The sequence below is a fragment of the Methanofastidiosum sp. genome (assembly GCA_035362715.1).
In the GTDB taxonomy this organism is placed as follows: domain Archaea; phylum Methanobacteriota_B; class Thermococci; order Methanofastidiosales; family Methanofastidiosaceae; genus Methanofastidiosum.
In genome coordinates, this window is the sequence record DAOSDU010000007.1 from 1 (window position 1) to 57671 (window position 57671).

A 57671-nucleotide genomic window follows, 5' to 3' on the forward strand; every position below is an offset into this window, starting at 1 on the left:
TTATGGCGGTGGCGGAGGTCTAAGCAGAGCTAGACTTACATTCAATTTAAAACAAAAGATCGTGGTAGGTGTTGACGATACAGATACAAAAGAGGAAGGAGCAACATGGTCTTTGGCAAATGAGCTAGCCTATAAGATTGAAAAAGAAGGATTAGCCGATTATCTTAGACATACCTTGGTCCAGCTTTATCCAAAAAATCCCCATAAAACTCAGAATTGCGTTAGCACTGCACTGACTTTTGGTGTAGATCCACAAAATATTCCAATATTCAAAGAGAGAGTTTTTGAATTATTTAATAAGCATACCCTTTCAAAAGAAACTGGATTAGTTCTTTTACCAGGTATAGGAATTGATAAAAAACTTCGAGATTATTCTCATAATGTTAAATTTTCCATGGTATCAATCCAAGAGGCAATTGATTTCTCCAAAAAATTAAAGAACCTAGAAGTTTTAATGGACAATTGGGGATTGATAGGAGCAATTGCTGCTTTAGGATACTCCGAAGATCCCAATGAGGCTGTGAGATTATGAAATCATTTGTTAGCCCTTATAATTTCGTCGAAGAAATAAAAATAAAAGTAGATCCGAAAAATATTATTGTATATGACACCACTTTAAGGGACGGAGAGCAGACCCCAGGAATTTGCTTCACACCTGATGAGAAAATAGAAATTGCTATTAAATTAAACGAGTTGGGTATCCCACAAATTGAAGCAGGATTTCCAGTTGTATCTGATGGTGAAAGAAGGGCAATAAGGAATATAACAAAGCAGTCTCTAAATTCAGAAATACTTGCTCTGACAAGAACATTAAAAAGTGATATTGATGTTGCTTTATCTTGTGATGTTGATGGAATTATTACTTTTATTGGAGTTTCAGACCTCCATTTAAAACATAAGTTAAAAATGACTAGGGAACAGGCACTCTCAAAGGCCGTTGAGGCTGTCGAGTATGGCAAAGATCATGGAATTTTTGTTGCTTTCACCGCAGAAGATTCTACAAGAACTGATTTAGATTTTCTAATTGAACTTTACAAAGCGACAACTGATGCAGGCGCAGACAGAGTTCACATAGCCGATACAACTGGATCTATAAGGCCCATGGGAATGAAATATCTTGTTAGTCAAATAAAGAATAATATAGACAACACACTAGGAATCCACTGTCATGATGATTTTGGTCTTGCAGTAGCTAACTCTCTTGCCGCTTTTGAAGCAGGAGCTAGAGCTATATCCACAACAGTTAATGGGATAGGGGAAAGGGCAGGTAATGCGTCTCTTGAAGAAGTTATAATGAATCTTAGGCTCTTGTATGGTATAGAGATGCCTTTTAAGTATGAAGTGTTATACGAACTTTCAAGATTAGTTGAAAAGTACACTACAATGCCTGTGCCAAAAAATAAATCTATTGTCGGGGATAACGTTTTTTCGCATGAATCAGGGATACATGTTTCTGCAGTTAGGGCGGAACCATTGACATATGAACCTTATATGCCGGAGTTTGTTGGTCAAAAAAGAAGGATTATTCTTGGAAAGCACTGCGGAATGAGTTGTATTGAATATAAACTAGACGAATTAGGCCTATCTGTACCTCAAAACGAAAAAGAAATCTTAATCCTAAAAGTAAAGGAGATGGCTGAAAGAGGTGCAAAAGTAGGCGATAAAGAATTTAAGAATATGGTCCAAGAAATTCTTTCAAAAGGTTAGATGATGAAAAATTCATATTCCGGAGCGGAATTAATATCCAAAGCAATAAACGATTCAGGAGTTGAAACACTTTTTTGGTATCCTGGGAGGGAGATATTGCCACTATACCATGAACTGAAAGATAGTGGTGTTTCTATTATTAGGTCTTCTCATGAGCAGTGCGCAGTTCACAGCGCCGATGGATTTTACAGGGCTAGCGGTAGAATATCCTCCGCACTCACGTCAACTGGCCCCGGATCAGTCAATGCAATGATGGGGCTGGCATGTGCATATAAAGATGGCTCATCGTTAGTGCTAATCACTGGACAAGTTCCTACCTATATGCTTGGAACTGATGCTTTTGAGGAAGTTGATTTACTTTCAATGACTTCTGCCATAACAAAGAAGAATATTAGAGTTAAAGATGAGCTATATCGAGAATTAAGAGATTCATTTAGTCAGGCAATATCTGGCCGACCAAGACCAGTTCATATTGAAGTTCCAACAGATTTATTTGAACAACAATACTTTTCTGACTTTGAATACAATGAAACTATAACAAAAAATAAACTTGACATCGACAAAATTAAACTTGCCATTAAATTGATTAACGAATCTGAAAGACCTTTGATTCTTTCTGGTTATGGCTCTATTAATTCAAGCTCAGGAAATACTATTTACTCTTTATCTACTAAAATTGGGGCGCCGATAGTTACAACGCTTCCAGGGAGAGGGATAATAGATGAAGATGATCCTCGCGCATTTGGAACCCTTGGTGTAAGGGGTACAAATAATTCCAAAATGGCCTTTGAAAAATCAGATCTATTAATATCCTTTGGAGTCAAATTTTCTGATAGAACTTCTTATGATATATCAGGTAGTTCAAAAAAAATAATAGATGTAAATTTAGAGAAAAATAAAAAAAATATCTTGTTTGACCTATCTCTTGTTGGTGATTTAAATGAAATAATTAACAATATAACGATTGGCGTTTCCAGAAAATCTGACCTTTGGATTAATAAAAATCCTATTAGAAAGTTTGATGGAATCTCATCTTCCTCTAAACCTTTGAAGCCACAAGCCGCTATTTATGAAATATTTGAAAAGCTAAATAAGGATGATATTGTTGTTACAGACACGGGGTCAATAACAGTATGGGCGCATTTGCTGAAAAAAGTTCATATCCCTAGGACATTTATTTGCTCCCACTCTTTTGGTGCAATGGGATTTGGATTACCCGCCTCCATAGGGGCCAAATTATCAAATCCTGAAAAGAGGGTAATATTGATAACAGGTGACGGCGGACTTTTGATGGTATTGGGGGAGTTATTAACCCTCCCGGAAAATAATATTGATGTGAAAGTATTCCTTATAGATAACGGTGTATTGGGGACAATTAAACAGTATGAAGATACAAAATTTGAGGGGAAATACTCCTTTTCGCTAGGCAAGAAGGATTTTGTAGCTATATCAAAAGGTCTTGGAGTTCCTGCTCTTAAAGTTGAAGGCAAAGGAGAAATGAAGAAAGGAATCAGAGAAACTTTGAACTCAGAAGGTCCTATGCTTTTGGACATCATAACGAATCCAAAAGAAAAAGTTCCTTCAGGTGGAATTTAGAATATTTTCTCCCAATTTTTTTCCTAAAGCCATCAGCGAAAGGATTGGGGGCGCGCCTGGCGATTCTGGAAGTATACTTGCATCGCATACATAAAATCCCATTCTTGTCTTGAATTGATTGTCCACAGTTATCCCTATTGGTGCAGTTCCTCCGGGATGTGCACCAATAGCTTCAGTTGAAACTATCGTATCTACTCCTGACTTCTTTAATATCCTTGAAGCAATAGCAACACCATTTGATATTTTTTGAACATCTTTTCCAGTACAGTATTTTTCGATAAAATTTTTGTCAACATAACCAAAAGAGTCATCTTTAATTTTGATCATTAAACCGATTATATTATCTCTTTTAGATTCTATTTTCTTCTCACTGAGCATTTTGGTAATTCTTTCAGAGTAATAAGGAGAAATTAAGAAATCATTGAAAGGTATGTAAGCTGCCATATTTATCTCATCTTTGAAAGATTGATTACTCTTCCCACCAATTGTAACAAATATGTCCACAAAGAGTTTTTTTGGAGTCATTATCCCTGAATTATTAAGGATTTTAGGCGTATCAAGAGCACCTGTGCTCAAGATCACATTTTTTGCAGTAATATTAATGAGATTTCCTTTTTCCACACCCTGAACTTTGAAGTACTTTATACTTTTATTTATTCTCAAAGCTTCAAAATTAGTCTTTAACTCAGCGCCTTTAGAAATGGCCTTTTCGATATAATAAAGGGAAGTTTTTTTTGCCTGAAATTGACACCCCATATTGCATTTTCCACATTTTTTACATTTCTTAAAGTCAATCATTTTAGGCATTATTTTTGGGTCATAACCCAATTCTTTAGATTTTTCAATGAATAGATTAGTCCTATCGCCTAGCATATTTTCTGGGATGGGTGATAATTCAAAATCCCTTTCAACTTCATCAAGTTCTTTTTCAATGTCTATGCCGAGTTTTTTCAGTTCCTTTTCTTGGGTTCTCACACCATTACCTATTGCTAATAATGTTGTTCCTCCAACACCATTACCACTTAAGATTTCTATTTTTCCATGTTCTTCAAAATCTTTACAAGAAGAAGCTCTGAAGTAGCCCTTGTGAGCTTCGTTTAAGGGAAGATACTCGCCTTTTTCAAGAATTAAGACTTTATGGTCTGAGGATATCTTTTCTGCAACAGCACCACCACTAGCACCACTTCCAATTATGATATAATCGTATTTATCCATGGTATCCCGTAAAACTAAATTTTGGTCAATTGACCTATTCTTTTGATGAATACTTCTTTTTTAGATAAAAGCTCTTTTTCTTCTTCTTTTATCCTCTTTTCTATATTATCAAGTCCAAGATTTCCAGTAGCTCCTGTATGTGTCTTTGATTTTATATTTTTAACTGGGTCTTTATTTTTTAATGATTCTAGATTTGTCCCAACTTCTTTGTAAGCATCTCTAAATGGTGTTCCTTCCTTTACAAGTTCCAATACTCTGTCTGTTGCATAGACTTCAGGAGAAAAGGACTCAATCAATATTTCTTTGTTTACTTTTATTTTTGGAATGAAATATCCTAGGATGTATAATGTTTGCTGAGTAATATCAAAACTTTCCATTAAAGGGCCTTTGGTCAGTTGGAAGTCTCTATTGTATCCTGAATAAAGGGAAGTTATTATTCCTGTTACCCTAAAGTATAGGGAGTTTACAACGTTTGCTTTAGCCCTTGTAAGTTCAAGCAAAGCAGGATTTCTTTTTTGAGGCATAAGGCTTGAACCACCACAAAAGTCTTCCGGTAAGGTAAAATAATTGAACTCAGGTATAGAAAATAAGATTAAATCATTAGCAAACTTTGAAAGGTCCATCATTATCTGAGATAGAGCAAATATAATTATAGATTCTGTTTTTCCCCTGCTATTATTTGCATACAGAACATTATTCTGCACTTTTTCAAATCCTAGAAGAGATGCAACATATTCTCTATCAATATTAAGATTAACACCATAACTTGCAGCACTTCCTAAGGGGGATTGATCATTAATCTTGAAAGAACTTTTCAATAGATAAAAATCATCAAGGAGACTTTCTAGGATGGCGCTTGTCCAAAGCCCTACAGAGGAGGGCATAGCTCTCTGAGTATGGGTTCTCCCTGGCATGGGCACGAATTCATTTTCTTTTGAGAACTCTAGTAGTATCTTGCAAAGATTTAGAACACTTTCCATCATCTCAAATAGTCTTTCTTTTGAATATAATCGGATATCTAAGTTTATCTGGTCGTTTCTACTCCTTGCAGTATGAATCTTTTTACCAACATCACCTAATTTATCCGTCAAGAAATTTTCTACAGCAGTATGTACGTCTTCATCTTCTTTATTTATTATAAATTTACCTTGTTCGTTAAGGTTTAATATATCAATTAGATTCTTTTTAATTTTTAGAAGTTCTTCTTCAGAAAGAATTCCTATTTTTTGAAGCATTGTTGAATGAGCGATATTTCCTATGGCATCAGCTTTTACTAGCTTCATATCCCAGAGATAATCATCTCCAACTGTAAAATCTTCAACAGCTTTGTCAAGTTCATATTTTTTTTTCCAAAGTTTTGCCATTTAGTTACTCCCTTAACATCATAAAAAATAAAAATTTAAATATTTATCTGGACCTTTTGGCCAAAACTTCGTACATAAGGCCCATAACTTTTGCTGCGTCCTTTGAAATTCTTTGATCCATGCCTCCAACTTTAATTGACCTTATTTCAGGGGCAAATAACGACGAAGCTGATTCCCTCTTTACGATCTCGACATTTCCTTTGAACAATTTCACTTTATAGTTTCCATTAATATGCTCTTGGCTCTTGATGATATAGCTGTCAAGGGAATCTTTTAATGGATGGAACCATCCTCCGTGGTATACTAGGTAACCCCATTTTTGTTCTATTGTCTTTTTAAACAGGATTTCTTCCTTTGTGAGGCACATCTGTTCTAAATCTTTGTGAAGTTTTAGGATAATTGTAGCCGCCGGTGCTTCATAAATCTCTCTGCTTTTGAGATTCATTATGCCTTCTTCAAATATGTCTATTTTACCAATACCATGCATTCCCCCAACAGTATTAAGCTCTGTCAAGAGCTCTAACAATCCAATTTTTCTTCCGTTTAAAGATACTGGAACACCCTTTTCAAAAGTAATATCTACAAAAGTAGGAACATCAGGTGTACTCTCAATGGACCTTGTCCACATCCATAGATTATCCGGAAGCTCTTGATCAAGGTCAATTGCTCCGCTTGCAATAGATCTGCACCATAGAGTTTTGTCATCTCCTCCGGTAATCTTTTCTGTGACATATATCCCCCATAATTCACAAAGTTTTTCTTCTTCTTTTCTTGTAAGATCAAAATCCCTTACGGGCACCAATACATTTAGTTCAGGGGCAAACAATTTGAATACATTATGCATTCTATACTGATCATTACCCTTGCCGCTTGAACCTTCCATTAGGGCATCGCAGCCCAATTCTTTGCCTTTGAGGGCAACTATATTGGCTATTAATTGCCTCGTCATTGACGTGCTCACTGGATAGCCCATATAGTCTGAGTTTGCCATTATTGCCATAGGTATCCATTTTTTTACAAAATCTTCTTTTGCGTCTATAACAACTGGCTCTATTTTTAGTATCTTTGCCTTTTCAAATGCAATGTCAATTTCTTCTTTTCCTTGACCAACATCGATCATTATAGGTACGATCTCTTTTGCGTTGTATACTCTTTTTAGTAGTTCTATACATAGACAAGAATCAACTCCTCCGGAGTAAGCAACTGCAACTTTTTTTACAGAGGGTACGTCGACCCCTTCAAATTTTGTTAGTATTTCTTCCATAGGTAAAACCTCCTCTCGAATCATTAGACCGGTTATAAGGGTTGTGACTTATATGTATCAAAAATGGACTATTATGTATAATTAGATAATTAAATAGATATTAAATAAACAAAATTCATTTTTTACCACTATAATTCAGATCTGTTACCAATAATAATATAAAATGTAGTATCAAAAGGGAAGTATACTTACTATTTATGGGAGGATATATGGTCTATATCATAAAAAAGAATGTTAAGGGAGAAACTTATTACTATGTCAATCATTCTGTAAGATTGGGGGGCAGAGTAAAGACCGTTTCTTATTACCTGGGCAAAGGTCCATTTACTCAGTCCGAAATAGAATTTTTAGTGAAAGAAAAGTCTCAAATGATACTTCTCGAAGCAGAGTTTTTGAAGATATTTTCTAAGAAGTTAGAATATGAAGAACATATTCTCCCTGCCTCATTTATTAATATAATTGAAAGGCTAAAAAAAATAAATAGGATAATGGCCCCATTTAATAAAAGTTATTTTGAAAAATTTGAAGAAAATCTTAGATTGAGATATGTTCATGGGTCGACAGCAATTGAAGGTAATACTATATCATTGAGGGGCGCGCAGCTTATACTTGAAGAGGATACACCAGCAGGCAATACTCTGAGAGAAATGTATGAGATATTAAACTATAATGAACTTTTTAAATTCCTTAGAAGCTATAACGGAGATATCACTCTAAAATTTATTCTAACGATTCATCAGATGCTCATGAAAAATATAGATGATGAAAATGCCGGAACATTAAGAAATACTGATATTTCTATATCTGGGTCAGATTATGACCCCACGCCTTTTCCAGTCTTAGAAGATGAACTTAACAACTTAATAGAATGGTATAAAGAAAAAAAATTAACAATGTTTCCCGTTGAACTAGCTTGTCAGTTTCATCAGAAATTTGTTGAAATTCATCCATTTATTGATGGAAATGGTAGAGTTTCTAGAGAACTACTGAATTTTATCCTTATTAGAAATAATTATCCAAGGCTTGTTATTCCGTTTGAGAGAAGGGGAATTTATCTTAGATGCATAGATATTGGGAATTCAGGAGAACTAACGCCTTTCATTATTTTTATTTCAGGACTTTTGATTGAGGACTCATTTAGACCTGTAGGCACATTTTTTAAACAATTGAAGGAAAAGATAAAGGAAGAAAAATACTCTAGCGATATTTCAAAAGAGTTGGATAATACAATGGATGACTACAAAGAGATTTTGGAAATAATTAAAGGGATGGAAGGCCGAATAGAAAATTTGAACTTGAATGAATTAAGAAAGGGCAAATGGAAATAATTTCAGAAAAAGGCAACATAGACATAAAACATAATATTTAAATAGGTCTAATAATCAGTAATTTCATGAAGAAAATTAGTCTATTTTTGATCCTGATATTATTTAATATATCTATAATGAATATTTTTGCTGATGAGCTAACTTGGAGCTATGAAACAGACGACGATATCGCCTCAGTTGCGGCATCTTCTGATGGAGCCTACATCGTAGTTGGGTCCTACGATAATTATTTACATCTTTTAAATAAAAATGGAACTCAATTATGGAAATTTCAGACAGGCAGTAATGTAGAATCAGTTGCAATATCTGCCAACGGGCAGTATATCGTAGCAGGTTCTTGGGATAAGAGGGTTTATTTATTAAATAAATCAGGGCAGAAGATTTGGGATAAAGTAACATCTGACCAAGTCAATACTGTTAATATAACTCCAGATGGAAACTATATAACAGCAATCACAAAGAATTATAGTGTTTTCGTATATGATAAAGCCGGAAGTCAAATTATGGCATATGATTCAAGGAATAGGCTAGCCACATCTTCAGTTTCTCCCGACGGTTCTTACATAGTTAATGGAACAAACGATAGTAATATTTTCATGCTTTCAAGATCTGGTGACCGTCTATGGGAATACAAGACGGGAGGTAATGTTCAATCAATTTCTCTTACTCCTGATGCTTCTTCTATCGTTGCAGGAGCATTTGATAGCAAAGTTTATGTTTTTGATAGAAAAGGTTCTCTACTTTGGTCCAAACCAACCGGAACTGCAACACATTTAGTGTCAATCACTAAAGATGGTTCTAAGATATTTGTTGCTGATCTAAATGACAATATTTATTTATTTGACTCTTCTGGCAAACAATTACTCAAAAGAAAGTTAAACGACAAAGCAAATGCTGTAACAATGTCGCCCAATGGAGATTATATTGCCGTAAGTTCACTTGATAGAGTAATCAGCTTAATAAGTAGTTCTGGAAGTTTGTTGTGGAGTAAGGAGAATGAAAGTGCATTTAATTCATTATTCTTGACTACAGATGGAAAATTAGTGGCAGGATCAAAAGATAATAAAGTCTACTTCTATGATTTGAGTTCATTTATTATGCCAGGAACATCGCAAATTCCTAAAGAATCGATACCTGTAGAAGGCTCTCAAACACCTGTTTCTGATACTAAACCACCTCTCACAACTAATGACAATCCTCCTTCTGGAACAGTCCCTGATACAACATCTACAACTTCTTCTAGTTTTCCATTTATCTACATAGTACCCATAGCAATAGTATTAGTTGTAATAGCGGCAGTAGTATTTATGAAAAAAGGGAAAACATCAACTACTCCAATAATAACAAAAGAAGCTCCAATAAAAGACCAAATCAAATGTCCATCATGTGGATCACCTATTGAAAAAGGGATTAAATTCTGTGGCAGTTGTGGAAACGATATCAAAGAAAAAGTAGATTTAAAATGCCCTAATTGCGGTGCAACAATCGGGAAAGACAGTAGTTTTTGTCCCGAATGCGGTCAAAAAATTTAAAATATATATTTTATTATTTACATTTTAATGCTTTAATGACCTCTTCAGCAATCATAATCCCTGCCCTTTTCTGGGCTTCATGGGTTGATGCTCCTATGTGCTGAGTCAGAACTACGTTATCAAACTCTAGAAGCTTGCTATTCATCGGCGGCTCTTCTTCGAACACATCAAGACCAGCACCTAGTATCTTCCCAGACGACAATGCTTTGCAAAGCGCATCTTCATCAATTATCCCTCCTCGGGAGGTATTGATTATGATCGCATTATTTTTCATTTTTTCAAATTCTTTGTCTGAAATCATATGCTTTGTGGAATCAATCAATGGTACGTGTAGTGTAATAACGTCACTTCTTTCAATTAGTTTTTCAAGAGTAACAGGTTCAGCTTCACCACTTTTTATCTGCTCATCTGTTAGTAAAGGATCATAGGCAATTAGACTCATACCACATGCTTTTGCCATTCTGCCGATATTTCTTCCGATTCTTCCAAATCCAACAATTCCCAAAGTTTTACCATTGAGTTCGTGGCCCATAAGGGATTTTTTTTCCCATCTATTTTCTCTTGTTAATCTATCTGCTCTTGCAATATTTCTAGAAACAGATAGCATCAATCCAAAAGCAAGTTCGGCTACAGAATCAGAGCTTGCCTGTGGTGAGTTTACAACTTTTACTCCTAGTCCTTGGCAGCAATTGACATCTACATTGTCAAGTCCGACACCGGCTCTAGCCACAACCTTCAGATTTTTACCCTTTTTTATTATGTCTTCAGTTATATTGGGTTTACTTCTAACAATTACTCCATCATAGTTTTCTATAATAGATAAAATCTCTTCTTTAGAAATACCCTTTTTTACATCAACTTCAAACTCTTTTTTGAGTTTTGATATACCTTCTTCTGCAATGTCTGATGCAACAAGAATCTTCATATTATCACTAAAAATGGTCTATAAAAATATTTAAATATCTTTGTATGGGCTTAATCAATATGATAGACAAAAAGCTTCTTGATATTTTAGCATGCCCAGTTTGTAAAGGTGATATATTCGAGGATAAAGAAGAACTCGTATGTGTAAAATGCAAAAGGAGATACCCAGTTAAGGAAGGTATTCCTATAATGCTTGAAGAAGAAGCAAGAATTGAGTGAATTAATGAACAATAGACAAAAAATAATTATTTATTCTTTGATAGGATTCTGCATAAATATTTCTTATATCAGCGGTAATTTATTTATTTCAAATTATTCCCAAGTATTGGGAGCATCCAAATCGTTTATTGGATTGATTAATGCCATCTTACCTTTCTTTTCAATATTGACGGCACCACTATTTGCTAGAAAAGCTGCAAAACTTAGAAGAAAACTTCCAATAATTAAAACAGGACTTATAATAGGGGCTTTTTTTTCAATATTGCTCTTCTTTTCTTATGATAAAATTCTCATCTTTATTTTTAGAATGGGGATGGGAGTATCTTTTGGCGCTACAATGGGATTGACTAATTCTCTAGCCACTGAAATAGATACTGAAAAAAGAGGAAAATATTTTGGGATTTACAGCGCTTCATGTTCTTTTGGATGGGCAGTTGGTTCGCTTCTTGTCGGCATAGTAATTTCTCAAAAATATAACAATGCTTTTCTTATCCCTATTATATTTCTTACAATTGGTTTTGTTACTACACTTTTCGCTAAAGAGAAGTACACTGCTTCCGACTATTTTGGAATAGATTTCCAAACATTCAAAAAATTCCTTCCCTTTTATAGAACTTTATTTCTAAGGCATTCAGTGGCAACAACATTGTGGGCATTCTTGCCTCTTTATCTTGAGTTTACCTTAGGGTTTGACAGGTTAATAATATCCTCTATTTTTTTCATAAATAATTCTTTGCAAGTTTTAACTATGTCTTTAGTTGGGCATTTGTCAGATAGGATAAAGAAGACATACCTTGTATTTGCAGGATTAATTGGCTCATTTTTGTTCATACTCACTTTTACAATAATTAAGAATCCAATTGAATTCATGTTGCTCCAGATATTAGTTGCATTCTCTTGGGCATTAGTATATCTGGGAACTTCTTCTCTTGTCACATCCTATTCGACTTGGAATGAAAGAGGTGAGGCGATATCTGGACTTTCTATGACGTTAAATCTATCTAGTATAGTCGGACCTTTACTTGGAGGAATAATATATGGATTGTCAGACTTTGTTACTATGTTGTATCTGATGCTACCCTTATGTTTATTAGCAATTATATCTTCTATTTTCCTAAAAGAAAAGGAAGAGATTTCCCACAATATTTATAAATAAATTTTTTATTTATTTTTTATGGCAAAAAAGAAAAGTAAGAAAGGCCTGAAAGTATCTAAAAGAACACTAAGCGTTGTTTTGTTGTTGACCATCATAGGGGTGTCAATGGCCTCTCTTTATTATGTTAATTATTTAGGGAATCATGCATTTGATGTAAAAGGAACGCCCACAACTATTCTCTATAGTACAGAAAATGACCAATCAATCAAAGTAGTCTCATACGTTCAAGGGGACCCTCTTATTGTAATGCGAAGAATGTTCACTGAAGACGAAGTCAAAAGTGTTTATTTGCTCTTCAAGGCAATGCCGGGTTCAGCACCTGAAAATTCTTATCTTGTTAGAGGTGTCGCTTCAATAAGTGAAGGAGTGGGTAGGACCAAAGGGCCGATAATCCTCGCCAGAGAATTGACTCCATGGCATAAATATATGATGGGTGTTAAACTGATTGGTTCAAAGACAAAACCATTAGTATATATGAAAACTCCGAATTTGGGTGGCACTGAAAATAAAATCGTCATATTAAATGAAGGAGTTGTAATTATCGAGAACAGTACTTTTGAGGACACTATGCTACTATCTGACTTCCTTAGGACAGTAATCATTGGCATCTTTTAGGAGTTTAAATGAAAAGATTAAATCTCTTTGATTTGGCAATAATTGTTTTAGTGGTGGCTTCATTAATTTCATTCTCCACCAAGTATTTTGAAAAAGAGCCAATTGATGAATATTCCTATACTGGCTCACAAATATACAGTGCTGTTCGATTTTTTGATTTGTCTGATGGGAAGGGATTTAGGTATCTTGTTAAAGTTGATGGTTCCTATATAAGCGATTATTCCCCTTTTAACGAAGAGGGTGTAGTTGTTGGAACATCACAAGGTACTTTCTTATTGAAACTAATAGACGGCAGGATTTTAACTGTTGGGGGGCGAACTTCATTCAAAGAAGACATAGCTTCACACAACATTAAAGTCACAATGCTAAATGGATCTACAGTCCATTATATGCAAAAAGCATTTTTTGTCAATGATCTAATCGAAGCAAAAAACAAGATAAATAATACTTCAAAATTTTTAGATAATTATAATATAATTGATACAACAATTTCTGGGGATATTGTAATTGATGGCAAATTCCCTAATGATATTACATTTGATAAAGAATTATCCGATAAAATAGCAAAAGAGATTTTCTACTTAAAAGATGTAAAAGTAAAGTCATCTGAAAATGGAATTACTTTGAGTGTTATTGGTATAGGAACAAATGATTTTGAAATATTGCAATCTGTTCTTTCCCCATATGGCCCAACAAAATATTATTTTCCTGATTTTAGAACATTCGTGCTTACAGATAATATCCCAAATTCCGACATATCTATCATTCAAGCTAGCACTGTAGAAGGGATAATTGGGGATATTCATGTGAGGATTTAGATGAAGTACTTAAATGGTATTTTTTCTTTCTTAGAAAAAGAATTTTCAAATAGTTTAGTTAATAAGTCCTCTTTGAAATTCTTTAGGGCTATCCAAAAATTTCCGTCTTTTCCTTTTGAGATAGATAAATTCGATGATTATCTTAAAAACTCGATATTTTTGAAATTTTCACCATTAATTGTTATAGTGTCAATATTATTATTCTTTAGCTTTTCCGATCATCCCCTCTCGCCAATTGGAACCTTAGTTGTCATCTTGGGAACAGTTTCATTTTACATTGGCTCTTTAGTCAAAATACCAAATATCCGAAAAATCAACAAAAAATATTTTTTTCCTCTTTTGATCATTTTCTTAATATTATTCTTGCTCAGCATGATAAAAATCGAATCTTTTGGATTTTATGTAAAACTGAGCCTTATACCGCTTCTCCTTATAGGAATCACTGAAAGAGAAAATAAAGATTTTTTTGTATCTCTTTTGATGGTAAGTATAGTCATATTACTAAAAGGATTCTGGGCCTTATCGTTTCCTTTTATTTTTTTCAGCTTAATCTATCTGGTTGTGACTTATCGGGGTGGATTAATAAAATACTTGGAGGACAATACATATAATTTAATATTTATTCTTTTATCGCTGGGCCTAATTTTTTACTTTCTCGATTTGATTATAGCTGGTGACATACCCTTATTTAATGTTCAAGTAAGAAACTCTTTAGACCCTTTCTTTACAATGATATCCCATCTTTTCCCGATGGGATCAATTCTTTTAATCTCATATGTTGGTCTTACAAAGAAATATTCATACAAAAAAGCCAGATTCATCTCTATTTTTTTTACATTCCTCTCGCTTTTCTTAATGGCCTTGTTAGGCTACAGAACTCAAGTTATTTTTATTTTGTTGGGGGCATTAATCTGTGGTTCAATGGTTGGCATATGGAAAAAATCTGAACTAATTATAATTGGTACAGGGTCTGTGATTTCATTATTGACTTTAACAATGGTGCGTGATATCCTGCTAGGAGTCAATCTTTCTCTTTTTGAATCGCTTAGAACAAGGATAAGCCTTACTACCGATGTTATGGATATACTAGCCAACATGGGAGGGGGATTCGGATTGACAAACGGAGCAATTCATATTGCAACTCACCCTTATCTTGCTAGATTAATGCCTGGTATAGCATACTCGCCAAGAAGGATGATAGCAGTACTTGTTGGAGAGAGATCAGTTTCTATAACTTCAACAATATTTGGGCCTTTAGCTATTGACTTTGGCCTAATTGGAGTTATAATTGGAATGGCCTTTTTAGGATTTTTCTTATCAAATCTTTATAAATCTGCAGAACGCGAAAAAGGAGAAAGGAAGATAATATTGGTAGGGCTTTACAGTATGGTATTAAGTTACACCATAATAGGTATTGAAACAGGCATACTTGACCTAGAAGTTATGCTCCTATTTATAATTTCATTATCTTATCTTCTTTTTATAATTAATAGAAAAATTATTTAATAAAAAATTTCCGAAAGATTTAAATATTTTAAAGAATTTATTAAAATAGTGATAATAATGAAAATGAACAAAAAAGGAATTAAAATTCTAAGATCTCTTCTTGCAATCAAAGGATTTCCCCAGAAGAACAAGATTGCTGAAGAAACGGGACTATCAATACAGACAGTAACACCTTTCATTAACAAAATGATAGACGATGGCGTGGTAAAAGGATTCACAGCCATAATAGAACCCGACAAATTAGGATACCACCAGGTTCATTTTCTCTTGAATATACAAAAAGGCATAAATGATGAAGCTATTAATTTCCTAAAGAATATGGACAGAGTTCTATATGTAACTTCCGGATTTGGAAATTCAGACTGCCAGTTAGTTGTGGCAATACCTGCGGACAGAACAGATTTAATCCCAAGTTACATGGAGTCTATGAGGCAGTCTGGAATATTCAAGAGTGAAATGAGTATTCATGTAGTTACAAAGAGCCATTTCCCGTTACCAGATTTCCTTAGAAATGAAGACTTAGAATAATGGTGCAAAAAATGCAAAAAAGTTTGGTTTTAATTTTAACATTAATTTTAATTTTTGCCAACTTCAGTCAAACTACTTCTGAAGACTTAATTAAATGGCGCCATCATACTACTGATGAAGTCAAAGGAGTCGCTTTAGGGGATGTCGATGGCGATGGCAGATTTGATGTTGTTCTAGGGGGCGGAGATTATATCTATGCCCTTGATGTCTTCGGCCAAGAAATATGGAAAAGGAAAACAATTAATTTTGTGAATAGCGTTTCTGCAGGAGACCTAGATGGTGATGGAAGAAGTGATGTGGCGGTTGGCCTTATTAATAATGGCATAGAAGTTTTTAACTCGGATGGAGAAAAGCTTTGGGAATATTGGATGCGCACCCCCATTCAAAAGATAATTATCAAAGATATCGATTCAGACGGATATGGCGAGATAATTGCTATATCTCATAATAGAACATTTATTGATAACGCTTGGGTGATAATTAATCACGATGGATGTGTCCGATTCCAAAGTAAAGATTTATTTTTCCCAGATTTTGAATTAAAAGGCTATTATAGCGGAACTTCAAAAAAATGGGAAGCTGACAACGAACTTAGATTTCTTATTGCAGAGGATATTAACGGAGACGGCTATACCGAATTCATTTCATCTACACGATTAAATGATATAATAGTTTTTGATTATAATAGGAACCCTTTGTGGGGATACCATTTTGATTATACTATAACTTCTTTGTCTGTGGGTGATGTGGAGCGAGACGGATTTAAAGAAATATTACTAGGGGTTAATAAAAAACTCATTATCCTGACAAAAGATGGATTTAATTTGAAAGAATATTCTTTTGACAGCGATATCAAAGCTGCAACTGCATTTAAAGATGAATTCAATACTTCATTTGTTATAGTGGGTAAAGATAATACGCTTTATGCATATGATTGGGGTAAAGAAATATTTAATCATAAATTTGATGAGAATATTCACTTAATCTACTATGATAATCTTGATTATAAAAATGAAGTAGAAATCATAACAGGAACTAATGACGGGGTATACGTATTAAGTACTAAAGGAAAGAGACTTTTTACATATAGGACTCACTCGCCTGTAATTGAAGTATTTACTATAAATCTTAATTATAAAGGTGAGAAGGAATTAATTATAGCTTCAACCGATATAGATGCAATTACTTATCAAGAATTAAAAGAAATTCAGATTCCAGACTCTCAATCAAATCAACAACAAATAGAAGAGACTATACGAAAGGCAAATGCTGTTTTTAATACGGGGAAAGCACTGTATGATGTTGGAGAGTACCAGGCAGCAATTAATAGGTTTAACGAAGCAAGAACTATATACCAATCTGTATCCTATAGCGAAGGAGTAAATAATTCTGGAACTTTCATTTCAAATGCCACCTTACATATCCAAGCCAAATCATTAGAGGATCAAGCTCTTTCTCTAAGAAATGAAAAGAAATATGAAGAAGCCAAGTCAACCTATAAGGCCGCAAAGGATCTTTATTCAGTAACTAACGACACAGTTAAAACTCAAGAGATGGATCAAAAAATAGCTGAAATTGACGATTTAATTACTGCTGAATCTTTTTCTAGATTTGTAATGACTTTTGCTATTATAGTGGTCATAGTAGCAGCAATAGGGATAATATTCTTCTTCCTCAGAAAAAGAAAAAAATCTAAACAAGGTGCTTAATTGTTAAGAGACGAGATTAAGAAAAGGGTAGAAAAACTTGAAAAAATAGCCATTAATTTTGAGAATGAGGGTTACTATCAAGATGCTGCGGACAGCTATGCCGAAGCTGCAAATTTTATAGTTGAAGAAAAAGATTTCTTCTGGGGGGCTGAGGACTTTAAAAAAGCTGCTGAGCTTTATTGGGATTCTGGAGACACTGAGCGAGCTGAAACTCTTTTTAATACCGCCATAAATTATTATCTTTTGGATGCAGAATACTATCTAAAACGAGATGGATACTTTTGGGCTGTAAGAGATTATAAATTGGCAGTACAATGCTATGAAAAGTGGCTTTCAATGGTCGGGAGAATTTAGAACAAGTTGTGGGCCCGAAGGGATTTGAACCCTTGGCCGCCCGGTTATGAGCCGGGCGCTCTACCAGGCTAAGCTACGGGCCCAAAAGCGCCGCCAGCAGGACTCGAACCTGCGACCATTCGATTAACAGTCGAGCGCTCTACCTACTGAGCTATGGCGGCATGAAGATTCCGAGTTCAGAATCATATATAAAACTTTCTATCCATTAAAATTTTCTCTAATTATTTTTAAAAAACATTTAGTAAATACAAAAGTGGAATTATAGTGAACCATAAGATGTATGACAATGAAATCTGAAGTAATTTGTCAATTCTATTTTCAATTACATTTTTCATTACTTGTGAAAACAATAGGTATAGGAGTAAAAATCCGTGAATTATAACAATGAGAAATATCACACTTGAAAACCCAAATATCCCAGAATATAAAAATAAAAAGCTCGAAATAATAGATATTGAAATCGATAAGACTGAGATTAGTGACGCTTTTCTTTGACCTAGTATTACTGTAAGTGTTTTTTTCCCTATTCTTTTATCTGCTTCATAATCTGGAAAACCTGCAAGGATTATGGCCCCAAAAATAGCAAAGAATAAGGGTATTGATACTAGCCATGGGAGGATAATATTTAGTTTTGGAGATTGTAATAAAAATCCCGCCAATACAATGTAAAAACTATGGGTTATCCCAACATCAATTTCTCCTAAACCCCTATATGATAATTTTAATGGTGGAACTGTATAGGCCAAACCCAGTAAAGCTCCAAGTGCTAATATTAAAAAAGCGTAGATGTTATATCTTAATGTTAAAATAATAGTCAAAGAACAGACAAGAGTAAGGGAGATAAATATCGCATTCTTTGCCTGCTTGAATGTAATCATTTCTTCTACTATCATTCTAGATCCGCCGGTAAATTGGCTATAATTTTTATTTATTTTATCGGTTTCATAGTCATAATACTCGTTAGAGATTACAGTTGCAAATTCTATCAAAAACAAAGCCATATACCCTAGGACATAAATAGTCAAATCAAAATTATTTAGTATTTTAAAGGAGCATAAAGCACCTACAGTATATGCAAGCCACGTCATAGGGTAAAATTGGAGTCTAGTTATCTTAAGCCAAGAAGCTAACTTATCGTTTTTCATTTAATGCCTTATTAGTTGGAATATATTTTAATTATAAATTTTTCTGCCGCCATAAATACCTAAAAATTAGCTTTACCGAAAATTTTTTATATATAGATAAATAATCTAAGCAAATTCTATGTGAGGATTATAGTACTTGGTGATTTTATGTTTGATACAGACTTAATTGAGAAACTCGTTTCTTCAGAAAACTACTTCAAAAAAAGAAAAGACGTGGAAAAATTAAGGCACAAAGCAATTAAAATGTCACACAAATATCATTATGAAAATAATAAATTTTATCATGACTATTGCAAATTGAAAGGACTAAGCGGCGATATAAAGTCTGAAGACTTTCATAAAATAGTAATTCCCGATACGGTATTCAAGTCTTATCAGATGGAATCACCTGAAAAGAGCCCCCAAGAATTTAAAAAATGGATTGATAGAATCTCTTCAGTCCCCATTGACTTTACCCCAAAGGGTATGGGGTCTCTTGAAAGTTTTCTTCAAGAATTCTATTCTAATGGCATGCTATTGGGTTTTAGTAGTGGCACTTCCGGAAAACTGACATTTTTACCAAGAGATCCCTTTACTCAATCCATGTTGATTAGATCATACACTGAAGCAATTGATGCAACTCTAAAACTTGACAAAGGTAAAGAGAGATTTATTCTTGGGATACCAAAAAAAACATTTTTACAAGTCGGCTTCAATGGAAAAGTTGTAGCTAACCACATATCTCCTGGCAACGTTTTTCATGCATTTGATGAATTGAAAGCCGATATAATAAGGCTTAGAATGAGAGGACCAAGATCCTCAAAAGAAAAAGTCATGAATTACTTTATTAAGAAAATGCTACCTCGACTTGAGAAAAATGCCATAAGAAATATAGCAACTAAGCTTGAGGAAAATCAAGGAAAAAAAGTTGTTTTTATGGGGCCACCTTTTTTGATAATTGATACTGCTAAATATATTTTAGAAAATGGAATTAACGCAAAGATCGGGGCAGACAGCTTTTTGGCTTCAACTGGAGGATTCAAAGGCAGATCAATTGTAAGTAGAGATAAAATGAACGACTTAATTGAAGAAGCTTTTGGATTAGATCCAAAGAGATATATTGACCTTTACGGGATGACCGAATCAAACTCGATAATGATTGATTGTACCGAGGGTAACACTAAACATATCCCTCCTTGGATGGAAGTTATACTATTCGACGAGAGCATGGAACCAATACCTCAAGAAGGCAAAGTAACCGGGAATTATGCATTTCTTGAGCCTTCTTCAAAATCTTTTCCTGGATTTATTACTACTGGGGATAAGTTGAAGGTAGATTACGAAGGATGCCCAGCGTGCAATAAAACCACCCCAATTCTTCTTAGTATCGAAAGACTTCCCAGAATTGAGAGCAGGGGATGCTCCGGCGTACTTGCAAAAACGGTGGCTGGTTAAATGTCAAAACTAAAAGGGTATTACCTTCCTAAATCTCTAAAGTCGATAGAGAAAGAAATGGAATTCAGTGAAAAAAAAGTCAACGATTATTCTTTGTTATTGCCAAATATTAATCAAGACAACATAAAAGAAATAGTAACTGGACTAAAAGAAAATAGAAAAAAATATCTTATAAATATGCCCTTTCCAGAAATTGCTAAGATATATGGGGCAGTATCAAGAACGTGGTCAGATAATAACTATGAAAAAAAGAAGATCGCTCTTGAATTACTTCCAGTGTTGACAAATCTTTCACCAGAGTTAATAGAGTTTTATCAGTTTAGGTCCATATATAAAATAGATGAGAAGACTATTAATTTTCTATCAACTTTAAAATTACCGCCAGATGTTTTTAAGAATTTTACTCCAATTGACAACGCAAATACTTTTGTTAGGGCATACGCAGGATTTAGAGACAAAATTGCACTAAAAAAAATAACTCAGTATAACCAAGAACTGGAGTTGGTGACTTACATAACACCCTCTAATGTACCTGGATTTATAGAAAGTCTTGGGATTTTTATAGCAAGCATAGTAAGAGCTTCAGGCTTAATTAAAACCCCTTCCGTTCAACCTCTATTTGCACCTTTATATGCGGAATCAGTAGCTGAACAAAGCAAACAGATAGGTGAAACTATCGCGGTGGTACCGTGGGCAGGAGGGGATAAATCAATTGAGGATGTAATATTTCGAAACTCAAATGTAGTCAGTGTAGTTTCCAGCACTCAAACTGCAATTTCAGTTAAGGCAAGGGTAGATGAATTAAATAAAAGTGGAAGTTCCATTAAAGGATGTTATCATGGGGGAAAATTTGGAATTGAACTAATCGGGAGAGAAATGGCAAATCATGATGTTGCGGGCCTTGCTGCAATTGATGGAATTGGGTATGAAGGATATATGTGCGGGTCTCCTGCTTTTGGATTTTTTGTTGAAGAAGGTGGGGAGCTGAGCCCATTAGAATTTGCAGAAGCTTTAGCCGGTGAAATGGAAAAAATATCGAGATCAATACCCCAGACTAATTTTTTCAGGAAGTTAAGAGATATTAAAATTGGAGAAATAATATCAAGGCCTGAATTCGACGGAGGTCAGAAAATTTTTGCTTCTTCTGAAAATAATTTTGCAGTAATATATGAATCAAATTTTAATCTAAATCCTATAGGGCAAAATAGATTAATACGTGTCTTTGGAGTTAAGAATCTTGAAGAAGTAATTGGTGAAATGAAACCATGGAAGGATTATCTACAGACGGCAGGAGTTGCAATAGGAAATGATAGGCTCAAAATCCTATCAGAGTTAATGGGAAAGACTGGATTTTCAAACATAAGAGTTGTTGGAACTGTAGCTTTGCCACGATTAGGCGAAGCATGGGACGGATACTATCCAGTATATGAATTTTTCATCCCCGATAGTATCCACTGGACTTCCATCAATACAATTGACTTTGAAAATGAGATAAAAGAGCTTACTAAAATAAAGAATGCAGTCGTAAAGAAAGGTGTTTTTAATCCATCTCTTGGAATTCGCTGAAATGCCTTATTTTATCAAAAGATTTTTGATTTTTTCTATTTTTTCAGGAGATAAAAAGAAATATTTAAATACTTTGCATGTTAATATATTATAGGTGCTTTAATGGTATATGCATATGTTTTGATAACAGTTTCAATAGGAAAAATAAAGGAAGTAATTGAAGCTGTAAAGAAGATTGAAGGAGTAATAGAAGCCGATGTTATAACTGGCCCATACGATGCCATTGCAAAAATAAAAGCAAATGATTTAGGTGAACTTACAAAAACAGTAATCCAACAGATTCATTACATTGAAGGTGTAATTGATACAACAACTGCGATAGTAATCTCCGTATAATAATACTATTTATTTTTTGGTGGTTTCTTGAATAAAAGCACAGCTATATGTGATGTATCTCTTTTTGTTTCAAAAAGTAAATATTCTCAGGCTGAATCATTGATGAAATCTTTACATATTGAAGAGGTAATAATGCCTGAAGAACTCGTTGATATCCTTATGAAAGTTCATAGAGGAGAAGAACTCTTGGGTGAACAAGTTAGAGTCTTATCCTATTGGGCAAAAGGACCAGTTCCCAAGGATGAAGAAATAAGAACTTTTTATGAAACACTTATCGAAAAAGGAATAAAAATTAGAACAATAAAAGAGTATGTTCTGAAAAAAGAAGTTGAATTGGGGTATACAAAATTAAGAGAGGGCATGGAAAAAGATGAGATGGAAGTCTATAATAAAAGTTGGAGAAATTTATATAATAAATTCTCTGAAACGATGCCTGATCAAACTGCAATCATATGCTCAAAAATCCTCTCCTTATCTCTTGTATTCAATGAGAAAATAGTCGCAGTTAATAGAAAACTTTTGAGATTTCTATTTGATTCTGGGCTAGAAGTATCAAAAGTTACATCTAAGATTGAAATTGATAAAAATATGGTCGAGCACAATATTATTTTCCTTAATGTTTACGGCTCAAAGACTTTTGAACCGCTTTTTTATGAAATAAAAAATTCAATAAAGGAGAGTACAGAGATACAGGTAGAACTAGAAAAAGATGTAGGTTCAATCGTAATGTTTAACTTATAAATACTAAATATATTATAATTTTAATTATCCATTAAAGCTTTTAAATTCTATTTAATATATTTTTTAGATAGAAAGCTTTTTATATCACTTCAAATACATCAAAAACTAGCAATATTTTTAATGAGGTGTAAATTATGGCAGAAATTAGACAACCAATGAGTGTCCAACCTGAAGGCGCTCAGAGATTTATGGGCAGAGATGCTCAAAGAATGAATATTCTTGCTGGAAGAATAGTAGCAGAAACAGTAAAGACGACACTTGGTCCAAGAGGTATGGACAAAATGCTCGTTGACTCACTAGGAGACGTAGTCATCACAAACGATGGTGCTACAATACTTAGCGAGATGGATATAGCTCATCCAGCAGCAAAAATGATTGTAGAAGTAGCAAAGACACAAGATGAGGAAGTTGGAGACGGTACAACAACAGCAGTTGTCATTGCCGGAGAACTTCTAAAAAGGGCCGAAGATCTTCTCGATCAAGAAGTACACGCAACAGTTGTTGCATCTGGTTACAAACTTGCAGCTGAAAAGGCTGAAGAAATATTGAAAGATATTGGCGACAAGATTACAATCAATGACGATGATATACTTCTTGAAATTGCAAAGACTGCAATGACTGGAAAGGGCGCAGAAAAATCAAAGGATACCTTAGCACCTTTAGCACTTAAAGCAGTAAAGCAGGTAGCTGTAAAAGAAAATGGAAACTACACAGTTGAAACTGAAGACATTAAGGTAGAGAAGAAAGAAGGTGGAAGTGTAGAAGATTCAAAACTCATCCAGGGACTTATTATTGACAAGGAAAGAGTCCACGACGGCATGCCAAAGAAACTAAAAGATGCAAAAATAGCTTTACTTGACTGTGCACTTGAAGTAAAAGAAACTGAAACTGATGCAGAAATTAGAATTACTTCTCCTGACCAGCTTCAAGCATTCTTGGATCAAGAAGAAGCAATGCTAAAGAAGATGGTAGATCAGATAAAAGCATCTGGCGCAACAGTCGTATTCTGTCAGAAGGGAATTGATGATTTAGCTCAGCACTACCTTGCAAAGAGTGGAATATACGCTGCAAGAAGAGTAAAAAAGAGCGATATGAAGAAACTTGCCAAAGCAACAGGTGCAAGAGTTGTAAACAAAATAGCTGATCTTGAAGGAAAGGATCTTGGTCATGCAGGCTCTGTCGAAGAGAAAAAGATCGGCGGAGACGAAATGACATTTGTCGAAGGATGCAAGGATCCAAAAGCAGTAAGCTTATTGTTAAGAGGCGGAACAGAACACTTTTTAGAGGAAGTAGAAAGAGCTCTTGAAGATGCTATAGGTGTCATATCTACAGCAATCGAAGATGGAACTATTTGTGCTGGCGGTGGAGCTGCAGAGATGGAACTATCAAAGAGACTTAACGAATATGCAGAAAAGATTAGCGGTAGAGAACAGCTAGCCGTTAAAGCATTCGCACAGGCAATGGAAGTAATTCCAAGAACTTTAGCTGAAAATGCAGGTATGGACCCAATCGATACAATCGTTGCACTCAAAGCTTCACATGAAACAAAAGATCACAAGAGATACGGAATTGACGTCTTTGACGGTAAAGTTAAAGACATGATGAAGGCCGGAGTTGTTGAGCCACTTAGAATAAAGGAGCAAGCAGTAAAGAGTGCTTCTGAATCAGCCATAATGATATTAAGGATTGATGACGTTATAGCCGCAAGCGGAATTGGTAAGAGAAGAGGAATGGGCGGCGATGACGACATGGATATGGGTGGCATGGGCGGAATGCCCGGTGGCATGCCTGGAATGATGTAAAATAAAAAATAATTTTTTCTTTTATTTAATATTTTTATTAAATTTTTCTTAAGCAATCTTTATTAATTTAATAAGACCATTTCTTATATGGAATGTCAATCCATTATAGAAAAATTAAAGATGATTTCTGACCCTAAAACTTTAGAGGGAATGTCAAGATACGGAATTAAAACAGACAAGGCATTTGGAGTTTCAATCCCCAATATAAGGGCATTGGCAAAACAAGTAGGTAAAGATCATGTTTTGGCTCAGACATTATGGGAATTAGGTTATCACGAAACTAAAATTCTTGCCAGCATGATCGACGATCCAAAAAAACTCACAAATGAACAAATGGAGAATTGGGCCAAAGACTTTGACTCATGGGATGTATGCGACCAGGTCTGTAATAATCTTTTTGGAAAAAGCTCTTTGGCTTTTGACAAATCTTTTGAGTGGTGTAAACGAGGCGAAGAATTTGTTAAAAGGGCAGGCTATGTTCTAATGGCAGTTTTAGCAGTTCACGATAAAACTAGGGCAGATGAAGATTTTTTTAAGTTTATGCCTGAAATTTTTAATGGCTCAACAGATGAGCGATTATACGTCAAAAAAGCAGTAAACTGGGCTTTAAGGCAAATAGGTAAGAGAAATCTTATTTTACATAAAAAAGCTATTGAATATGCACAAAACATTCAAAAAATTGATTCCAAATCTGCAAAGTGGATAGCTTCCGATGCATTAAGAGAATTACAAAATCCAGAAATCTTAGAACGAATTAAAAAATAAAAATCCATAACTAATTTAAAGAGTTTTTATATATCTTAATTAGACGTGATCTTGAGGTGTAAAAATGTTAGATATAGAAGGATTAAGTACTGAAGCAAAGATTGGAAAAATATTGATTTTGGTATCTCTTATATTGGGTATAGTCGGAGTCCTGGGATTGCTTGTCGGTTTTAGCTTTGGAGCATTATTTCCTTTGAGGTATACGAGAGGATTTCCTCTGTTTGCTGGATTGTTCATGATATTTGTAGCAGTTATTAAGATTTTAGGATTAATAATAGGCTTCATAGCATTATCTTCGACAAATCTCAAAAAATTCAACAAAGCAGGCATATACGCTATAATATCCAGTTTATTGCCCCCTCTTGACATAATAATGCTCATAGGTGGTATTTTATGTCTTATTAGCAAAGAAGCAAAATAATATAATTTTTTTAATTTCAAAAACTATTTAAACGTTTAATGAAATTAGGTTATTGTGAGTTTAACAACAGCTATAGTTAGTTTTTTTTACAATCCGATTATCCTCCCAACTTTGATTGCTTATTTGGCATCTGTTGTTGGAAAAATAATTCATGAGTCTATCAAAAAGAAACATTTATCCATACAAGTTGCCATACAAGATGGAGGAATGCCAAGTTCTCACACGGCAACAGTTATTGGGTTGTCAACAGCAATTTTTATGCATGAAGGAATGTCTACTGTATTTTGGGTTTCTCTAGTCTTTGCATTTGTAGTGATGAAGGATGCGACAGGTATAAGGTGGGAAACAGGTCAACAGGCGAAGGTAATAAATCAAATGATGAAAAAACTTCGTATGGGAAAGGTAGTTGATGAAGAATTAAAGGAATTGCTTGGACATACAGAGGCTCAAGTTGTAGGTGGATTTATTGTGGGAGTTATATTCTCTTATTTAGGGTATAATGCTTTTTTTGGATAATATATTGAATTTGGAGTACTTCTCTTTTCATAAAAATACTTTCAAACTAATCCAAATTAGATTTAACTAAAAACCTTTACTTTATCGCTTTTTTTGAGAATTAAAAAATAACTTCTAACAAAGAAGTTTTTAAGTAAAGCATCTCCAACAATTTCCATGGGTACCGACTTCATTACTGTAAAAGGCGCTTCAGAACACAATCTTAAAAACATAGATGTTCAATTTCCTAGAGATAAGCTTATCGTTGTAACAGGGGTTTCAGGTTCTGGTAAATCTTCTCTTGCGTTTGATACAATTTATGCAGAAGGTCAGAGGCGTTATGTTGAATCACTTTCCGCATATGCAAGGCAATTCTTAGGGCTAATGGAAAAACCTGACGTCGAATACATCGAAGGACTATCCCCCGCAATTTCAATTGAACAAAAAACAACTTCTAAAAATCCAAGATCCACAGTCGGTACAGTCACGGAAATTTACGATTATTTAAGACTTCTTTACGCAAGGATAGGGATCCCTTATTGTTCACGTTGCGGCAAGCAGATAAAACAACAAACAGTAACAGAGATTACTGATCAGGTTCTATCTTTTCCCGAAGGTTCAAAAGTAACTGTCTTGGCTCCCGTGGTACGTGGCAGAAAAGGAGAATATTCAACTTTACTTAAGGAAATAAATGAAGAAGGTTTTGCAAGGGCAGAAATAGATGGGGAAATCAAAGAATTAAATGTAGAAATAAGGCTTGAGAGGTACAAAAAACACGATATCAATATAATAATAGATAGACTTGTTCTGAAAGACGGAATATCTCCAAGGCTTTATGAAGATATTGAACTTGCATTGAAAAAGGGCGAAGGAATATTATTCGTGGACATTAATGATGAAAGAAAAACATTTTCTGAACACTTTGCATGTACTGATTGCGGTATTAGTTTAGAAGAAATAACTCCTAGGATGTTTTCATTTAATAGCCCATATGGGGCATGCCCTTCATGTCATGGACTTGGATTTAAGCAAGAGTTTGACCCCGATCTTATTATCCCAAACAAAGATTTATCTCTTGTGGAGGGTGCGGTTGATGTATGGAATACTAAACTAGAAGGATTTAGGAGACAGACTCTGGAGGCCATTTCTAAAAAGTTCAATTTCAGACTCGACGTGCCTGTTAAAAATTTGTCACAAAAGCATCTTGATATTTTATTATACGGAACAACTGACAAAGTAAGGTATAATTATCGTTCTCGAAATACGCCATCCTATTGGACATATGAAGGAACATACGAAGGTATAATCCCTTGGCTTGAGAGAGTATACCGAGAAACTGATTCTGAATATAGGAAGGAACAATTTGAGAAATACATCCGATTAAAACCATGTGAAGTATGTAAGGGTAAACGATTGAAATCTGAAGCCTTATATGTTAAGATCCAAGGAAGTTCGATAATTGATGTAACTGAACTTCAAATTAGCAGTTGTTATAAATTTTTTATTGATCTTGAGCAAAACTTAAATGAAAAAGAGAAAATTATTTCAAAACAGATATTAAAGGAAATAAAGGCTAGATTAGGATTTCTTTTAAGCGTGGGACTTGATTACCTTACTTTAGATAGAAGAGCTGGAACTCTTTCAGGAGGAGAATCTCAAAGAATTAGACTTGCAACCCAGATAGGATCCCAGCTTGTAGGCGTTCTTTATATATTAGATGAGCCAAGTATAGGCCTTCATCAAAGAGACAATGCAAAATTGATTGTCATGTTGAAAAGATTAAGGGATATTGGAAACACAGTAATTGTCATTGAACATGATGAAGAGATGATGCTCTCTTCAGATTATCTTGTAGATATAGGGCCAGGAGCGGGCGTCCATGGAGGGGAAGTTGTTGCAGTTGGGTCTCCAGAAGAAGTTAAGCAAAATCCAGAGTCACTTACCGGGAAATATTTATCGCGAAAACTTAAAATTGACGTTCCTAAAATTAGAAAACAAAGTGATACGTTTATCACAATTAAAGGGGCAAGACAATTTAATCTAAAGAACATCGATGTAAAAATTCCTCTTGGTTTGTTTGTATGTGTCACTGGAGTTTCAGGCAGTGGAAAAAGTACTTTGATTAATGAAATATTGTACAAGGACCTGGCAAAGAAATTTTATAGGGCCGTAGATAATCCAGGGGATCATGATGAAATTTTGGGAATTGAAAATATTGATAAAGTGATTATTATAGATCAAAGTCCGATAGGGAGAAGCCCTAGGTCAAATCCTGCAACATATACTGGTTTATTTACCCCCATAAGGGAGCTTTTCTCTGAACTTCCCGAATCAAAGAGGAGGGGATTTAAGAAAGGCAGATTCTCTTTTAACGTGAAAGGAGGAAGATGTGAAAATTGTAGAGGGGACGGACTAATTAAGATTGAAATGCATTTTCTGCCTGACGTTTATGTTAAATGTGAAGAGTGCAAAGGTGAGAGGTACAACAGAGAAACTTTAACCGTCAAATATAAGGGAAAATCAATTTCTGAAGTTTTGGACATGACAGTCGAAGAAGCCTTGCACTTTTTTGAAAATATACCAACCATACGAAATAAACTCCAGACCCTTTATGATGTGGGCCTATCCTACATTAAAGTTGGACAGCCTGCAACTACTCTTTCTGGAGGAGAAGCACAAAGAGTCAAATTGTCAAAAGAATTGTCCAAGAAAGCTACAGGAAAAACTCTTTACATATTGGACGAACCCACAACTGGACTCCATTTCCACGATGTTAAAAAACTACTTGATGTTCTTCTGCGTCTGAGAGAAAATGGCAATACAGTTCTCGTTATTGAGCACAACATGGATGTAATCAAAACTGCCGATTATATAATTGACCTTGGTCCCGAAGGGGGTCAAAGAGGCGGAGAAATTTTAGTCGAAGGTACGCCCGAAGAAGTAATAAAATCTCCAAAGAGTCATACTGGAAGATTCCTAGAAGAAGTTCTAAAAAGAGACGGAGCCTTGGATTAATTTCTTGGCTCAATTTATTTATCTTTTCTAACACTCTTGATTAATCATTGATTATTAATTTTATGTAATTATTGTTTATCAATATTGTTATTTATTTTTATCAATATCGAAAGCTTTATATAGTATTGGTGTTAGTATTGATATGCACTAGAGGTGATAGATATGAAAAAAATAACTGCTATATTGGTGATGGGACTTTTAATGGCCTCAATCGCCCCTATACTAGGAGAAACGTGTTCAACGGACGAACAGAATAGTAATACTGTATGTCCAAGTAACACGACATCAGCAGTATCAAAAATTGTTGCTAAGAATTTCCTTAACAACTTAAGAAAAGGTTCGATGGATTTAAACGGTAATAAGCTAGTACATTCAATATTAACCCCAATGGGAGATCTAAGATTGACCTCTCCTCAATTACAGCAGCACTTTGGAACTTATGACTTTGCTAATGAAAGAGGCACATCAGGATGGTATTCATACGACGTTCAGCCACTAACAAGAACACAAAAAAAGTACGAACCATCAGTACCAAGAATCTACACCACAAATACATCAGATGACGAATAAAGGAGATCATACTCCTTTATTTTTGAATTTATTTACTTACCATTTATTATAATGGATTCTATTCTCTTCAAATCTTTTTAATTGTGGCTTTCCTTCGTCAGGATAACCAATTGAAATTAGTGATACGGGAAATATGTTCTCGGGCAAATTAAGTATTTCTTTCATGCCTTTTACCCTCTCTTCGTCAGGATAAACTCCAAGCCAGCATGCCCCAAGTCCCAGTGAATGGGCGGCTAAAAGGATATTTTCAGTTGCCGCAGAACAATCAATCGTAATAAAAATATCTTTTGTAATATTTAAGTCACCAGTAACTAGGATGGCCATTGGTGCTTCATAGAGCATCTTTGAGTTTGGATGGAAAGAAGGGATTTTATCCAATATTTTTCTATTGTCTATTAATACAAAATGCCAAGGCCTCTCATTTTTTCTTGAAGGTGCATTCATAGCAGCTTCTAGGATTTTTATTACATGGCTTTCAGGCACCTTATCTTTTTTGTATTTTCTAATGCTCCTTCTTGACATAATAACATCTAAAAAATCCATAATATCGCCAGAATATATACTAACAACTTATATAAAAATATAGTGTTGTAATATGATTTTTGACCGTCTAAGCCAACATACTAGTCTTATTTCATCTTTTCTTATAAAAATTGAAATAAAACTTTTAATAAATTAGATTATTTAACAAAAATCTTTTTTTTAAATAGAAAACCTTTTTAGAACTAAAAATAATAGTATATAAGAAACATTAAAGTGATTTTATGACAAAAGAATTATCTTCAGATATGATAAGAAGAACATTTGATAAGAATAAATTAAAATGTAAAAGTAGTCAAGAAGTATCTCCTTTAGAGGATATAGTGGGTCAGGAAAGAGCATTAAAAGCGCTGAAATTCGGACTAGAGATAAAAGAGAAAGGATTTAATATTTTTGTTGCAGGTTTTCCAGGGACTGGAAAAATGACGGCAGTAAAGAGTTTTTTGGATAAACTTGCTGAAGACCAAACCGTACCTTCTGACTGGTGTTATGTTAATAATTTCTTGGAACCATACGAACCTAAAGTCATTGAATTAAAAGCAGGCCAAGGAAGGGTCTTTCACAAAGATATGTCCAATTTCCTAAATGAAGCTAAGATTAATCTTCCAAAAGCCTTTGAAAGTGAAGATTTTGCTTTAAAGAGAGAGGCCACTATCCAGAAAATTGATGCTGAACGAAACAAAATCTTTTCCGAACTGAATAGAAAAGCAGAGAAAGAAGAATTAATTGTTCAAAGCACCCCAATGGGATTCATTTTTGTTCCTATTGTCAGTGGCAGGCCAATGACCGAGGAGGAATTTATAGCTCTAAATCCTGAAACAAAGGACGATATACAAAAAAAGAGGGATAAATTAAACTCAGAATTAAGATTAGTGTTTAGACAGCTAAAAGAGTTGGACAGTAAAACATTTGAAGAAATAAAAGAATTAAATAAAGAAGTAGCTCTTTTTACAATGGGTCATTTGGTAGACGATTTGAATAAAAAATATTCTGATTATCCAGATATTATAAACTATTTAAAAGAAGTACAGGAAGATATATTAGAAAATTTAGCCTTATTCTATAAGCCAAATATTCCGCAAGCTCCGGTTCAAGCGCCATGGGCAGAGGAATTGCCATTTAGGAAATATGCGGTCAATCTATTCACAGATAACTCAACACTGATGGGAAGACCAGTAGTCGTGGAGCTTAATCCAACATACCAAAATCTCTTTGGAAGAATAGAGAAAGAAGCACAGTTCGGGATGCTCACTACTGATTTTACCATGGTAAGGGGAGGGTCAATACATAAGGCAAATGGTGGATACCTTGTAATACCCGCTGAAGAATTGGTAAAGAATCTTTTTTCATATGATGGTTTAAAAAGGGCATTAAGCAGTGAGGAAGCCATAGTTGAGGAGGCTGGAGAGCGACTTGGGTTTATCACAACAAAAGGGTTAAGGCCTGCCCCTATACCATTAAACACTAAAGTCGTTATTATTGGCAATCCAATGATATATCAGACTCTTTTTTCACTTGATCCGGATTTTAAAGAGCTCTTCAAAGTCAAGGCAGAATTTGATATTAATATGGATTTTAACGATGGCAATGTTAAAAACTATGTTTCATTCATATGCTCGCTTTGCTCAAAAGAAAACTTATTGCACCTTGATTCTTCAGCAATAGGGAAAGTTATCGAGTATGGTGCAAGATTGGCCGATGACCAAGAGAAATTATCTACAAGATTTGCAGATATAGCGGATATTATACGTGAAGCAAACTTCTACGCTAAACAAGACAAAAATAATTTAATAAAAGACCTTCACATAGTAAAAGCTGTCGAAGAAAAAAATTATCGTTCAAATCTTATTCAAGAAAGATTAAATGAAATGGTAACACGAGGATTTTATCTTATTGAAACTGAAGGAGAAGCAGTTGGTCAAATAAACGGTCTTGCGGTATTAAGTCTAGGGGATTATGCATTTGGAAGGCCATCTAGAGTTACCGCCACTGTAAATATTGGCCGCGGGGGAATTATAGATATTGAACGTGAAGCTAAGATGGGAGGAAATATTCATTCGAAAGGAGTAATGATATTAGGCGGTTATTTGGCAGAAAACTTTGCACAAGATAAACCATTAAATCTCACTGCAAGACTCGTATTCGAACAAAACTATGAAGGTGTTGATGGGGATAGCGCATCAAGCACAGAGCTTTATGCAATATTATCTGCTCTATCTGAAGTTCCAATAAAACAATACTTTGCGGTCACAGGGTCCGTTAATCAGAAAGGAGAGGTGCAGGCAATCGGAGGCGTTAACTACAAGATTGAAGGTTTCTATGAAATTTGCAAGGCCAAAGGACTTAATGGAAAACAAAGTGTTTTGATTCCAAGAAGCAATGTCCAAAATTTAATGCTTAAAGAAGAGGTCGTCGAAGCTGTAAAAGACGGAAAATTCCATATATACTCAGTTGATAATATCAAGGAAGGAATTGAAATACTAACAGGAATCAAAGCTGGAGAAAAAGGACCAGACGGTAAGTATCCAGAAAATACAATTTATGGAATGGTTGACAAACGCCTCAAAAGCATGGCTGAAAAAATGGAAAAGTCTGCAGATGAGAAAGAAAAATAATCGTTATTTTAAACAGGAGGTTAAAAAATGGTAAATGTAAAAGAAGTTGGGGAAATCTACAAATGTGAAATTTGTGGAAATGTTGTGGAAGTATTGGAAGCCGGCGGCGGAGAACTAATCTGCTGTGGAGAACCAATGATTTTGCAAGAGTAGGTGACATAGATGGTTAAAATCGGAGAAAAGATTCAGGAAGCAGATTGGAAAAAAGAAAAGCATGTACCAGTTATAGACTGCCCCGATTCTGTAAAAGCAAATGAGGCATTTGAAGTTAAAGTTGCCATCGGTAAAGATATAGCTCACCCAAATACAACTGAACACCATATCAGGTGGATAATGCTTTACTATCAGCCCGAAGGTGAAAAATCTTTATATCAAGTCGGAAACTATGAGTTCACTGCGCATGGCGAGAGTACACAAGGGCCGAATACAGGTCCAGTCTACACAAATCATGAAGTAAAAACATCTATAAAAATTGCAAAATCTGGAACCCTATTTGCAGTTTCACTATGTAACATCCACGGCCTATGGGAATTCTCAAAAGAAGTTAAGGTTAATTAATTTTATTTTTTACCTCAATCTTTTTATAATCGACCTTCGAATTACGCATGTTAAGTGACAAGCGTGAATAAATGGATAATCCTAAAAAGAATTTGATTAATGAGGACGGAATAATAAATAATTCTATGAATCTATATTTAAAGAATCTAAGCGCCTCTAGGTTGTATTTGTTTTTTATATCATATATAATTATATCCGCTCTAATAATATCCCTATTAAAAATCCCTGTTCAATTCATGATTCTGACGGTAGTAATAATACTTTTTGTTTCACCATTTTATTCAAGAAAAATTTACTATTCTATGATATTAATTACAGATTTAATTTCTCTGCTACTAGTTTATAATATTTCAAATACAACCTATTTATCCATAAAACAAACTTTTCTTTTAAACTCGGTTGGAACTTTAGTTGCTGTAACCTTAATGGCAATATTTGTGGCTGAAATACTTCATTGGTCTATCCCTAACTTGTTAAAAACTGAAGAAGCATTAAAACTAAGTGAAGAGAACTATCACGATTTAATTGAAAATGCAAACAGCATCATATTGAATTTTGATAAGAACGGGAATATTTTATCATTGAATAACTTTGGATTAAGATTTTTTGGTTATTCTGAAAAAGAGATTAATGGGAAAAATATCCTAGGAACGGTTTTACCTGAATTTGATTCAAATGGGAATGATATGAGAAACTTGGCATCTCAGATTCTTAAGAATGAAGATAAATTCAGATCTAATTTAAATGAAAATATAAAGAAAAATGGAGAGCGAGTTTGGATATACTGGACAGATAAAATTGTAAGAAATTCAAAAGGAGAAATTGAATCTATTTTATCAATAGGTAGCGATATAACAGAGCTTAAAATTGCACTAGGACAAATAGAGAAAAATATTCATTATTTTGCAACTAGTGTAGACCAAATAAGGAATCCTCTGGCAATAATTAGTGGTATAGCAGAATTAAAGATTCAGGACACTAAAAAATCACAAGATATACTAAAGCAGATAGATCGGATAAATGAAATAATTCTAAGACTTGACGAAGGTTGGAATGAATCAGAAGAAGTAAAAAAATTCTTGAAAAGTCGAGAAATGTTAAGTTACCTTTATGGGGAAGACAAGGAAGAGTTGATTTGATTATCTCATCGTTATTATTAAGAAATATAAATTTGTCAAAACGGCAAAAAGTATTAATGCATTTAAGTTGTTGAAAGCTATTTTTACAGATTTTACTCTCGAATCTTTATTCAATGCTAACGTGCTTAATAGAAGAGGAATCAATGATAGAACAGATACAACAAAGAAATTTAAATTTAATTCAAACAAATTTGTCATTTGAAACATTATATACATCATAGTTGCAAATAGGGCTGCCAAAAATATAATTTTTAGGCTTAACTTCCTTCCATTTTTTGTCACAAAACTTTTCTTTCCACTTAAAGCGTCTGTTTCCATATCGGGTATCTCTACACTCAAAATAAAATAAATTCCATACATGAGAAGTGGAATAGTGAATAGCAAGTAATTAGTATCGATCAGGCCTTTCATCACGTAATAGCCCATCCCGGGAACTACAAAGCCTATTGCAATCATCGTGGATATCTCACCTAATCCCCTATAAGACAATCTGATGGGCGGGGCGGTGTAAAACCAACCAAGGAGATTCCCAAAAATAACATAACCCAAAAATATCAAATGATAGTTGTAGTTTACGGTGAAAATAAATCCAAGTAGAATTGAAATAAAAATTAATGATATTGCTATCAATTTGGAAGATTGCCTTAGAGATGGATCCATCTGCAATATGCCACTGCCACCACTCACAGTTGTTTTCTCGCCTAATTTATCTGCTTCAAAATCAAAGTAGTCGTTACTATATGATACAGATAAATGACCTAGAAAAAGAATCAAATATCCAAGCAAAAATTTATTTATTTCTAGTTCGGCCCCAGTCAAAACTGCAAATAAAGCTCCAACTGAAAAAAGGAAGAATCCACCCATAACAAAGAAAAATCTGCCTAATTTTAGGATATTGATTATTTTTTCTTGAAGAGAAAAAGAACCCATGTATGTATTATATATTCATTATATTTAATTATTGCGGAAAAAATAAATAATTTTAGATTATTTCGGCCGCTTCTAAATATTTAGTATCTTCCAGTAGTTCAATCCCCCCAACTTTTAACACTTCTTTCTTGGGAGAAAGCAAAACTACCTTATTTGAAATTTTCCTTACAAAATCAATTTCATGTGTTGATACTATCATGGTGCCTTTGTATTGATCTAAAAACTCCAATATTCTTTTTCGGGTCTTTCCGTCAATATTTGATGTAGGTTCATCTAATATCAGTAATTTTGGTTTTAATTGGAGGACGCATGCAAGTGCTACTCTCTTTTTTTCTCCGCCACTGAGTCTAAACGGGGGCTTTTCGTATAATTTTTTTATTCCAAAGTAACTAGCATTCTCAGAAATTAGCGTTTTGGCTTTTTTATTTGAGATTCCCAATTGCATTGGGGTATATAGCAACTCATCTTCCACAGTTGGATTAAATAAAAAATCATCTGGGTTTTGAAAAAGAAATCCTATGTTTTTTCTAAAATAAAGATAATTGTCTCTAGTGATATCTTTTTCAAAAATCTTGATATCTCCTGATGTAGGCTTAATAAGACCTGCAAATAACTTTAGTAAAGTAGATTTTCCACATCCATTTGAACCCAACAAGACAACTCTTTCAGATTCTTCAATAGTTAGGCTAAAATTTTTGATCCCCACAGTTTTATCGGGATAAGCGTATTCAATATTTTTTGCTTCAATAATATTCAAATTATCATCCACCCTAATGTTACCAATACAATGAAAGCCGTGAAAATTATATTGGGTATAAGTCTAAATTTAACAAATTTAACTGGATATGGCATATTGCTGTATCCTCTTGATATTCTTGCAAGATGTATATTCTCCCCTCGCTCATATACTTTAATAAAAAACATGCCTAATAGTTCTCCCCCTTCATTCCAGATTTTTCTGTAGCTTTTGTTATTGAACCTTCTACTCTCTCTTGCAATTAAAATTCTGTATAGTTCATTAAATACTAGATATGTATAACTATATGTAAAAGATAAAGTGAGAACTAATATCTCCGGTATTTTATAATATCTTAGTGATGTGAGTATTTCTTTAAAGGGAGTTATCAAAGTAAATATTATTAAAAATGATACCGCAAGACATACCCGGAAGGTAAAGAGAATTGCATACTCGAAGGAAGATATGAAAACTTGTGGCAACATAATTGTAAAAATAAATAATGGCATTAAACCTACCCTCCTAAAATAAGGCCCAAGAGGGATCTGGGATACTACAATTAATAAAAGTAAATTAAAAAAAATAAAAAATAGCTTATTTGGTGAAAATGTAGAGATACTCAGTAGAACTAGAATTAAAAATCCTATCAATCCTACCCTTGTGTCCACTAATCTTATCGGGCTTTTTACGTTTTCTTGAATAAAGAAAACTTCAAAGTATTGTGAAGCACTTTTAAGAAGTGCTTCTACTGGCTCGTATTTCAATTCCTTCGACCTTTAATTGCCATGGTAACTCCTAGCATGATTATAAGAGTTACTATAGATCCTACTAGGCCAGCTAAAAAGGTACCAAAGGGTGAATCTATCCCAGGCACCGAATAGTCTGGCAGGATACCGCCATAAATTGGACTTTCTTCTGCCCCAAGATGTTCTGCGGACTTTTCCAAGGGCTCAGAATATCCTACAGCATCAGCTGCTAAAGCAAATAGAGGAGATAGTATTATGGCAACTAAGATTACTAGTAATGCTTGTTTATGTTCTATAACAAAATTTTTGAAGTTCATCTTTTTTCACCCCTAGCCTTATTCTGGGCCTCATCTGAAATATATAAGATATCGCTACGATTTTTCTCAATATATGAGATAACAGCAACTGTAATCAAACCCTCTATTATTCCCAAGGCACCGTGCCATATTCCCATTATGGGTACTGTAGTATTTATTGAGTACTGGAAAGTAGAAGATAGACCAGTAGCTATTCCAGTATTGATTGCCCCTAATGTTATTCCAATCCAACCTGCAACAAATGCGGCTATTTTGGTATTTTTCTTGCTTAGAAATTTGTATATATAGTAAGCTACGAATACATCAACGATTGCCATACTAAAAAGGTTAGTTCCCAGAGTAGTAATACCTCCGTCTCCAAATACTAATGCTTGGATTACTACAACAGATGTCATAGCTATACACCCTAAAAACGGGCCTAAAATTATTGCTGCAACAGCACCACCGACAAAATGTGCAGAAGTTCCACCAGGAATTGGCCAGTTTAGCATTTGTGCGGCAAATATACCTGCGGCAACTAAACCCGCAATAGGTACTCTTTTTTCATTTATGCCATCTTTTTTTATTTTATAAATACATATTCCAACGACTATAGCAGTAAGTACATAGTATACCAGTGCTATGTTCATGTCTAAAAATCCATCTGGTATGTGCATTTTATTCCCTCGTGTTACTAATTTAGAATTAGTAACACTTGATTAGGATATCCTAATGTTTATAAGTCTTTTGTAGGGATGGTCTTGGAGCTCTATTGTGCGATTAATAATTAGTAATCTAGTTATAGTTAGTTAAGTTAAACTAAAACGATTTTACTAAGTTTATTTCTCATAAATTTCTGAGATTGTCCTTTCAAGACTATCGTTTAATAGTCTAATAGTACCTTCTCTATAGGACAGTCTTAGATCTATTTCAGAAGATATTGTTTCACATTTATTTTTGTATTCTGGACAATTAGAACAATCATATTCTAATGCAACAATCTGATTATAATTCGCTTCTCTTAGTAAATATTTTGTCATTTCAGTGCCATCAAATTTTTCAATTCCCAATTTATCTCCGATTTCTTTTAGCCGGTTTTCACCTATAGTTTCAATTTTTCTTTTACTGAAAAGTCCCCAATGACTAGCATACCCCGGAGTCAAAAAAAATGTACCAGGTTCTTTAGTTAATATCTCTAAATACTCGGATTTACTACCTAGAAGAGCACATACACAGTCATCAACTATTTCTTTATTTTCATCCTTTAGAATATCAAAAGGTATTCTTACTCGATTATCTTTCAACATACCTTCTAGGTTATTCATGGAATTGCCACATAATCCATAATAAAGCAGAAGATAGTCAGAATGTTTCTGCAATTCTATACAAGCTTTCAATACTTCTTCTTTTAATTCTCCTGGGCTATAATGGAGAAATAGTGGCAACATATATACTATTAATTCAAGTTTTTCTTCTCTTTTGAGGTATCTTGGGGCAAATAATTCCCTAGCTATCTTTATTTTTTCATAAGGAAAGTTACTTCTGATAACGTTCTCAAAATACTTTGAAGACTCTGTATCTACAATAATTATTTTACCTATTTCGGGATGTTCTTTTATAACAAATAAAAGTTCATCTTCAAATACTTCACAACTTATAATTCCAATTCTCTTAGAATTTTGTTTGTTAGTATCATCTAATTTCTGGAGCATATTACCAATTAACTCTGATTCTTATTTTTAAGAGTTTTCATTAATTAGATCTAGTTAATTAAGTTTAACTAAAATGATTTTACTAAGTTTATTCAAAAAATATTTTAATATACTGTTGATAAGAAATAACTTTTCTTATATATTATAGTTGTGATAATAAGTTTTTTAAAAGATTACATCGTTGATAAATCATGAAAAGAGAACTTCTAATGGGCAATGAAGCAATTGCCTTAGGCGCTTTTGAAGCCGGTGTTGAAGTTGTTGCAGCCTATCCTGGTACACCATCAACAGAAATTCCTGAGACTGCTGCACGATTTGCCAAACAGTACGGCGTTTATGTTGAATTTTCTACTAATGAGAAGGTTGCACTCGAGGTAGGAATCGGGGCATCTTGGGCGGGAAAAAGAGCCCTTGTAACAATGAAGCATGTCGGAGTTAATGTTGCATCTGATTCGTTTATGACTTTAGCTTATACAGGTGTTGACGGAGGATTTGTCCTTGTTTCTGCTGATGAGCCAGAATGCCATTCTTCTCAGAATGAGCAGGATAATAGAATATATGCCAGATTTGCAAATGTACCATGTTTAGATCCATCTTCTGCTCAGGAATGCAGGGATATGATAATATTTGCATATGACCTATCTGAGTTGTTTTCTATACCTGTAATTTTAAGGCCAACTACTAGAGTATGTCACGGAAGGGGAGATGTAGAGTTAGGAGAAATAAATATCCAAAAAAGAGAAGGTAAATTCACAAAGGATGTTACAAAGTATGTCACCGTTCCATCTCACACAAGGGTATTACATAAAAAGCTTTTAGAGAAAATGGAAAAAATTAGAGAATTTGTTGAGAATTCTAATCTTAATTATGCTATCCCCGGGGACGGAAAGACTGGGATCATTGTCATTGGAGCATCTTTTAATTATTTGATGGAATCTCTGAATATTTTAGGCATTAACCCCCCAATATTAAAAATTGGAGTTTCACATCCTTTAGCAAAAAATAAAGTATTATCCTTTATTAAAGATCTTGAAAAAGTCGTAATTGTTGAAGAACTTGAGCCAGTTATCGAAAATGATGTAAAAATATTAATGGCCGAGAACCAATTGAACTTGAAGCTGTATGGGAAGAATATATTTTCAAGAACTGGTGAGTATTCTACGGATCTAGTAACTGAAATACTTTCAAAATTTTTTAGGATTGATGTATCTAAAGAACAACCTAAAAATATTACTATTCCTAATAGGGCTCCATTATTATGTGCTGGATGTCCACACAGATCAACGTTTTATGCAATAAAAAAGGTAACTAGAGGGAAGGCCATATTCCCCTCGGATATCGGTTGCTATACTCTTGGATTCTCAAGACCTCTCCAGACAGTTGATACATGCATTGCCATGGGCTCAAGTTTTGGGATAGCATGCGGTCTTGCAAAATCTGTAAATGAGCCAATTGTTGCAACTTTGGGGGACTCTACATTTTTCCATGCAGGAATACCTCCATTAATCAATGCCAAATATAACAATGCCAAGATTGTAGCAGTGATCCTTGACAATTTAACTACCGCTATGACTGGTCATCAACCTCATCCTGGAACGCAGCTAACTGCTATGGGAGAACCTGCAAGCCCTGTATCTATTGAGAAGCTGATTGCCGGTATGGATATACCAGTCGAAGTCGTAAATGCAACTGATGTAAAAAGCATTGAAGATGCTCTAAAAAGAGCACTTGAAAGTGAACAGGTATATGCTATTGTATCAAGAGGGCCATGTGTTCTCCTAAAGGGCATAGATAAGAGGCCCATCTATAGGGTAGAAGTATCTATATGCAGGGCATGCAAAGCATGTATCAAGCTATCGGGGTGCCCTGCTTTAGAATTTAAGGATGGTCACTCAAGTATTAATCCAACAGTATGCACTGGATGCGGATTATGCGCCCACATATGTCCTGTAGAAGCAATAGTTAGATAATATTTAATATATTTCTTCTATTTTATATTGAATATTTTTCATATTTAAAATCTATATTTTTTTAAAAGTAATAAAAATTTTTAAGTATATTATTTATTGCCGTTAGGCTTTTAACATTGAAAAATCAAATATATTGAAGGTTGTATATTAATATTCTTATAATCTCAAGGGAGTTGAAGAAATGGTGGAAATAAAAATTGATGTTAAAGGTCAAACTTGTCCTGTACCCCTAGTTGAATGTAGAAAAGCGTTGCGAAAAGCAGCAGTTGGAGATATAGTCGAGATAGAGGGAACACATCCTGCGTCTAAGAAGGAAATACCCATGGCTGTGAAGGCGTTAGGGTATAAGATTGTATCCATTGAAGAGGAGGGCAATACGTGGAAGATAAAAATATGCAAGAATTAGCTAATCAAAAAAAGAATAAAGCCACGATAATTGTTCATAGCGGGGATATGGATAAAATTTACAGTGCACTAATAATAGGAAATGGAGCACTTTCAATGGGCATGGAAGTTTCGTTGTACTTCACTTTTTTTGGACTTCAGAGATTAAAGAAAGGCGGGCTTGAAAAAGGGCCACTCTCAAAGATGCACATGCTGGGATTAGGTAAAATGATGATAAAGAAGAAAATGGAAAAAGCTAATGTGGCTTCTTTAGAGAAAATGATAACAGACTTCAAAGAACTTGGAGGTAAAATACTGGCTTGTGATATGACTATGGAGGTAATGGGAGTAAAGCCTGAAGATCTAAGACAAGACCTAATTAATGATTACTGTTCTGTTGGGACATATATTCAAGAAGCAATGGAATCAAGCATGACGCTGTTTATTTAATATGGTGAATCAGAATGGAAAAAAATATTTACCTTGATAATGCGGCCGCAACAAGATTGGACGAGAGAGTTTTAGAATCTATGAAAAAATATTTCTTTGAAGTATATGCAGTTGCAACTTCAGAATTTGGATATTCGTTAGGCATTGAAGCTAGAGAATCTCTAGATGAGGCTAGAGGATTTATTGCCAATTATATTGGAGCTGATTTTGGAGAAATTATTTTCACTTCAGGAAGCACTGAATCTAGTAATATGGCCTTAAAAGGAGTTGCAATGGCACTAAAAGAAAAAAAAGGCAAGCACATAATTGTATCAAAAATTGAAGACTTTCCAGTTCTTAATAGTGCAAGGAGTCTTGAAAAACAGGGATTTGAAGTTACCTATCTTGATGTTGACCAATATGGGCTGATTGACTTTGATCAGCTTGAAAAATCTATAAGAAAAGACACTATTCTAGTATCAATTCAGCATGCCAATCAAGAGATTGGCACAATGCAAGACATTGCTAAAATAGCAAACATTTGTAAAAATAAAAGTGTGCTTTTTCACACAGATGCAACACATACCTTCACAAGAGTTCCAATTGATGTTAGGAAAATTCCAGTTGATCTAGTTACTTTGTCTGCTCACACTATCCATGGACCTAAAGAGACGGGAGCATTATTTATCCGTAAGAACACTCCGTTCTCAAAGTGGATGGACGGAGGATTTCAAGAATTTAACAAGCGTGCAGGATTAGAAAATATCCCTGGGGCGGTAGGATTTGCAAAAGCTATTGAACTAGTAACTCCTGAAGAGACTAAGAAAATGGAGCAGATGAGAGATCACCTCGTTAAAAGAGTATTATCTGAGATACCAGACACAACTTTGAATGGGCATAAAGAAAAAAGAATTCCTCAAAATGCGAATATTACATTTCACTATGTAGAAGGAGAATCAATTACGCTTCATCTTGACATGAGAGGATTTTCGGTCAGTACAGGTTCTGCATGCTTCAGTAAATCCCTTGAGGCAAGCCATGTTATAATGGGCATCGGTGGGGATCACGAGAGGGCGCATGGTTCTGTTCGATTTACATTTGGCAGATACAATACTATTGATGATGTTGATTCGATTGTGAATAATATATCTGAAGTTGTAACGGAACTTAGAAAAATTAGCCCGTTGGGCAAGAATCGATAAGGAGGGAATGATATGAAATTTCCATATAGTGAAAAAGTGTTGGAGCATTTTCGTCATCCACATAACGTAGGTAAAATAGAAAATCCAGATGGCAAAGCAACCGAAGGAAGCCCTGCATGCGGGGACATGGTTTCAGTTTATATAAAAGTAAATCCTATGAATAAGGTTATTGAGGATATAAAATTTGAGTCTTATGGTTGTGCATCCAATATTGCAACAGGCTCGATTATTACCGATATGGCCAAGGGAAAAACTCTTGAGGAAGCAAAGAAAATTACTTGGCAACAGGCAGCAGATGCTTTAGGGGGATTACCGACAATAAAAGCGCACTGCTCGGTATTGGCTGTTGAAGGACTAAGGGCAGCAATCCAAAACTATGAAGAAAAACATGGAATTATCGCAGAGAAAGTTCCTACAACAATAGAGATTGTGAACAATAGATTGAAGAAAGTGATGAATCCTTTAACAGGTCTTGATGTTGTTAGAACAAATCTTATTAAGAAAATAGAAATCAACAACGGTAAAGTTTTACTTACAATAGATCTGCCCTCCAATCATCAATTCGCCAATTCGATAAGAGAAGAGATCAAAGAAAAGATTGAAACTTTATGGGATGTAAAAGAAGTAAGTGTTGAGTTTATAGATTAATTTTTTTATATTAATTATTATTTTATCATTTGCTTTAGATTTAGCTTTACCCATAAGTTAATAAAATAATATATCTCATCATGATTAAGGCAATCCTGTAAAAATCCAAAGGTATTAATTATGGGCCAACCAGATGAAAAAATTTCTCTTGAAAATCCAATTATTATTGTCAGTGTTTATTTTGTTATGGGAATCGTATGGATTATATTCTCTGACGTATTTTTGGCTATGCGTGTAAAAGACGTTCCTACGTTGGTTTTTTTCCAAACTTTTAAAGATATATTATTTATATTATTGACTTCCTTATTGGTCTTTTATTTGATAAATCGTGGATTTAACAAAATAAAATCATCCACTCAAATTATGACTGAAAGTGAGAGAAAGAATAAGATTATACTGGACACCGTTGGAGATATTATTCTTTATGTCGATAAATACGGAAAAATATTAGACATTAATAAAAGAATTGAAACAAAATTGGGTTACAAGAAAGAAGAACTAATTGGGAAAAGTTTCACGGATGTGGGGATTCTTGATGTCAAATATACCCCTACTTTAGCTAAGATGTATAGGCAAGGAATAAGCAATAAATCTGACGAAAGAATAGAACTAGAATTAAATCACAAAAATGGCAGCACAATTATGGCTGAAGCCAATAATAAGTTTATTATACAAAATGGCGAAATCATTGGGGCAGTGACTGCATTTAGGGATATTACAGAAAGAAAAAAGGCTTTAGTTCAAATAGAAAATAATATTGAAAAATTTGCTCATCTTATTGATCATATCCGGAATCCATTGGCAATACTTAGCACCTTCACACATGTTAGAATAAATGAACCAGAGATAAAACAAAACTTATTAGTCCAGATTGAGAAGATCGATGATGTCATAAAACAACTGGATGAGGGCTGGATGAATACTGAAGATACCCGAAAATTTTTGAAAGACTATAAATAATTATTAATATCTTAATGAATGTATCTTATTCGAATATATCTAACCATTCTGATATTCCTATATTTTTCTTTACAGATGTTTTGATAATTTTTATTTTAGGATTAAGCGAAAGACAATCCCTTTCCATTTTTTCGGGGCTTGCATCAACAGCTTCGGCGATATCAATTTTATTGATTATACAAACATCTGAAAACCTGAATATTATTGGGTGTTTCAATACTATATCATCTCCCTCACTTACACTGACAATAACAATTCTTTTGTCTTCACCAAGTGTAAAATCTGAAGGGCATATTAAATTTCCCACATTTTCCATTATAAAATAATCGAGTTCTTGGAGAATTCCTCTTTCCTCTAGATCTTCCAGTTCATGGGATATCAAGTGTGCATCCAGATGGCACTCCTTTCCAGTATTTAATGGAATTACAAGGCATTTGTGTTTTCTAAATCTATTAGAGTCATACTCAGCAACTACATCTCCTGCAATAATGCCAATTTTTTTTCCTTTTTTCACTAAAGCATCAATGGCAATTTCTATTAGAGAAGTTTTTCCAGAGCCTATCGCACCCATTACATTATAAGATTTAATTCCATATTTCTTTAGAAGTTTACTATTATCATTTGCTATCATTGAATTCTCTTTTATGATGTCTTTTTCAATGTCAATGCTTGCTGTTTTATGCATAATATAAAAAAATAATATTTATTTAAATAATTAATGATATAAGAACAAGCATTCAAATCGAACATTAGAAATAATTTTTGCAATATCAAATTTTAAAAATCGTTTACCAAAAGATTTATAATTAACAAATTAATCAATAAAATAGTTTGGACTAACATATGAATTGGAGGGATTTATATTAGCATGGCAGTTTCTGAGGGTTATAATTATGATAAGGGTGGTAGTACTGATTATGCAGAAGAGCCATTAAATTTGTCAGATAATGCGATAAAAGTATTAGAAAGGAGATATCTAAAAAAGGATCAAGAAGGAAATGTCATAGAAACTCCAAATGATCTCTTTTTAAGAGTATCAAAAAGTATCGCAATAGCTGATTTACTTTATGACGAAAATGCAGATGTTGACGGATTAACTAAAGAGTTTTATGAAATGATGACAAATTTTGAGTTCCTTCCAAATTCACCTACATTGATGAACGCCGGGAGAGAACTTGGCCAATTATCGGCATGTTTTGTTTTGCCTGTTGAAGATTCAATTGATAGTATCTTTGACGCAATAAAATACACAGCTTTGATCCACAAAAGTGGTGGCGGAACAGGCTTTTCATTCTCAAGACTCAGACCTAAAAATGATGTAGTCCTGACAACTAAAGGTATATCAAGTGGCCCAGTTTCCTTTATGACGGTATTTGACACAGCTACAGAAACGATAAAACAGGGTGGAACAAGAAGAGGGGCCAATATGGCAATTTTGAGGGTGGACCACCCTGATATCCTAGAATTCATTAAATGTAAAGAAGAGAATACTAAACTTAATAATTTTAATATATCCGTGGCGATTACAGATAAGTTCATAGAAGCATTTGAAAATGGAAAAGACTATGAACTTTTAAATCCAAGAACGGGGAAAGTAGACGGTAAATTAAGTGCAAAAGAAGTTTTTAATCTAATAGTGCATATGGCTTGGAAAAATGGAGAACCCGGCATAGTATTTATCGATAGGCTAAACAGAGGGAATCCAACTCCCGCTATAGGTGAAATTGAAAGTACTAACCCCTGCGGAGAACAACCTCTCCTCCCTTATGAATCTTGTAATCTTGGTTCTATAAATCTTTCAAAATTTTTAAAGAAAACTAATAAAGGATATGAAATAGATTTTGACCATTTAAGAGAAGTTGTAAAGAAGTCTGTCCATTTCCTAGATAATGTTATTGATGTTAATAGATATCCTTTGGCTCAAATTGAAGACATGACAAAAGGCAACAGGAAAATAGGATTAGGAGTCATGGGATTTGCAGACATGCTTCTAAAACTAGGGGTACCATACAATTCAGAAGATGCAGTCGATCTTGCAAAAATCGTAATGAAGTTCGTTAAAGAAGAAGCTACTGAAACTTCAAGAGAACTTGCTTCAAAGAGGGGACCTTTTCCAAATTTTGAAAATAGTGTATTTCATGACAGAAGAGAAATGCCAATTAGAAATGCCACTGTAACTACAATAGCACCAACTGGTACTATAAGTCTCATAGCAGGTAGCTCCAGTGGAATAGAGCCTATATTCGCAATATCCTACATCCGAAATGTTATGGATAAAGATGAGCTTTTAGAGATTAATCCTGTTTTTGCAGAAATATCCAATGAGCGAGGAATTTACAATCAAGAGCTAATGAAGAGAATTGCAAGGGAAGGTACTTTAAAGAATATAGAAGAAATACCTGAAGACATTAAAAAAATATTTGTAACTGCTCACGATATTGTTCCAGAATGGCATATAAGAATTCAAGCGGCATTTCAAGAGTACACCGATAACGCAGTTTCAAAAACCATTAATTTTCCAAAAAGTGCAACTGAAAAGGATGTCATGCAAGCTTATCTATTAGCTTACAGAAGTGGGCTCAAGGGAACTACTATATATAGGGATGGATCTAGAGACGAACAAGTTTTGAATATTGGGAAAGTTAATAAAAAAGAAACTTCTATCCAAAAAGCCCCAAGGCCAAGACCAAAAGTAACTAAAGGATTCACTGAAAAGATAAGAACTGGTTGCGGTAATCTTTATGTTACTATAAACGAGGATGAATATGGGCTTTGCGAAATATTTATGCAAATGGGTAAATCTGGAGGTTGTCCCGCAAGTCAGAATGAAGCAATAGCAAGGTTAATATCATTGGCCTTGAGATCTGGAATAGGAATTGAGTCTATATTGGAGCAGTTAAGACATATCAGATGTCCAATGCCTACATGGGACGAGGGTATGCCAGTTCATTCTTGTGCCGATGCAATAGCTATAGTTTTGGATAGGTATATTAAGAAAGAACTAAACACAAAACAAGAAAGACTAGATTTGGTAGTAACCTCAAACGGGACAGCTAATAGTAATGGAATGCCAGCGCAATGTCCAGAATGTGGTGAAGTATTAGTATTCTCTGAAGGTTGTGTAAGCTGCAAATGTTGTGGATATACAAAATGTTAAATTCCATTTTTATTTTCATAATTTATATTTAGAATAATTCTTATATCAATTAGTTCAATATATTTTAATTTTTATAGATAATTCTTAATTTAAATAAGAAAGCTTAAAAACTATTATCTCTAAATATGCTAAAGGAATCCTAATGAGAAGCTTCTATCGAAAACGGCCTAGAATACACTTAAAACAAAATTTAATTATTAAAAAAAATGAAAAAGATAATGCCTTAGATTTAGATGAATACACACCTAAAAACGATTCTAAAAAAATCAATAGGAATACAACCCAAGAAATATCTTCAAGTAATAATGTTAATGGGAGAAATTATTCTAATAAATTTGATATTTTGGTGATTGAAGATAATCTTGAAATATTAGAAATGTTAAAAGATACTTTGGAGTCAGTCACTCATTACAATTTTAATGTAACTTGTTCACAAAATGCTGAAGAAGCAATGGAAAAAATAGAAAACTCTAATTTTGATTTAATAATATCTGATAACGTCTTGCCTGGAATGTCAGGAATAGATCTTTTGACAAAGGTAAAGGATCAGTATCCTTCCATATTAAGAATTTTAATAACTGGGTATTCTGATTTAGAAGTTGTAAAAGATGCAATTAACAGGGCTGCTGTAAATGCATACATTGAAAAACCATTTGGCTACAAAGAACTAACTGAAAAAGTAATTGACATATTAAAGGAAAAAAATGTTCTTCAAAGAAGACAAGATTTAACTTCTTTGGAAAAAATTTATGAATCAGAAGGTGGACCCGAATTCTTTAGTTCTCTATTTTCCTTTACCCCAAAAGATTGTGAAATCCATACTGTCGTAGAAAAGAGTGAAGAAGATTTAGCGATTAAATACAGTCAAGAAAGAATTGATGTACTTTCAAATTATGGCATAATAAAAAAAGTGAAGAATCTTCCACTAATTATCAAATGCCCAAATTGCCAATCATATGACTATAAAATTGTTTTAAAATGTCCTTCGTGTACATCTGAAAATTTAGTAAAAGGAGAGATTATTGAACATTACAGTTGCTCTACTATTAATTTTTCCAATAAATTTATGAAAGAGGGCAAACTTATTTGTCCAAAATGTAACCAAGAATTAAGGAGACTCGGGGTAGATTATAGAAAAATTGGAAATTGGGTATTCTGTGAGAAATGTAGTGATTTTTATGGCGAAGCAAATATTAGTCTAAGATGCAACAGTTGTAAAACACTTTATACAGTAAATGAATCAATTTGGGAAGAAGAGGAGAAAATTGTTCCCGACAGAGCAAAAATATTGAAATTAATAAGGAGACTAAGTATTCTGAGCGAAATAGAAAAAGAATTGAGAGATAAAGGATTAGATGTTAGGAGGAATATACTACTTAATCATAAGGGCATTGAAAAGAAATTTGATATGGGTGCCTTTAGAGACCTGAAAGACGAAGATCCTTTTGTGGTTTTTGATATTTATATTGACCCACGAGGTATTTTTTCAGATGAAATAAAAACATTTTATAATAAAACTAAAGACATAAATTATGCTAAAGCTTTTTTTGTTGCAGTTCCTAAAATAGATAATAGTTATAAAAAAACTTTTAATGATTTAAAAATTAACACTATTGAGATTGATGATTCAAGTTCTGTTATTGAAGCTTTTGAATCATTGGAATTACCTTCATAAATGCACAGCCTTAGTGAAATAGATGATATTAGAAATAATAGAAAAATACTTTGAGTTTTTTGGATTTTCACTTATTACGGGTATCCAAATGTCTTTATTTCTAATATTACTTGATAGTACTCGAAGCATAGTTAAAACTATCTTCATTATACTAGGGAGAATTAGAGAAATCCTAAATCCCCTACCAGAACTAAAATTTCTACCTTCTATCTCCATAATTGTACCCATGCATAACGAAGAATCAAAGATTGAAGAATGTATTCTTTCTTTGATAGAGGCTAGTTATCCGGCAGATATAAAGGAGATTATTATAATCGATGACGGCTCAACGGATAGGTCATATTACAAATCTTTACCTTATGCAAGACGTGGCCAGATAAAACTTTTTAAAAGAGAAACAAAGAGTGGCTCTAAAAGCGGTGCAATAAATTATGGATTATTAATTGCAAAACACGAGATTGTTATAGTAGTGGATGCAGATACAAAACTAGAGATAGATTCACTAATTGAAATAGTAAAACCGTTCTCAGATAAAGATGTAATGGCAGTTGCTGGAAATATTAAGGTTGAAAATAGAAATAATATTCTTGCAAATTGTCAAGCTTATGAGTATACGATGTCAATGGAAATTGGTAAAAGAATACAGTCACTTTTTAGAACAATACTTATAGTCCCGGGAGCCTTTGGTGCATTTCGAATGAATTTTGTTAGTACAGTCGGAGACTATGACTATGATACTGTAACTGAAGACTTTGATTTAACATTTAAGGTATTGAAAAGGGCAAAAGTCTTTTTTGCCCCAGACGCCATAGCATGGACAATATGCCCAGATAAATTAACTACCTGGTATCGCCAAAGAGTCAGGTGGTCAAGAGGGGAAATTGAAACTCTTTGGAAGCATAGGGACCTTTTCTTTAGAAAGCATTTTGGATTTTTAGGAATGGTGGCAGCGCCAGATATGGTATTAATGGATATTGTTTTCTTAAGCCTTAGATTTGTTAATATTTTATTCATATTGTTAGTTTTACCTGTTCTATTTACTTTTGATAAATACTTCGAGTATCTTATTTTTTATTTTAGGGTTTCTTTGATGATATTTTGTTCTTACATGATATTTGAATTAATATCCGTTTTAACTGCTTTAGTAGTTGTAAAAGAGAAGAAGGACCTTTCCTATTTTCTAATTTCTCCAATAATTATCATTTTCTATAGGCCTTTGTATGCATTTGTTAGATTCAAAGGATATTTAGATTTTATCTTTAGGAGAGATCCAGTGTGGAGATAAGTTAAATTTTATTTATCTATTACTTCTTTAATGAATTCTATGTATTCATTTATGTTCATTAAATTTATTTTTTCATCAAGGTCTGAGGATTTAATCTTGCATATCCATGAATCGTATGGTTTAGTATTCAAAAGATCGGGCGAATTTTCAATTTCTTTATTAGTTTCTATTATTGTTCCAGACATAGGGGAAAAAATATCCAACACAGTCTTAACAGATTCGATTTGGCATAATAATCCAAATTGTTTGACATTAGTACCTATTGCAGGAAGTTCGATATAAGCTATTTCTCCTATCTCCCTTTGAGAATAATCATCTATCCCGATAATACATATATCGCCTTCAATTTTCATCCATTCATGTGTTTTAGAGTAAAATAAATCATCTCTAAAGAAATATGTTCCTATCTCCAAATAAACACCAGCCTTTTCTCTTCTTTTTTACTTAAATCTTTATCGATAATTATTAATATTCTAAAGAGCAAACATTTATAAATATTATGAATAATTATTCATAAAGAGGTGTATCTATGAAGGTAGCCATAGCAACTGACGACAAAGTGACTATATCTCATCACTTTGGTAGAACTCTGGGGTTCAGAGTTTTTGAAATAAAAGAAAACGCCATAATTAGAGAAGAATACCGACAAAATATTGGAAAAAGTAACGGGCAGTGTGGCAGTTGTGACCATTCAAGTATGATTAATAACATACAAGACTGTAATTTAGTCATATGTTATGGAATGGGGCAAGGAATATATAATGACTTAGTTAAACATAACATAATGGCTGTAATCACTGAGGAACAAACAGTAGATGACGCCATTAGTTGCCTAATGAAAGATGACTTAGTAAACAGACTTGACAAATTGCATTAATGAATTATTAAATATTTTTTTATTTATATTTTATATCTAATTAGGTACCATACTTGGGGTATTAAAAATATATTTAAATAATACTCCATTTTTGTATTTAGAGACGATTTATATGAAACTTGTAATTGTTGGGGGAGGCGCAGCAGGTTCAGAAGCAGCGCTAGAAGCAAGGAAATTTGATAAAAATGCAGAAATTACATTAATTGAAAAACAAAATTTTCCCCAATATTCATTATGCGGCCTCCCATATGCGGTATCTGGCGATATCGAAAACTTTGATAAGCTTATAATATTTCCAAAAGAATTCTATGAAAAACAAAAAATTAAACTTTTGCTCCAAAAGGAAATTAAGAAAATAAATCCCAATGATAAAAAAGTAATTCTTGAAGATAATTCTGAAATAAGCTATGATTCGTTGATTCTGGCAACTGGCGCTATCCCCTGCAATTATAAAATTGGCTATAAATATCCCGAAGGTATCTATTTCATAAGAACTCTAGATGATGCAATAAATCTATCTAAAAAAATAGAAGCTTCAAAAAAAGCAATTATATATGCATACGGATGGGGGTGCAAAGCAGCATGTAAAGGGTGCATTTCTGGCAGAATATCCTTAGAAATGGCGTATGCTCTGAAGAATAGAGGGCTTGATGTAACTATTGTTTCTAACGAAAATAGGCCATTAAGACAGCAGATCGATATGGACATGAGTGAATTAATTGTAGATTATTTGAAGGGCAAAGGTATAAATCTGATAACCGATAAGAATGTTATTAATATAGCTGGCGAGGATAAAGTTCAAGGCTTGATTGCCGACAATGAATTAATAGATGCAGACATCATCATAATGGCTTCTGGAACCAGAACAAATACTTATTTAGCTAAAGATTGTGGAATTGAGATTCAAAAAGGAATAAAAACAGATTCAAGACTTCAAACATCAATTGGTGGCATATATGCTTGCGGGGATTGCGCAAGCGTTAAATATTTTTTCACAGGTGAGCAATTTTCTTCAAGCCTAGGAACAAATGCTGTTAGGGGTGGAAAAATTGCTGGAATAAATTCTGTTGGGGGAAATTTAGAATTAAATCCCGTAATTAATCTTACAATAATGGATTTCTTCGATTTAAAAATTGGGGCATTTGGATTAACAGAAGATAATTTATCTACTATGGGGATAGAATACGTCAAGGCTAGATACAAAGGTAAGTCTAGGGCAGAATATTATCCGGGATATAAAGATATAATTATCAAAATTCTAGCGTCTACTGAAGGTGATATATTGGGATTCCAAGCTATAGGCGAAGAAGGTATATTTGCTAGAACACTTGCAGTAGGGTTTGCTGTTCAAAAAGGTATTAAGATCAATGATTTGGCGAAAATCGAGAATTGTTATAGCCCACCTTTGTCTCCAACTATAGATCCTGTTCAAATTTGTGCTGAACTTGTACTTAAAAAATTAAAATAATTTATATTTTTCCTAAGTTCCCCATCTTTTGAATAAATTGTTTTCTACACCAACTTGATCTAAAATCCTTCCAACTACAAAATTTGTAATTTCATCTATATTTTTGGGCTTATGGTAGAAAGCTGGCATTGCAGGTAGTATAACGGCACCCTCGTCAGATAGAGTTGCCATGTTTTTTAGATTTATTGAAGTCAAGGGTGTTTCTCGTGGAACAATAACCAATTTTCTTTTTTCTTTTAGAGATACAGCTGCAGCTCTGGTAATCAGATTATCTTGAATACCTACGGCTATCTTGGAAATAGTTGAAATTGTAGCGGGGCATATGACCATATAATCAAACGGGTAGCTCCCCGAAGCAACAGGCGCTTCCATTTCACTATTTTTGTATACTTTGTATGCATATTTATTTAATTTATCTGACTCATAATTTGTTTCATCCTTAATTATTTTCTTTGCACTTTCACTTACAATTAAATGCACGTTGCCTTTCAAATTTTCCAACAATTTGATGCCGTATATAACTCCACTTGCACCAGTTATCGCAAGAATTCCTTCCATAAAATACATATGAATTGTAACTATTAAAGATTTACCTTTCTAAAATAAGGAATCTATTCCGAAAGTTATATAAGTTACACATCAAGATTGCTTCTATAATATAATCTTTTTAATGGTGAATCTATGCGGATTCTTTTAATACATAGTGACTATTTAGAGTATGAAATTACTTCAAAGACAAAAATAGCTGAGGAGATTGAAGATTCTTTAAAGAAAGGCAGAATGGAAGATTGTCTTTCGGTCTTCGTTGCTGTTGAAGAAGGTGACGATGATTCTGTGATTGATAAAGCATTTAATGAAGTTGCAGAAGTATCAAAATCTGTTAAATCAGAAAAAGTTTTTCTGTATCCATATGCGCATTTAAGCAATAATCTCGCATCTCCTGAAATAGCTATCAAATTATTGAAAGATCTAGAAAATAAATTAAAAACAGAATATGAGGTAAAAAGGGCACCTTTTGGTTACTATAAAGCCTTTAAAGTATCATGTAAAGGCCATCCTCTATCTGAACTTTCTAGGAGTATTAAGTCTCAAGAAGACACCGAGGTCGTATCTGAAGCTTTGAAAGCTGAGGAAAGAATTAAATCTAGCTGGTTTATACTTGATCCTTCCTTAAATCTTATACCCCAAGAAAAGTTTGATTTTAAAAATCACGATAGCCTCAAAAAATTAGCAGAATATGAAGTTACTCACTCTAGGAAAGTCGATATGGTTCCACCGCATGTTGAATACATGAAAAATTTAGAGCTTGTTGATTATGAAAAAGGTTCAGACCCTGGAAATTTGAGGTGGTACCCAAAAGGTGTTCTAATTAAGAGGTTATTAGAAACTCGGGTTAACGATAGCATACTAGAATACGGGGGAATGGAAGTAGAAACACCGATAATGTACAGTATTACTCATCCAATGCTTTCTAAGTACCTAAATAGATTTCCGGCAAGGCAATATATAGTTAAATCGGGAAATGATGATTATTTCTTAAGATTTGCAGCATGTTTTGGCCAATATCTCATGAAACATGACATGATAATTTCTTACAAAGATCTTCCACTTAGATTATACGAATTAACACGTTACAGCTTCAGAAGAGAACAAAGGGGCGAGCTAGTAGGCTTAAGAAGATTAAGGGCTTTTACTATGCCAGATATGCATACTCTTGCTACATCCATGGACAGTGCAAAGAATGAGTTTATCGAGCAATTTAAATTATCGATGAAATGGATGGAAGGACTTAATTTAAATTATGAAGTTGCTATAAGATTTGTAAAATCATTTTATGACGAAAATACAGAATTTGTGGAAAGGCTTATGTCATTAATCAATAGGCCAGTTTTAGTTGAAATGTGGGATGAAAGGCCATTCTATTTCGTGATGAAATTTGAGTTTAATTTTGTCGATTCCTTAAATAAAGCTTCAGCTCTTTCCACTGTTCAAATTGATATAGAAAATACAGAAAGATTTGAAATCAAATATTTTGACGAAGATGGAAAAGAAAAATACCCTTTGATGTTGCATGCTTCAATTTCAGGTGCAATTGAGAGAAATCTTTACGCACTTCTTGAAACAGCATACTTAGAGTCTAAGAAAGGTAAGAAACCAATGCTTCCATTGTGGTTATCTCCTACCCAAGTAAGAGTTCTTCCTGTAGGCGAAGAGCAACTGGAATACTCATTCAAAATCTTGGAAGATTTAGAAAAATCAGGAATAAGGACCGATATAGATGATAGAGATTTGAGGCTTGGTAAGAAAATAAGAGATGCTGAAAAAGAGTGGGTTCCATATATTATAGTTATAGGTGATGAGGAAATTAAGAATTCCACAATTAACATTAGATCTAGAGAAGATTCATCTCAGAAGAATACTTCTGTAAATGAATTCAAAGCTAGCTTCTTAGATCTTATTAAAGGAAAACCAACAAGACCTTTACCTCTACCAAGAAGACTTTCTTTAAGAGCTAGTTTTAGGTAGGATTATAAAATGGAAAAGATAAATTGTGATGTCTTAGTAGTTGGCGGTGGGCTTGCAGGGCTAAGGGCCGCCATAGAATCTAAAAAATATGTCAAAGACGTAATAATATTGACCAAAGGATATGTGGGAAAGGGTGGATGCAGTTCAATTTCTGAAGGAATTTTAAATGCGCCATTATCTGAAAATGATTCTTCTGATCTGTATTATGGCGACATAATGAAAGGTTCAGCAAATGTATCAGACCAAAAATTAGCAAAAATTCTTTCTCAGAATACAAAAAGCGCCATTCTTTCACTTGAAGATTACGGAATTCAATATAAAAAAGAAAATGGAAATTTTGTCCTTAATCTATCCGGTGGAAATTCAGTTGCACGAACTGTAAGAGTAGAGCCACCAGGCCCTGGGTGCGGAAGAATAATCCCATTGAAACTAATGGAATATGCTAAAAATAACGATATACAATTTTTGGAAGGAAAACATTTAATCAAACTCTTTGAAAAGAACGGTAGAGTTGTATCCGGAATAGTATGTGACGGGAAAAATTTTTTGGAAATTTCATTTAAATCTATTATAATTGCAACTGGTGGGGCAGGAAATATCTATAGAAACTCCACAAATCCTTCCGATGTTGAAGGTGATGGGTATTACCTAGGATTAGATGTTGGAGCTTCTTTGATAGATATGGAATATGTACAATTTTTTCCTACTGTAGCGCTTAAATCCTATCTAGTTTTACCATTCATCTTTACTGATGGTGCTGTTCTTCTTAATAGTAAAGGAGAAAGATTCATTGGAAAATATGATTCAAATCTTTTAGAAAAAACTACTCGAGATGTAATGTCAAGAGCTATTTTTACCGAGGCCCTTGAAGGCAGAGGCACCGACGGTGGAGTTTTTATATCCTATAAAGAAGTCCCTGAGGACATTCTTAAAACAAAATATTCAAAAGAATTAGAGTTTTTCTTGACTAAAGGGATTGATCTAACTAAAGATAATCTTCTTGTTAAGCCTTCCTGTCATTTCTTCATGGGTGGTTTAAAAATAAATGATAAATGCGAAACAAATGTCAAAGGATTATATGCCTGTGGAGAAACTGCAGGTGGCGTGCATGGGGCCAATAGGCTTGCAGGCAACGCTTTAGCTGAAACTTTAGTGTTTGGGGAAATTGCAGGAAAAAATGCATCTGAATTTGCGTTAGCAAATGATTTTGACTACATAGATACCAAGAAGTATATCGAATCATTACCTAAACTTATTGAAAGTTCTTCAGAAAAAGAACTGATTAAAGAAATAAAAGAGATCATGTGGAGATACCTTGGGATTATTAGAAACAAAGAAGGGATAACAACTGCAATCAAGGAGTTTTCTGAAATAAAAAATAAATTTGAAAAGATAAACGCAACACAAAATTATTTGGAATACTTCAAATTAAGAAATATTATTTTTGTTGCCCAAGCTGTAGCCATATCTGCTCTAGAAAGAACAGAATCTAGAGGGGCTCATTATAGAAGTGATTATCCAAACGAGGATAAAAATTGGAAAAAGGCAATCATAATTAAAAAAGGATTTAATATCGAACACGAGGCGAGATAATTGTTATTAGCAATAATAGGAAGTCAATGGGGAGACGAAGGAAAAGGAAAAGTAACTGATATTTATGCTGAAAATTCTGACATCGTAGTTAGATTCCAAG

At 33.9% G+C, this 57671-nt stretch carries 56 protein-coding genes and 2 tRNA genes (1 of these 58 running past the window's edge); 41 read left to right on the forward strand and 17 right to left on the reverse strand.

Features of this window, described 5'->3' with window-relative positions; translation table 11 throughout:
- The 3 genes from PLI06_05665 to PLI06_05675 form a co-directional block, all read left to right on the forward strand.
- Positions 1–532: hypothetical protein (locus PLI06_05665; protein HOI77081.1), on the forward strand; the 532-nt coding region annotated here is incomplete at its 5' end.
- Positions 529–1707 carry a homocitrate synthase family protein gene (locus PLI06_05670; GenBank protein ID HOI77082.1) on the forward strand — a complete coding sequence of 393 codons (1179 nt, stop codon included), beginning with the start codon at positions 529–531 and terminating at the stop codon, positions 1705–1707. The genes PLI06_05665 and PLI06_05670, both read left to right, overlap by 4 nt.
- A gap of 3 nt (positions 1708–1710) precedes the next feature.
- Complete coding sequence (locus tag PLI06_05675) at positions 1711–3303, forward strand: thiamine pyrophosphate-binding protein (protein HOI77083.1); 1593 nt, start codon at positions 1711–1713, stop codon at positions 3301–3303.
- Here PLI06_05675 and PLI06_05680 read toward each other — a convergent pair.
- From PLI06_05680 to argG, 3 genes are read right to left on the reverse strand one after another with little or no spacing between them, the layout of a single operon-like run.
- A complete protein-coding gene (locus tag PLI06_05680) occupies positions 3289–4518 on the reverse strand; it encodes a GMC family oxidoreductase N-terminal domain-containing protein (protein HOI77084.1) in 1230 nt (409 codons plus the stop codon). The genes PLI06_05675 and PLI06_05680 overlap by 15 nt on opposite strands.
- A gap of 14 nt (positions 4519–4532) precedes the next feature.
- Positions 4533–5882 (reverse strand): argininosuccinate lyase, encoded by a 1350-nt coding sequence (gene argH, locus PLI06_05685; protein ID HOI77085.1) that lies wholly within the window; start codon positions 5880–5882, stop codon positions 4533–4535.
- 43 nt (positions 5883–5925) lie between these two features.
- On the reverse strand, positions 5926–7146 hold the full coding sequence (gene argG / locus PLI06_05690; GenBank protein ID HOI77086.1) for an argininosuccinate synthase: 1221 nt from the start codon (positions 7144–7146) through the stop codon (positions 5926–5928).
- Between the two features lie 209 nt (positions 7147–7355).
- On the opposite strand from argG, the gene PLI06_05695 reads away from it, so the two are divergent.
- Both PLI06_05695 and PLI06_05700 read left to right on the forward strand, forming a co-directional pair.
- Entirely contained in the window at positions 7356–8474 is a 1119-nt protein-coding gene (locus PLI06_05695) for a Fic family protein (protein HOI77087.1), read from the forward strand.
- A 65-nt stretch (positions 8475–8539) separates the two neighbouring features.
- Complete coding sequence (locus PLI06_05700) at positions 8540–10006, forward strand: PQQ-binding-like beta-propeller repeat protein (protein ID HOI77088.1); 1467 nt, start codon at positions 8540–8542, stop codon at positions 10004–10006.
- Positions 10007–10019: 13 nt separating this feature from the next.
- Here the strand turns inward: PLI06_05700 and PLI06_05705 are convergent, their stop codons facing one another.
- Positions 10020–10931, reverse strand: coding sequence for a hydroxyacid dehydrogenase (locus tag PLI06_05705; protein ID HOI77089.1), 912 nt, complete (start codon positions 10929–10931; stop codon positions 10020–10022).
- Between the two features lie 62 nt (positions 10932–10993).
- Between PLI06_05705 and PLI06_05710 the strand changes: the two genes are divergently transcribed.
- Genes PLI06_05710 through PLI06_05745 form a run of 8 tightly spaced genes read left to right on the forward strand, consistent with a single transcriptional unit; the run spans position 10994 to position 17835 of the window.
- Positions 10994–11149 (forward strand): Trm112 family protein, encoded by a 156-nt coding sequence (locus tag PLI06_05710; GenBank protein ID HOI77090.1) that lies wholly within the window; start codon positions 10994–10996, stop codon positions 11147–11149.
- A 4-nt stretch (positions 11150–11153) separates the two neighbouring features.
- Complete coding sequence (locus tag PLI06_05715; GenBank protein HOI77091.1) at positions 11154–12305, forward strand: MFS transporter; 1152 nt, start codon at positions 11154–11156, stop codon at positions 12303–12305.
- Between the two features lie 18 nt (positions 12306–12323).
- On the forward strand, positions 12324–12920 hold the full coding sequence (locus tag PLI06_05720; protein ID HOI77092.1) for a hypothetical protein: 597 nt from the start codon (positions 12324–12326) through the stop codon (positions 12918–12920).
- Positions 12921–12928: 8 nt separating this feature from the next.
- The gene (locus PLI06_05725) at positions 12929–13738 is read left to right on the forward strand and encodes a TrmB family transcriptional regulator sugar-binding domain-containing protein (GenBank protein HOI77093.1); all 810 of its coding nucleotides are present in this window, start codon (positions 12929–12931) and stop codon (positions 13736–13738) included.
- The gene (locus PLI06_05730; protein HOI77094.1) at positions 13739–15244 is read left to right on the forward strand and encodes an oligosaccharide repeat unit polymerase; all 1506 of its coding nucleotides are present in this window, start codon (positions 13739–13741) and stop codon (positions 15242–15244) included.
- 57 nt (positions 15245–15301) lie between these two features.
- Complete coding sequence (locus tag PLI06_05735) at positions 15302–15772, forward strand: winged helix-turn-helix transcriptional regulator (GenBank protein HOI77095.1); 471 nt, start codon at positions 15302–15304, stop codon at positions 15770–15772.
- Between the two features lie 11 nt (positions 15773–15783).
- The gene (locus PLI06_05740; GenBank protein ID HOI77096.1) at positions 15784–17481 is read left to right on the forward strand and encodes a VCBS repeat-containing protein; all 1698 of its coding nucleotides are present in this window, start codon (positions 15784–15786) and stop codon (positions 17479–17481) included.
- Positions 17482–17835, forward strand: a complete 354-nt coding sequence (locus PLI06_05745; GenBank protein ID HOI77097.1) for a hypothetical protein — start codon at positions 17482–17484, stop codon at positions 17833–17835. It abuts the gene before it with no gap.
- A gap of 9 nt (positions 17836–17844) precedes the next feature.
- On the opposite strand, the gene PLI06_05750 is transcribed toward PLI06_05745, so the two are convergent.
- From PLI06_05750 to PLI06_05760, 3 genes are all read right to left on the reverse strand, one after another.
- Positions 17845–17918: transfer RNA gene (locus PLI06_05750), tRNA-Ile, on the reverse strand.
- Between the two features lie 5 nt (positions 17919–17923).
- Positions 17924–17996, reverse strand: a tRNA-Asn gene (locus PLI06_05755).
- 66 nt (positions 17997–18062) lie between these two features.
- Positions 18063–18980, reverse strand: coding sequence for a prenyltransferase (locus PLI06_05760; protein HOI77098.1), 918 nt, complete (start codon positions 18978–18980; stop codon positions 18063–18065).
- Between the two features lie 147 nt (positions 18981–19127).
- Here PLI06_05760 and PLI06_05765 point away from each other — a divergent pair, with 147 nt between their 5' ends.
- The 10 genes from PLI06_05765 to PLI06_05810 all read left to right on the forward strand — a co-directional run bounded on the left by PLI06_05765 (position 19128) and on the right by PLI06_05810 (position 30125).
- The gene (locus PLI06_05765) at positions 19128–20414 is read left to right on the forward strand and encodes a hypothetical protein (GenBank protein HOI77099.1); all 1287 of its coding nucleotides are present in this window, start codon (positions 19128–19130) and stop codon (positions 20412–20414) included.
- Positions 20415–21980, forward strand: a complete 1566-nt coding sequence (locus PLI06_05770; GenBank protein ID HOI77100.1) for an acyl-CoA reductase — start codon at positions 20415–20417, stop codon at positions 21978–21980.
- A gap of 102 nt (positions 21981–22082) precedes the next feature.
- A complete protein-coding gene (locus PLI06_05775) occupies positions 22083–22316 on the forward strand; it encodes an Lrp/AsnC ligand binding domain-containing protein (GenBank protein ID HOI77101.1) in 234 nt (77 codons plus the stop codon).
- Positions 22317–22343: 27 nt separating this feature from the next.
- Entirely contained in the window at positions 22344–23057 is a 714-nt protein-coding gene (locus tag PLI06_05780; GenBank protein HOI77102.1) for a hypothetical protein, read from the forward strand.
- A gap of 134 nt (positions 23058–23191) precedes the next feature.
- Entirely contained in the window at positions 23192–24859 is a 1668-nt protein-coding gene (gene thsB / locus PLI06_05785; protein ID HOI77103.1) for a thermosome subunit beta, read from the forward strand.
- A gap of 87 nt (positions 24860–24946) precedes the next feature.
- Complete coding sequence (locus PLI06_05790) at positions 24947–25624, forward strand: DNA alkylation repair protein (GenBank protein ID HOI77104.1); 678 nt, start codon at positions 24947–24949, stop codon at positions 25622–25624.
- Between the two features lie 64 nt (positions 25625–25688).
- On the forward strand, positions 25689–26045 hold the full coding sequence (locus PLI06_05795; protein HOI77105.1) for a hypothetical protein: 357 nt from the start codon (positions 25689–25691) through the stop codon (positions 26043–26045).
- A gap of 54 nt (positions 26046–26099) precedes the next feature.
- The gene (locus tag PLI06_05800) at positions 26100–26561 is read left to right on the forward strand and encodes a divergent PAP2 family protein (protein ID HOI77106.1); all 462 of its coding nucleotides are present in this window, start codon (positions 26100–26102) and stop codon (positions 26559–26561) included.
- A 156-nt stretch (positions 26562–26717) separates the two neighbouring features.
- A complete protein-coding gene (gene uvrA / locus PLI06_05805; protein HOI77107.1) occupies positions 26718–29555 on the forward strand; it encodes an excinuclease ABC subunit UvrA in 2838 nt (945 codons plus the stop codon).
- 201 nt (positions 29556–29756) lie between these two features.
- On the forward strand, positions 29757–30125 hold the full coding sequence (locus tag PLI06_05810) for a hypothetical protein (GenBank protein ID HOI77108.1): 369 nt from the start codon (positions 29757–29759) through the stop codon (positions 30123–30125).
- A 36-nt stretch (positions 30126–30161) separates the two neighbouring features.
- Here PLI06_05810 and PLI06_05815 read toward each other — a convergent pair whose 3' ends face one another.
- A complete protein-coding gene (locus tag PLI06_05815) occupies positions 30162–30668 on the reverse strand; it encodes a nitroreductase family protein (protein ID HOI77109.1) in 507 nt (168 codons plus the stop codon).
- Positions 30669–30889: 221 nt separating this feature from the next.
- Here PLI06_05815 and PLI06_05820 point away from each other — a divergent pair, with 221 nt between their 5' ends.
- From PLI06_05820 to PLI06_05835, 4 genes are all read left to right on the forward strand, one after another.
- The gene (locus PLI06_05820) at positions 30890–33280 is read left to right on the forward strand and encodes an ATP-binding protein (protein ID HOI77110.1); all 2391 of its coding nucleotides are present in this window, start codon (positions 30890–30892) and stop codon (positions 33278–33280) included.
- 27 nt (positions 33281–33307) lie between these two features.
- Positions 33308–33433, forward strand: a complete 126-nt coding sequence (locus tag PLI06_05825) for a desulfoferrodoxin FeS4 iron-binding domain-containing protein (GenBank protein ID HOI77111.1) — start codon at positions 33308–33310, stop codon at positions 33431–33433.
- Between the two features lie 9 nt (positions 33434–33442).
- Complete coding sequence (locus PLI06_05830) at positions 33443–33838, forward strand: class II SORL domain-containing protein (GenBank protein HOI77112.1); 396 nt, start codon at positions 33443–33445, stop codon at positions 33836–33838.
- Positions 33839–33909: 71 nt separating this feature from the next.
- Positions 33910–34977 (forward strand): PAS domain S-box protein, encoded by a 1068-nt coding sequence (locus PLI06_05835; protein ID HOI77113.1) that lies wholly within the window; start codon positions 33910–33912, stop codon positions 34975–34977.
- On the opposite strand, the gene PLI06_05840 is transcribed toward PLI06_05835, so the two are convergent.
- The 6 genes from PLI06_05840 to PLI06_05865 form a co-directional block, all read right to left on the reverse strand.
- Positions 34978–35907, reverse strand: coding sequence for a prenyltransferase (locus PLI06_05840; protein ID HOI77114.1), 930 nt, complete (start codon positions 35905–35907; stop codon positions 34978–34980).
- 52 nt (positions 35908–35959) lie between these two features.
- Positions 35960–36664: an ABC transporter ATP-binding protein gene (locus PLI06_05845; GenBank protein ID HOI77115.1), complete on the reverse strand. Its 705-nt coding sequence runs from the start codon at positions 36662–36664 to the stop codon at positions 35960–35962.
- The gene (locus PLI06_05850) at positions 36661–37407 is read right to left on the reverse strand and encodes a CbiQ family ECF transporter T component (GenBank protein ID HOI77116.1); all 747 of its coding nucleotides are present in this window, start codon (positions 37405–37407) and stop codon (positions 36661–36663) included. The genes PLI06_05845 and PLI06_05850 overlap by 4 nt, the downstream gene beginning before the upstream one ends.
- On the reverse strand, positions 37404–37706 hold the full coding sequence (locus tag PLI06_05855; protein ID HOI77117.1) for a PDGLE domain-containing protein: 303 nt from the start codon (positions 37704–37706) through the stop codon (positions 37404–37406). Before PLI06_05855 ends, PLI06_05850 begins: the two co-directional genes overlap by 4 nt.
- Positions 37703–38362 (reverse strand): energy-coupling factor ABC transporter permease, encoded by a 660-nt coding sequence (locus PLI06_05860; GenBank protein HOI77118.1) that lies wholly within the window; start codon positions 38360–38362, stop codon positions 37703–37705. Before PLI06_05860 ends, PLI06_05855 begins: the two co-directional genes overlap by 4 nt.
- A gap of 162 nt (positions 38363–38524) precedes the next feature.
- The gene (locus PLI06_05865; protein ID HOI77119.1) at positions 38525–39397 is read right to left on the reverse strand and encodes a DUF1638 domain-containing protein; all 873 of its coding nucleotides are present in this window, start codon (positions 39395–39397) and stop codon (positions 38525–38527) included.
- Positions 39398–39588: 191 nt separating this feature from the next.
- Between PLI06_05865 and iorA the strand changes: the two genes are divergently transcribed.
- The 6 genes from iorA (at position 39589) to PLI06_05895 (ending at position 44990) form a co-directional block, all read left to right on the forward strand.
- Positions 39589–41367 carry an indolepyruvate ferredoxin oxidoreductase subunit alpha gene (gene iorA, locus PLI06_05870; GenBank protein HOI77120.1) on the forward strand — a complete coding sequence of 593 codons (1779 nt, stop codon included), beginning with the start codon at positions 39589–39591 and terminating at the stop codon, positions 41365–41367.
- A 181-nt stretch (positions 41368–41548) separates the two neighbouring features.
- Positions 41549–41773, forward strand: a complete 225-nt coding sequence (locus PLI06_05875) for a sulfurtransferase TusA family protein (GenBank protein ID HOI77121.1) — start codon at positions 41549–41551, stop codon at positions 41771–41773.
- A complete protein-coding gene (locus PLI06_05880; GenBank protein HOI77122.1) occupies positions 41761–42201 on the forward strand; it encodes a DsrE/DsrF/DrsH-like family protein in 441 nt (146 codons plus the stop codon). Before PLI06_05875 ends, PLI06_05880 begins: the two co-directional genes overlap by 13 nt.
- A 14-nt stretch (positions 42202–42215) precedes the next feature.
- Complete coding sequence (locus PLI06_05885) at positions 42216–43382, forward strand: cysteine desulfurase family protein (GenBank protein ID HOI77123.1); 1167 nt, start codon at positions 42216–42218, stop codon at positions 43380–43382.
- Positions 43383–43394: 12 nt separating this feature from the next.
- Positions 43395–44030 carry an iron-sulfur cluster assembly scaffold protein gene (locus PLI06_05890; GenBank protein ID HOI77124.1) on the forward strand — a complete coding sequence of 212 codons (636 nt, stop codon included), beginning with the start codon at positions 43395–43397 and terminating at the stop codon, positions 44028–44030.
- Positions 44031–44150: 120 nt separating this feature from the next.
- Positions 44151–44990, forward strand: a complete 840-nt coding sequence (locus PLI06_05895) for a PAS domain S-box protein (protein ID HOI77125.1) — start codon at positions 44151–44153, stop codon at positions 44988–44990.
- Between the two features lie 25 nt (positions 44991–45015).
- Here the strand turns inward: PLI06_05895 and hypB are convergent, their stop codons facing one another.
- On the reverse strand, positions 45016–45675 hold the full coding sequence (hypB, locus tag PLI06_05900) for a hydrogenase nickel incorporation protein HypB (protein HOI77126.1): 660 nt from the start codon (positions 45673–45675) through the stop codon (positions 45016–45018).
- Positions 45676–45858: 183 nt separating this feature from the next.
- Here hypB and PLI06_05905 point away from each other — a divergent pair, with 183 nt between their 5' ends.
- From PLI06_05905 to PLI06_05915, 3 genes are all read left to right on the forward strand, one after another.
- Positions 45859–48147, forward strand: a complete 2289-nt coding sequence (locus PLI06_05905; GenBank protein HOI77127.1) for a vitamin B12-dependent ribonucleotide reductase — start codon at positions 45859–45861, stop codon at positions 48145–48147.
- A 142-nt stretch (positions 48148–48289) separates the two neighbouring features.
- On the forward strand, positions 48290–49822 hold the full coding sequence (locus PLI06_05910; GenBank protein ID HOI77128.1) for a response regulator: 1533 nt from the start codon (positions 48290–48292) through the stop codon (positions 49820–49822).
- Between the two features lie 22 nt (positions 49823–49844).
- Complete coding sequence (locus tag PLI06_05915) at positions 49845–51107, forward strand: glycosyltransferase (protein HOI77129.1); 1263 nt, start codon at positions 49845–49847, stop codon at positions 51105–51107.
- Positions 51108–51115: 8 nt separating this feature from the next.
- Here the strand turns inward: PLI06_05915 and gcvH are convergent, their stop codons facing one another.
- Entirely contained in the window at positions 51116–51520 is a 405-nt protein-coding gene (gene gcvH, locus PLI06_05920) for a glycine cleavage system protein GcvH (protein ID HOI77130.1), read from the reverse strand.
- A gap of 116 nt (positions 51521–51636) precedes the next feature.
- Here gcvH and PLI06_05925 point away from each other — a divergent pair, with 116 nt between their 5' ends.
- Positions 51637–51984, forward strand: coding sequence for a NifB/NifX family molybdenum-iron cluster-binding protein (locus tag PLI06_05925; GenBank protein HOI77131.1), 348 nt, complete (start codon positions 51637–51639; stop codon positions 51982–51984).
- A 112-nt stretch (positions 51985–52096) separates the two neighbouring features.
- On the forward strand, positions 52097–53452 hold the full coding sequence (locus PLI06_05930; protein ID HOI77132.1) for an FAD-dependent oxidoreductase: 1356 nt from the start codon (positions 52097–52099) through the stop codon (positions 53450–53452).
- Positions 53453–53464: 12 nt separating this feature from the next.
- Here PLI06_05930 and PLI06_05935 read toward each other — a convergent pair whose 3' ends face one another.
- Positions 53465–54010 (reverse strand): UbiX family flavin prenyltransferase, encoded by a 546-nt coding sequence (locus PLI06_05935; GenBank protein HOI77133.1) that lies wholly within the window; start codon positions 54008–54010, stop codon positions 53465–53467.
- Between the two features lie 123 nt (positions 54011–54133).
- Between PLI06_05935 and PLI06_05940 the strand changes: the two genes are divergently transcribed.
- The 3 genes in view from PLI06_05940 to PLI06_05950 are tightly spaced (at most 9 nt apart) and all read left to right on the forward strand, a layout consistent with a single transcriptional unit that may run on beyond the window.
- Positions 54134–55978, forward strand: coding sequence for a threonine--tRNA ligase (locus PLI06_05940; GenBank protein HOI77134.1), 1845 nt, complete (start codon positions 54134–54136; stop codon positions 55976–55978).
- Positions 55979–55987: 9 nt separating this feature from the next.
- Positions 55988–57571, forward strand: coding sequence for an FAD-binding protein (locus tag PLI06_05945; GenBank protein HOI77135.1), 1584 nt, complete (start codon positions 55988–55990; stop codon positions 57569–57571).
- On the forward strand, positions 57572–57671 hold the beginning of the coding sequence (locus PLI06_05950) for an adenylosuccinate synthase (GenBank protein ID HOI77136.1). It continues 1187 nt past the right edge of the window; the window shows 100 of its 1287 coding nt (coding positions 1–100); the start codon lies at positions 57572–57574; the stop codon falls past the right edge of the window.

Excerpts from the sequence above, each read along its gene's own strand:
- PLI06_05670 (HOI77082.1), top strand. The coding sequence starts at position 529 with ATGAAATCATTTGTTAGCCCTTATAATTTCGTCGAAGAAATAAAAATA.
- PLI06_05675 (HOI77083.1), top strand. The coding sequence starts at position 1,711 with ATGAAAAATTCATATTCCGGAGCGGAATTAATATCCAAAGCAATAAAC.
- PLI06_05680 (HOI77084.1), bottom strand. The coding sequence starts at position 4,518 with ATGGATAAATACGATTATATCATAATTGGAAGTGGTGCTAGTGGTGGT.
- argH (HOI77085.1), bottom strand. The coding sequence starts at position 5,882 with ATGGCAAAACTTTGGAAAAAAAAATATGAACTTGACAAAGCTGTTGAA.
- argG (HOI77086.1), bottom strand. The coding sequence starts at position 7,146 with ATGGAAGAAATACTAACAAAATTTGAAGGGGTCGACGTACCCTCTGTA.
- PLI06_05695 (HOI77087.1), top strand. The coding sequence starts at position 7,356 with ATGGTCTATATCATAAAAAAGAATGTTAAGGGAGAAACTTATTACTAT.
- PLI06_05700 (HOI77088.1), top strand. The coding sequence starts at position 8,540 with ATGAAGAAAATTAGTCTATTTTTGATCCTGATATTATTTAATATATCT.
- PLI06_05705 (HOI77089.1), bottom strand. The coding sequence starts at position 10,931 with ATGAAGATTCTTGTTGCATCAGACATTGCAGAAGAAGGTATATCAAAA.
- PLI06_05715 (HOI77091.1), top strand. The coding sequence starts at position 11,154 with ATGAACAATAGACAAAAAATAATTATTTATTCTTTGATAGGATTCTGC.
- PLI06_05720 (HOI77092.1), top strand. The coding sequence starts at position 12,324 with ATGGCAAAAAAGAAAAGTAAGAAAGGCCTGAAAGTATCTAAAAGAACA.
- PLI06_05725 (HOI77093.1), top strand. The coding sequence starts at position 12,929 with ATGAAAAGATTAAATCTCTTTGATTTGGCAATAATTGTTTTAGTGGTG.
- PLI06_05730 (HOI77094.1), top strand. The coding sequence starts at position 13,739 with ATGAAGTACTTAAATGGTATTTTTTCTTTCTTAGAAAAAGAATTTTCA.
- PLI06_05735 (HOI77095.1), top strand. The coding sequence starts at position 15,302 with ATGAAAATGAACAAAAAAGGAATTAAAATTCTAAGATCTCTTCTTGCA.
- PLI06_05740 (HOI77096.1), top strand. The coding sequence starts at position 15,784 with ATGCAAAAAAGTTTGGTTTTAATTTTAACATTAATTTTAATTTTTGCC.
- PLI06_05760 (HOI77098.1), bottom strand. The coding sequence starts at position 18,980 with ATGAAAAACGATAAGTTAGCTTCTTGGCTTAAGATAACTAGACTCCAA.
- PLI06_05765 (HOI77099.1), top strand. The coding sequence starts at position 19,128 with ATGTTTGATACAGACTTAATTGAGAAACTCGTTTCTTCAGAAAACTAC.
- PLI06_05770 (HOI77100.1), top strand. The coding sequence starts at position 20,415 with ATGTCAAAACTAAAAGGGTATTACCTTCCTAAATCTCTAAAGTCGATA.
- PLI06_05775 (HOI77101.1), top strand. The coding sequence starts at position 22,083 with ATGGTATATGCATATGTTTTGATAACAGTTTCAATAGGAAAAATAAAG.
- thsB (HOI77103.1), top strand. The coding sequence starts at position 23,192 with ATGGCAGAAATTAGACAACCAATGAGTGTCCAACCTGAAGGCGCTCAG.
- PLI06_05790 (HOI77104.1), top strand. The coding sequence starts at position 24,947 with ATGGAATGTCAATCCATTATAGAAAAATTAAAGATGATTTCTGACCCT.
- PLI06_05795 (HOI77105.1), top strand. The coding sequence starts at position 25,689 with ATGTTAGATATAGAAGGATTAAGTACTGAAGCAAAGATTGGAAAAATA.
- uvrA (HOI77107.1), top strand. The coding sequence starts at position 26,718 with ATGGGTACCGACTTCATTACTGTAAAAGGCGCTTCAGAACACAATCTT.
- PLI06_05810 (HOI77108.1), top strand. The coding sequence starts at position 29,757 with ATGGCCTCAATCGCCCCTATACTAGGAGAAACGTGTTCAACGGACGAA.
- PLI06_05815 (HOI77109.1), bottom strand. The coding sequence starts at position 30,668 with ATGGATTTTTTAGATGTTATTATGTCAAGAAGGAGCATTAGAAAATAC.
- PLI06_05820 (HOI77110.1), top strand. The coding sequence starts at position 30,890 with ATGACAAAAGAATTATCTTCAGATATGATAAGAAGAACATTTGATAAG.
- PLI06_05825 (HOI77111.1), top strand. The coding sequence starts at position 33,308 with ATGGTAAATGTAAAAGAAGTTGGGGAAATCTACAAATGTGAAATTTGT.
- PLI06_05830 (HOI77112.1), top strand. The coding sequence starts at position 33,443 with ATGGTTAAAATCGGAGAAAAGATTCAGGAAGCAGATTGGAAAAAAGAA.
- PLI06_05835 (HOI77113.1), top strand. The coding sequence starts at position 33,910 with ATGGATAATCCTAAAAAGAATTTGATTAATGAGGACGGAATAATAAAT.
- PLI06_05840 (HOI77114.1), bottom strand. The coding sequence starts at position 35,907 with ATGGGTTCTTTTTCTCTTCAAGAAAAAATAATCAATATCCTAAAATTA.
- PLI06_05855 (HOI77117.1), bottom strand. The coding sequence starts at position 37,706 with ATGAACTTCAAAAATTTTGTTATAGAACATAAACAAGCATTACTAGTA.
- PLI06_05860 (HOI77118.1), bottom strand. The coding sequence starts at position 38,362 with ATGCACATACCAGATGGATTTTTAGACATGAACATAGCACTGGTATAC.
- PLI06_05865 (HOI77119.1), bottom strand. The coding sequence starts at position 39,397 with ATGCTCCAGAAATTAGATGATACTAACAAACAAAATTCTAAGAGAATT.
- iorA (HOI77120.1), top strand. The coding sequence starts at position 39,589 with ATGAAAAGAGAACTTCTAATGGGCAATGAAGCAATTGCCTTAGGCGCT.
- PLI06_05875 (HOI77121.1), top strand. The coding sequence starts at position 41,549 with ATGGTGGAAATAAAAATTGATGTTAAAGGTCAAACTTGTCCTGTACCC.
- PLI06_05880 (HOI77122.1), top strand. The coding sequence starts at position 41,761 with ATGCAAGAATTAGCTAATCAAAAAAAGAATAAAGCCACGATAATTGTT.
- PLI06_05885 (HOI77123.1), top strand. The coding sequence starts at position 42,216 with ATGGAAAAAAATATTTACCTTGATAATGCGGCCGCAACAAGATTGGAC.
- PLI06_05890 (HOI77124.1), top strand. The coding sequence starts at position 43,395 with ATGAAATTTCCATATAGTGAAAAAGTGTTGGAGCATTTTCGTCATCCA.
- PLI06_05895 (HOI77125.1), top strand. The coding sequence starts at position 44,151 with ATGGGCCAACCAGATGAAAAAATTTCTCTTGAAAATCCAATTATTATT.
- hypB (HOI77126.1), bottom strand. The coding sequence starts at position 45,675 with ATGCATAAAACAGCAAGCATTGACATTGAAAAAGACATCATAAAAGAG.
- PLI06_05905 (HOI77127.1), top strand. The coding sequence starts at position 45,859 with ATGGCAGTTTCTGAGGGTTATAATTATGATAAGGGTGGTAGTACTGAT.
- PLI06_05910 (HOI77128.1), top strand. The coding sequence starts at position 48,290 with ATGAGAAGCTTCTATCGAAAACGGCCTAGAATACACTTAAAACAAAAT.
- PLI06_05915 (HOI77129.1), top strand. The coding sequence starts at position 49,845 with ATGATATTAGAAATAATAGAAAAATACTTTGAGTTTTTTGGATTTTCA.
- PLI06_05925 (HOI77131.1), top strand. The coding sequence starts at position 51,637 with ATGAAGGTAGCCATAGCAACTGACGACAAAGTGACTATATCTCATCAC.
- PLI06_05930 (HOI77132.1), top strand. The coding sequence starts at position 52,097 with ATGAAACTTGTAATTGTTGGGGGAGGCGCAGCAGGTTCAGAAGCAGCG.
- PLI06_05935 (HOI77133.1), bottom strand. The coding sequence starts at position 54,010 with ATGGAAGGAATTCTTGCGATAACTGGTGCAAGTGGAGTTATATACGGC.
- PLI06_05940 (HOI77134.1), top strand. The coding sequence starts at position 54,134 with ATGCGGATTCTTTTAATACATAGTGACTATTTAGAGTATGAAATTACT.
- PLI06_05945 (HOI77135.1), top strand. The coding sequence starts at position 55,988 with ATGGAAAAGATAAATTGTGATGTCTTAGTAGTTGGCGGTGGGCTTGCA.